The sequence below is a fragment of the Micromonospora sp. KC723 genome (assembly GCF_004348595.1).
Classification (GTDB): domain Bacteria; phylum Actinomycetota; class Actinomycetes; order Mycobacteriales; family Micromonosporaceae; genus Micromonospora.
Map to the genome: position 1 here is coordinate 1 of NZ_SMKD01000027.1, position 52131 is coordinate 52131.

The window sequence follows — 52131 nt, forward strand, 5'->3', positions numbered from 1 at the left end:
GCGGGGCGGCGTCCGGGGGGAGAGGGGTCAGGTCGGCGAAGACGGAGGCGCCGTCACAGCCGGCGTGCAGCGGGTACCAGCGGGGCGTGCCGGGTGGGCGCTGACCGCAGATGCCCTTGAAGGTCTGCACGTCCAGCAGCCGGACGTGCGTCGGGTCGGCGACCGCGTTGACATGCCCCCACCAGGGGCTCATCACGTGCAGCACGCCGCCCGGCCGCAGCACCCGGTGGCACTCGTCCACCAGCGGCAGGAAGTCGATCAGGTGCTCCAGGATGTGCACCGCGAACAGCGCGTCGACCGAGTCGGTCGCCAACGGCAGCGCCCGGCTGAGGTCCGCCACCGCGTCCACCCCCGGCGCCGGGAAGATGTCCAACCCCAGGTTGGACGGGTACTGCTTCTGGCCTCCGCAGCCCAGGTCCACCACCACCGGGTCGCGTCCGGCGACCCGGACCCGGTCCCAGACGCCGAAGACGCCGGCCAGTCGGCCGACCAGCTCCCGGACCAGGCTGAGCTGGGCGGCCCCGGCGACCTCGCCGGTCAGGTGGGCCACCCCCCGGTCGAACCGCACCTCGACGGCGAGCCCGCGCAGCCGCTCGTCGTGCCGGGCCTGGTCGGCCCAGGCCTCCGCGAGGAACCCGTCGATCGCCCGCAGCCGCTCGGCCGAGGGCGGCGTCTGCGCCAGCGCGACCATGGCCACCTCCCGGGCCGCCGTTACCCGGATTCCGGCCTGCTATGCCGGCCTGCCCGGCCGGTGGTCCGCGCGCCGGCTCCGGGCCCCGTGTCGTTCAACCGGACATCGTCCGCCGGACCGTCCGGCCCACGCCGCGGATCCGCTGCCGTGGCGGGGCCGCCGTCTTCGGCCGTTTGAGGTGGTACCGGTGCAGTTCGTTGTTGCCCGGCAGGGACGGGTCCTCGCTCATGGCGACCAGCTCCCAGCCCTGGTCGCCGGCCCGGTTGAGGTGGGCCAGCGCGGTGTCGCCGTACGGCGTCACGTCGACCATCGAGCCGTCCGGGCCGTACCAGACGAAGACGATCTCCCAGCCGATGTCGTCGGTGGCCGGCTGGCGGCGGCGGACCAGCAGCGCGTACTCCCACTTGAGCATGGAGCCATTGTCACCCGGCGCGACCGGGTCGGCACGGGTCAGTCCTCGGCGATCCGTCCGGCGTCGACCCGCAGCCGCCGGTCGACGCGTACCGCCTCCAGCATCCGCCGGTCGTGGGTGACCAGCAGCAGTGTGCCGGCATAGTGCGCCAGCGCCTGCTCCAGCTGCTCGATCGCCGGCAGGTCCAGGTGGTTGGTCGGCTCGTCCAGCACCAGCAGGTTGACCCCCCGGCCCTGCAACAGGGCCAGCGCCGCCCGGGTCCGCTCGCCCGGTGACAGGGTCGCCGCCGGCCGCAGCACGTGCGCCGCGCGCAGGCCGAACTTGGCCAGCAGCGTCCGCACCTCCGCCGGGGTCAGCTCGGGTACGGCCGCGCCGAACGCGTCCAGCAGGGGCTGCTCGCCGAGGAACAGCCCGCGTGCCTGGTCGACCTCGCCGACCACCACGCCGGGGCCGAGCGAGGCGTGCCCGGAGTCGAGCGGCAGCCGGCCCAGCAACGCGGCCAGCAGGGTCGTCTTGCCGGAGCCGTTCGCCCCGGTGATGGCCACCCGGTCGGCCCAGTCGATCTGGAGGTCCACCGGGCCGAGGGTGAAGTCGCCCCGACGTACCACCGCGCCGCGCAGGGCGGCCACGACGGTGCCGGCGCGCGGTGCGGCGGCGATCTCCATCCGCAGCTCCCACTCCTTGCGGGGCTCCTCCACCATGTCCAGCCGTTCGATGAGCCGGTCCGTCTGCCGGGCCTTCGCCGCCTGCTTCTCGCTGGTCTCGCCCCGGAAGTGCTTGACGAACTTGTCGTTGTCGGTGGCCTTGCGGCGGGCGTTGCGCACGCCCTTCTCCATCCAGGCCCGCTGGGTCCGCGCCCGCGCCTCCAGTGCCGCCTTCGTGTCGGCGTACTCCTCGTACTCGGCGCGGGCCTGGCGGCGGGCCACCTCCCGCTCCTCCAGGTAGGCGGTGTAACCGCCGCCGTAGTGCCGGATCTGCTGCTGGGCCAGGTCCAGCTCCAGCACCCGGGTGACCGTTCGGGTGAGGAACTCCCGGTCGTGGCTGACCAGCACCGCGCCGGCGCGCAGCCCGGTGACGAACTCCTCCAGCCGCTTCAGGCCGGCCAGGTCCAGGTCGTTGGTCGGCTCGTCGAGCAGGAAGACGTCGTAGCGGCTGAGCAGCAGTGAGGCCAGCCCGGCCCGGGCCGCCTGGCCACCGGAGAGGCCGGTCATCGGGTGGTCCAGGTCGACGGTGAGCCCCAGTTCGGCGGCGACCTGCTCGGCGCGTTCCGCCAGGTCGGCCCCGCCGAGGCCGAGCCAGCGCTCCAGCGCCTCGGCGTACGTGTCGTCCGCGCCGGCGGCGCCGGCGACGAGCGCCTCGGTGGCGGCGTCCAGCGCCGCCTGCGCCGCGCTGACACCGGTACGCCGGGCCAGGAAGTCGCGGACCGTCTCCCCGGGGCGGCGGTCCGGTTCCTGCGGCAGGTGGCCGACCGTGGCGGTGGGCGGGCTCAGCGTGACGAAGCCCTCCTCGACCGGCTGTAGTCCGGCCAACGTGCGCAGCAGCGTCGACTTGCCGGCCCCGTTGACGCCGACCAGCCCGACCACGTCGCCGGGGGCGACGACCAGATCGAGATCGGAGAAGAGAAGCCGGTCGCCGTGGCCGGCGGCGAGACCCTTGGCGATCAACGTGGCGCTCATAGGGAGCCGAGCCTACCGGGGAGGCGCCGCCCGACCGGCCGGATATCCGCCCCGCGTCACCGTCTGCCGAAGCGCGAGGCAGACTCACTGCCGTGGTGACCACTCTGGCGATCGACTGCGGCGGCGGCGGGATCAAGGCTTCGGTGTTGGACGGGGCCGGCACGATGCGGGCCCGACCGATCCGGGTGCCCACCCCGTACCCGCTGCCTCCGGCGCTGTTCGTCAAGACCCTGCTGGAGCTGGGTGGGCGGCTGCCGGCTGCGGACCGGGTGACGGTGGGGATGCCCGGCATGATCCGGCACGGGGTGGTGGTGGCCACCCCGCACTACGTCACCCGGTCCGGCCCGCGCAGCCGGGTCGACCCGGGCCTGCTCGCCGAGTGGTCCGGGTACGACGCCCGGGGCGCGCTCGCCGACGCCTTCGGGCTGCCGGCGCTGGTGCTCAACGACGCCGAGGTACACGGCGCCGGGGTGGTGGCCGGGACCGGTTGTGAACTGGTGCTGACCCTCGGTACCGGTCTGGGCAGCGCGCTGTTCGACGGCGGCGCGCTCGCCCCGCACCTGGAGTTGTCCCACGCGCCGGTGCGCTGGGGCACCACCTACGACACGTACGTGGGGGAGCCGGAGCGCCGCCGGCTGGGCGACGCCTTCTGGTCACGGCGGATCCGGCAGGTGGTGGAGGGCCTGCGGCCGGTGTTCCGCTGGGACCGGCTGTACCTGGGTGGGGGGAACTCGCGCCTGATCCGTTCCGAACAGGTGGCCCGGATGGGCGACGACGTCGTGGTCGTGCCCAACACGGCCGGCATCGTCGGGGGTGTCCGGGCCTGGGAGCTGATCGCCGACCGGTACGACCCGACCCTCTGACCCGCGATAGCCACCGGAGGAACACTCGCGGTACGGCCGGTGTTGTGCCAGCGTCGACCAAAGGGCGGTACGACACGAGGAGGTGGGTCGGGATGGATCTTCTGGCGGACTACCGGCGGGCGGCCATGTTCTTCGAAGCGGGTGACCCCACCGGAGCGGCCCGGCTGCTCGAGCCGATCGTCGAGGCCGAGCCGGGCAACTCCTCGGTGCGCCAGCTTCTGGCCCGCGCCTACTTCCAGTCGGCCCAGCTCAACCGGGCCGAGGCGCAGTTGCGGGAGCTGGTCGACCGGGACCCGAGCGACCACTACGCGCACCATGTTCTGGGGCGGACGCTGGAGCGGTTGAACCGCTACCGCGACGCGCTGCGGCACCTGCGTATCGCCGCGGCGATGCACTCCGGCAACGACGACTACGCGACCGCGCTGCGTCGGGTGGAGAGCCGGGTCAGCGGCGGTCGCTGAGTTCCGCGCGTGGCATGCGCAGGCGTCGGGGCAGCCCTACGGGGCTGTTCCGACGCGGCTGAGGCGGTGGGTCGTTGCGTGGCCCGGGCGGTGCGGTGGGCCGGAATACCATGGTCGGATGGGACCTGACCGGGCGGTGGGCGCGGCATGAAGCTGAAGTTGGACCTGCACGACATCTTCAACAAGGGCCACGACATCGACCGGGCGCTGCGCGGCATCATGGACGAGGCGGTGGCGAAGAAGGCCACCCTCGTGGAGATCATCCCCGGTAAGGGCTCCGGCCAGCTCAAGAAGCGGGTGCTGCGGTTCCTCGACCAGAAGGACGTCAAGCAGCTCTACCACCGGGTCGAGAAGGACTCGAAGAACTTCGGCCGTCTCTTCGTCCACTTCCGGTGGAAGTAGGGCAGGCATGGTCGAGCGAGGCGGTTCGTCCGGCCGGCGGCGGTTCGTGACATCCGCGCCCGCGACAGGCGACCCCGCCCCGGCCGCTCGGGAACGTGGGCCCGGTATGCCCGCCCGAACGCTTACCGTGTGACGGCCTTGCCCGGGTACGCCCGTGCCGCCACGGTCGTGTTGTGTGCGACCGTTGTCTGATACAGGATCAGCAGGGCACTCGGAAGGAGCCCGACATCACCAGCGACCTCCCGCGTCTCGCGGCGGTGACCCGGCCGCATCGGGGGCCCGGCCTGGCCGGGCCTTCGATGGCGCCGTACCCGCAGGGCGGCCTCGGGCGTCACCCCAACCTGCCGCCCGGCGAACGACTACGGGTGCTGCTGGTCGAGGACGACGAGGGTGACGCCTTCCTGGTGGGCGAACTGCTCGCCGAGACCAACTCGATGATCGACCTGTTGGTCGCGGCCAGCCTCAGTGAGGCGCGGCAGCGGATGGCCGGGGTCGACTGCGTCCTGCTCGACCTCGGGCTGCCGGACGCGCAGGGCCTGGACGGGCTGCGCAAGGTGTTGGACATGGCCAGCGGCGCGGCGGTCTGCGTGTTGACCGGCCGCTCCGACGAGCACCTGGGCATCGTGGCGGTCGCCGAGGGTGCCCAGGACTACCTGGTCAAGGGACAGGTCGACGGGGTGCTGCTGACCCGGGCGCTGCGGTACGCCGTGGAACGCAAGCGGGCCGACGAGAACGCCCGCCGGCTGCGCGAGGTCGAACTGCGTCAGGCCGAGTCGGCCCGCCTGGAGCGTGGCCTGCTGCCACAGCCGCTGATGTCCACCGACGAGGTGTCGGTGCACACCTTCTACCGGCCTGGCCGGCACGCCGCTCTGATCGGCGGGGACTTCTTCGACGTGGTGCAGACCCAACCGGACCGGGTCGACCTGATTGTCGGCGACGTCTGCGGACACGGCGTGGACGAGGCGGCGCTCGGCGTCGAGCTGCGGGTGGCCTGGCGGGCGCTGATCCTGGCCCGCGTGCCCGACGACGAGGTGTTGCCCGCGCTGGAGCAGGTGCTGATGAGCGAACGCCGGCTCCAGGAGATCTTCGCGACCGTCGCCACCGCGCGGCTGGACCTGCGCGCCAACCGCGCCACCGTCCGGCTGGCCGGGCACCCGCCGCCGCTGCTGCTCTCCGGAGGCAAGGTCGCGCCGGTTCCGGCGCCCGGCGGCCTGCTCCTCGGCGTACGACCCCGCCGACCCGTTGCGTTCGACCTGGAGTTCGACACCGATGACTGGTCCTTGTTGATGTACACCGACGGTTTGATCGAGGGGCGGGTGGGCAACGGCGACGACCGGCTCGACGTGCCGGGGCTCGCCGGTCTGTTGGAGGATCCGGCCAACCAGGCGGTGTCGCTCGCCGAGCTGCCGGCCTGGCTGGTCGGTCGGGCGGAGCAGATCAACGGTGGCCCGCTCGCCGACGACGTCGCCATGCTGCTGGTCACCCGTGGCGGTGGCCGGTGAACTCGTACCGCTGGGGATGGACCCTGCGCCGGCGTGTGCTGGCGTTGCTCGCGGTGGTCGGCACGATGCTGGTCGGTCTCGCCGTGGCCGAGGCCGTGGTGGCGGCCCAGAACCAGCGCCACGCCGACGCGGTGCTCCGGGAGACGGGGCCGGCCCGGGCGCAGTCGCAGGAACTGCTCGGCGTGCTGATCAGCCAGGAGACGGCGGTGCGGGGCTTCGCGCTGACCGGCCAGCAGGCGGACCTCACCCCGTACACCGAGGGGATCCGGCGGGAGCAGGAGCTCTATCGCAGCATGGGTGAGCTGCTGCGCCACTATCCGGACATGCTCCGGCAGCTCGACACCGTGCACGCGCGGGCCGACGAGTGGCGGGTTCGTACCGCCCAGCCGGTCATCGACACGACCAACCGGTCCGGCGCCGCTGCCGGGCAGGCGTTGATCACCGACCGTTCCCGCCAGGAGTTCGCCCGGGTCCGGGACTCGGTCACCGCCCTGCAGAGCCTGATCTACGCCGAGCGGGAGCGACGCGCCGAGCAGATCTACCACACGAGCGACCTGCTGGTCCTGCTGCTGATCATCGCGGCGGCGGTGGTCGTGGTGGCCGGCGCGTTGGCCGTGGTCTCGCTGGACCGGGTGGTGATGCGCCCGCTTACCCGGCTGGTGCTCCAGGTCCGTGAGGTGGCGAACGGCAACTACCAGCACCGCATCGAGGGGTCCGGTCCACCCGAGCTGCGCCAGCTCGCGGTGGACGTCGAGGCCATGCGGCAGAAGATCGCCCGGGAACTCGACGAGGTACGCGAGGCACGCCAGAACATCGAGTGGGTCAACAGCCAGCTACAGAAGCAGGCCGAGGAGCTGACCCGCTCCAACCGCGACCTGGAACAGTTCGCCTACGTCGCCTCGCACGACCTCCAGGAGCCGCTGCGCAAGGTGGCCAGCTTCTGCCAGCTGCTGCAACGGCGCTACGCCGGGCAGCTCGACGAGCGGGCCGACCAGTACATCGCCTTCGCCGTCGACGGCGCGCAGCGGATGCAGCGCCTGATCAACGACCTGCTCGCCTTCTCCCGGATCGGCCGGCTCACCAGCGGCTTCACCGAGGTCGACCTGGACAAGGTGATGGGTGACGTGGCCGGGCAGACCGAGGCCGCCCGCCAGTACGCCGACGCCGAGCTGACCTGGGACCGGTTGCCGACCATCCGCGGCGAGGAGCCGCTGCTGACCAACCTGCTGGCCAACCTGGTGAGCAACTCGGTGAAGTTCCGCCGGCCGGACGTCGCCCCGAAGGTGCACGTGTCGGCGCGGCTGGTCGGTGACGAGTGGGAGATCAGCTGCCAGGACAACGGCATCGGCATCGAACCGGAGTTCGCCGACAAGATCTTCGTGATCTTCCAGCGGCTGCACTCCAAGGACGCCTACCCCGGCACCGGCATCGGACTGGCGATCGTCAAGAAGATCGCCGAGTATCACGGCGGCAGGGTCTGGGTGGACACCGCCGTCGGCGAGGGTACGGCGATCCGGTTCACCCTCCCGGCCCGCCCGGAGGACGTCGAGGCGGCGACGGCCGAGGCCGCCGTTGACGAGGCGGGGACCGGCGACACTCCCGACGCGGTGGACCGACCGAACCCGGCCGGCCGACAGCCGGACGGCGCGGCGGACGACGACACGCCGGACGGGACGACGGAGCGGGGTACAACGGGTGACATGAGGGAGACGGTGGGATGACGGCGCCGACCGACGGCAACAGCCCGATCGAGGTCCTGCTCGTGGAGGACGATCCGGGTGACGTGTTGATGACCCAGGAGGCGTTCGAGGAGCACAAGCTCCGCAACCGGTTGACGGTTGTCTCCGACGGCGCCGAGGCGCTGGCCTACCTGCGGCGCGAGGGGCAGTACGCCGACGCCGTGCTGCCCGACCTGATCCTGCTCGACCTGAACCTACCCCGACGCGACGGGCGCGAGGTGCTGGAGGAGATCAAGAAGGATGACCAGCTCTGCCGGATCCCGGTGGTCGTGCTGACCACCTCCCAGGCCGACGAGGACATCCTGCGCAGTTACCAGCTGCACGCCAACGCCTACGTGACCAAGCCGGTGGACTTCGAGCGTTTCATCTCGGTGGTCCGGCAGATCGACGAGTTCTTCGTCAGCGTGGTCAAGCTTCCGCCACGTGGCTGACCGGCTGCGGGACGACGTCGGGGAACTGCTGCGGCAGACCGCGACCGACATCGTGCTGCCCCTGTTCCGGCGGCTCGACGACGCCGACATCGTGGAGAAGGCCCCCGGCGACCTGGTCACCGTCGCCGACCGGCGGGCCGAGGAGCGGATCAGCGAGGCCCTGCGCCGGCTGCTGCCCGGCTCGGTGGTGGTCGGCGAGGAGGCGGTCGCCGAGCATCCCGACCTGCTGCGCCACCTGCGCGGCGGCGGTGACGTGTGGCTGGTCGACCCGGTGGACGGCACCAACAACTTCGCCGTCGGGCGGTCGCCGTTCGCGTTGATGGTCGCGCTGCTGACCGACGGCGAGATGACCGGGGCCTGGGTGCTCGACCCGCTCGCCGGGGTCCTCGCCGACGCCCGCCTCGGTGCGGGCACCCGCCTCGACGGGAAGCCGGTGCGGGCCGCGGATGTCGCCGCGCCGCCCGACGGGAGGATGCGCGGCACCGCCATGACCCGCTACCTGCCTCCGGCCGTTCGTACCCGGGTCGAGGCCGGCGGGGCGCGGCTCGGCGAGCTGCTGCCCGGCCAGCACTGTGCCGGCCGGGAGTACCTGGACCTGCTCACCGGCGACCACCGGTTCGTGCTCTTCTGGCGGACGCTGCCCTGGGACCACGCGCCGGGCGTACTGCTGGTGCGGGAGGCAGGCGGGGTGGCCCGCCGCTTCGACGGCGCCGACTACCATCCCGGCGACGACCGCCCGGGGCTGCTCGTCGCCGCCGACGAAGCCACCTGGTCCACGGCGCGGGCCGCCCTCCTCGACCACTGATCCGACGGGTCGCGGCGCGATCCGCCCGCCGTGGTGGCGAGCGGGGTCCGGCACCACCCGACGCAGACGAAGTGGATCACGGTTGGTCACCGTGCGCGACAGCATCCCTGCGTGGCGTGGGCGATCGATGGCCTCGGGGGTCGCCGGCCTGGTCAACCCGGCTGTGTCCGGTATCGTGACCGGCGGTCATCCGCCGGTTGGCCCGAGCAGCCGGCGGGATCGCCGCGCCGGGGTCGACCGGCCCCGTGGGAAGAGGGAAGGACACCTTCGTGCCCAGGACCAGCATCACCCGCTCGCGGGTGCGCCGGCCGTTGACCGTGCTGCTCGCCGTGCTGGCACTGCTGCTCGGCGGCGGTGCCGTACCGGCCACCGCCGAACCCAACGAGGGTGGCACGAAGAAGCTGCGCGACGCACTGGAGGCCGCCGCCAAGGGCCACCTGGAGGCCAAGGCGAAGCTGGAGAACTCCAAGCGCCGCCAGATCGAGCTGACCAACGAGCTGAAGGCGGTCGAGGTACAGCTGGTCGGGCTGAACGCCCAGGTCGGCGAGGTGGCCGCGCAGTCGTACCGGCTGGGCCGGCTCACCACGGCCTCGGCGTTGCTCAACAGCGCCACCCCCGAGGTGTTCCTCCAGCGCGCCGCCGAACTCGACGTGATGGGCCAGCGGGACGCCCGGCGGCTGCGCGAGTACCACACCGCGAAGGAGACCGCGGCGCAGGCCAAGCTGGCTATCGACGCCGAGGTGCGGGAGCAGCAGAAGCAGGTCGCCGCGCTGGCCAAGCGGAAGCGGGACGCCGAGCAGGCGCTCGCCACGGTCAGCTCCGGCACCAGCGCGGGCTTCCGCGGCGGTGCCCGTTCGGCCGCCCCGGCCAAGCGCAACTCCGACGGCTCCTGGCCGTCGGAGTCCTGCTCGGTCAACGACCCGACCACCGACGGATGCATCACCCCGCGTACCCTGCACGCCCTCCGGCAGGCCCAGGCCGCCGGCTACAAGCGGTACGTCAAGTGCTTCCGCCCCGGCGGCGACGGTGAACACCCGAAGGGCCGGGCCTGCGACTTCTCCGCCGCCACCAGCACCTTCAAGGACGAGACCGCGACCGGCGGGGACAAGGCGTACGGCGACAGCCTGGCGAACTACCTGCAGAAGAACGCCGACCGGCTCGGCGTGCTCTACGTGATCTGGTACCGGCAGATCTGGCTGCCCAACACCGGTTGGCGGGCGTACAGCGGCTCCGGCAGTCCGGCCGCCGACCACACAAACCATGTTCATCTTTCGATGAACTGAGTCGGAGGCCCAGGAACGCTGCGTACCATCGCGACGGTGAGCAGCTCATCCTCCGACGTCATGGTCGATCCGGCGCCCACGCCGGCCGCCTCCCGCGCGCTGCCCAACGGGCTCGCCGCGTTCCTGGTCTTCCTCTCCAGCGGTGCCGTGCTGGTGCTGGAGACGGTCTCGCTACGTCTGGTCGGCCCGTACGTCGGGGTGACCCTCCAGGTGACCAGTTCGGTGATCGGCATCGCGCTGGCCGCCATCGCGTACGGGGCCTGGACCGGCGGCTGGCTCGCCGACCGGCGTGACCCGCGTCCGTTGCTCGCCCCGGCGCTGGTGCTGGCCGGCATCGCCTCGGCGGTCACCCTGCCGGTGGTCCGGTACGCCGGTGAGGTGTTGCGGGGCGGGGCGGCCAGCGCCATCCTGCTGCTCGTGGCGGCGGCCGTCTTCGTGCCGGCGGCCCTGCTGTCGGCGGTCACCCCCCTGGTGGTGAAGCTCCAACTCGCCGACCTGCGCCGCACCGGGCAGGTGGTGGGCCGGTTGTCCAGCATCGGCACCCTCGGCGGGATCAGCGCCACCCTGGGCACCGGCTTCGTGCTGGTGGCGGCACTGCCCAGCACCGTCATCCTGATCGCGTTGGCGGCGCTGCTCGGCGTCACCGGCCTCGCCCTCGGCGTCTACCTGCGCCGGCAGGAGGGTGCCGGGCGGGCCGGTCCGGGCCGGGTGAAGGCCGCCCTGGCGGTGCTCGGGCTGGTCGGCGCCGGGCTCGGCGCGGTCGCGCCGAACCCGTGCGACGTGGAGACCGCCTACCACTGCGCCCGGGTGGCGGTGGACCCCTCGCGCGCCTCCGGCCGGGTGCTGTATCTCAACTCGGCCCAGCACTCGTACGTGGACCTGGCCGACCCCACCCACCTGGAGTACGCGTACACGCAGTGGATCGGCGCGGCGGCGGACGTGGCGGCGCCGGAGGGCCGGCGGCTGGACGCGCTGCACCTGGGCGGGGGCGGGTTCACCATGCCCCGCTACCTGAGCGCCACCCGGCCCGGCAGCCACAACCTGGTGTTCGAGATCGACGGTGGGCTGGTCGATCTGGACCGGCGTGAGCTGGGCGTACGTCCGGGGCCGGAGCTGCGGGCGGTGGTCGGTGACGCCCGGATGCTGGTCGCCGCCGAGCCAACCGACAGTCGGGACTTCGTCGTCGGGGACGCCTTCGGACACCTGGTGGTGCCCTGGCACCTGGCCACCCGGGAGATGGCGGCCGAGGTACGGCGGGTGCTCCGGCCCGGCGGGTTGTACGTGCAGAACGTCATCGACTATCCGCCGGGGCGGTTCATCCGCAGCGAGGTGGCCACCGTGGCGGCCGAGTTCCGGCACGTCGCGCTGGTCGCGCCGGCCGACGCGCTCGCCGGCGCGGTGGGGTCGAACTTCCTCATCGTCGCCTCGGACGCGCCGCTGCCGTCGGACGCGCTCGGTCAGCGCCTCGGCGACCTGGACTCGGTTCCGGACCTGCTCTCCGGCGGCGCGCTGGCCGCGTTCGTCGATGACGCCCTGGTGCTCACGGATGACTACGCTCCGGTGGACCAGTTGCTCGCGACCGCCTGATCAGGTGATTACCTGACCGATTCCGATTACCCAGGTGTAGCGGGGCGGGGCGGGGGCAACACGACCGACCATGGGTGGAGCGAACCGGGACGGCGCGCAGTTGCTGGGTGAGCGGTACCGGCTGATCGAGCAGCTCGGCGCGGGCGGCATGTCCGTGGTGTGGCGCGGCTACGACGAGGTGCTCGGCCGCCAGGTGGCGGTGAAGGTGCTGGCGTCGCGGCTGGCCAGCGACCGGGGGTTCCGGCACCGGATCCGGGCGGAGGCGCAGGCCGCCGCGCGGCTCTGCCACCCCAACATCACCAACGTGTACGACTACGGCGAGTCCGAGCAGGTCGGGCTTACCGTGCCGTACGTCGTGATGGAGTTGGTCGACGGCGGCCCGCTGACCGGCCGGCTCGGGCGGAACGGCCGGTTGCCCTGGCGGGAGGCGGTCGCGATCGGAGCTGAGGTCAGTTCGGCGTTGGCCACCGCGCACGCCCGGGGGGTGGTGCACCGGGACGTCACGCCCGGCAACGTCATGCTCACCCCGACCGGCGTGAAGGTCGTGGACTTCGGTATCTCGGCGCTGGTTGGTGAGAGCGAGCAGGACCCGGACGGGGCGCTGCTCGGCACGCCGGCCTACCTGGCGCCGGAGCGGTTGGACAAGGGCCAGGTCTCCCCGGCCACCGACGTGTACGCCGTGGGGCTGCTGCTCTACCGGATGCTCACCGGTCGGCTGCCCTGGCAGGCCAGCACCACCACCCAGATGCTCCGCGCGCACATGTACCACGATCCGGAGCCGATGCCCGAGGTGACCGGCCTCCCGGACGAGGTGGCGGAGCTGGTGCGGCGCTGCCTGGCCAAGCGGCCCGAGGACCGGCCGGCGACCGCAGAGGTGGCTCGTACGCTGGCCGAGGCGGCCGGCATGGTCGCGGCAGTGCCGGTTTCCCCGGCGCCCGGGGTGGGCGGGAATCCGGCCCTGCTGGCCGCCGCCGGCACCACGATCCTGCCGTGGTCGGCCGACACCGACGCGCTGTCGTCTCCCGGTCGTACCCGCACCCGGCGGGCGGGGGCCCGGCGGCGCGGGGTCGAGGCCGGGGTGGCCGCGGCCGGGCTGGTCGCGGTGACCGCAGCGATGTGGGCAGTCACGTCGAAGAGCCCGGCCAGCGGAGGAGCGGAGGAACCCACCGCGGCCCGGATGGAGCTGGCCCAGCAGCGGGGCTGCGGCGTGTCGTACGCGTTGCGCGAGGACTCCGGCAAGGACTTCACGGCCGAGGTGACGTTGACCAACACCGGCACGGAGGAGTTGCGGGACTGGCGCGTGCGTTTCGTCTTCCCCGGCGGGCAGACGGTGACGAGGGCCAGCCCGGCAGTGGCCCGGCAGCAGGGGCGCACGGTCGTGGTGCAGCCCGCGCCGGGGCGTCCCGCGCTCGCGCCCGGCGCGTCGGAGAAGGTCGCGTTGAACGGGCGGTACACCGGGGCCAACCCGCTGCCGGTGCAGTTCCACGTGGGTGAGACGGCCTGCGCCGTCCAGGTGTCCGGGGTGGCCGGTTCGGCGCCGCCTCCCGTCCCGGCGACAGCGCCGGCCAAGGCCCCGGCGACATCGACCGCGAAGAAGGCGTCCGCCGGGGGCGGCGCCACCGCGACCTCCCAGAAGGGCTCCGGCGGTGGTGCCAAGGCCAAGTCGGGGAAGGGCTCGGGGGCGAAGAAGGCCGAGCGGCCCCGGGGTGGCGACGAGGACGACGACGAGGACGACGACTGATCGCCGGCGGGGTCGCTGACCCTCAGCCGGGGGCGGCGAACCGTTGCACCTGCTCGATGGTGCCCTCCACGATCAGCACGCTCTCCGGTTGCAGCACCATGTCCGGTCCGGCGTAGCGGAAGCGTTCCCCGGGGAGCTTCGCGCCGACCACCATCACCCCGTACCGTTCGGTCGGGGTCAGCTCGCGCAACCGCCGGCCGACGAGGCTCTGCGGCACCGGCACCTTGGCGATGGCGAGGTCGTCACCGAACTCGATGAAGTCGAGCATCCGGCTGACGATCAGGTGCGCCACCCGCTCGCCGGTCTCCGCCTCGGGGAAGATCACGTGGTGGGCGCCCACCGAGGCGAGGATCTTGGCATGTTTCGCCGAGGTGGCCCGGGCCCAGATCTGCGGCACGCCCAGCTCGGTCAAGGCCAGCACACTGAGCACGCTGGCCTCCACCGACGCCCCGATCGCCACCACCACCCGGCGGAACTCCGCCACGCCGAGCTGCCGCAGCGCGGCCTCCTCGGTGCCGTCCGCCTGGACCACCCGGTCGAGCTGCTCCGACCAGCGCTGTACCAGGTCCGGACTGCGGTCGATGGCGAGCACCTCGTGACCGAGCTGGGTGAGGGACCCGGCCAGGTGGCAGCCGAACCGCCCCAGGCCGACGACCACGACGCCGCTGTCGTCCATGTTCCTAGCCGACAATGGGTTGCTCCTCCGGGTAGCGGTACAGGCGGTGCCGGGTGTTCAACGCGATGGCCGAGCCGAGGGTGAGCGGCCCGACCCGACCGATGTACATGAGCAGGGTCAACAGCAACTGGCCGGATGTGCCGTACTCGGCGGGACTGCCCACGGAGAGGCCCGTGGTGGTGAAGGCGGAGGTCACCTCGAACAGCGCGCGGTAGTAGGCCACCCCTTCGGTCATCAGGATCAGTCCCACCGTGCCCGCGGCCACCAGGGCGACGCTGAGCAGCGCCACGGTGAGCGCCTGCCGCTGGCTGGCGGTGGCGATCCGGCTGCGACCCACGGTGACGTCCGGTTCGCCACGCAGCTCCGCCCAGATGACGAAGGCGAGCAGGAAGAAGGTGGAGACCTTGATGCCGCCGGCGGTGCTGGCGCTGCCGCCGCCGATGAACATCAGCGCGATGAGCAACGGGTAGGTTTCCTCGTCGAGCCGATTGATGTCGAGGCTGTTGAAGCCGCCGGTCCGGACGACCGCGTCCTGGGTGAGGGCGGACAGCAGCTTGCCGCGCCAGTCGTACGGGCCGAGGGTGTTCGGGTTGGCCCATTCGGCGGCGAGCAGGCCGACGAGGCCGATCAGCAGCAGGGTGAGGCTGCCCCAGACGGTCAGCTTGGTGGAGACCGCCCAGGACACGGGCCGGCGCCAGGCCCGGGCCACCTCGAACAACGCCGGGAACCCGAGACCGCCGACGATGGTGCCGGCCACGAGGGGCAGGCAGATCCACGGATCCCGGGCGAAGCCCACCAGGCTGTCGGACCAGAGGGAGAAGCCGCCGTTGTTGAAGCCCTGGACGGCGTGGAAGAGCCCGTACCAGAGGGCCCGTCCGGCCGGATAGTCGTAGGTCAACCAGAGCCGGAAGGCGAGGAGCGCGGTGATCACCGCCTCGCTGACCAGGGCGAGTCCCGCGATGCGCAGCAGTAGTCCCCGTACGTCTCCGATGCCGTACTCGGCGGTCTCGGCCTGTACGAGCAGCCGGTTGCGCAGTCCGAGCTGCCGGGCGACCACCAGGATGACAAGCGTGGCGCCGGTCAGGATGCCGAGGCCGCCGACCTGGGTGAGCACCGTGATCATGACGAGGCCGAAGCCGTTCCAGTACGTCGGGGTGTCCACCACGGGCATGCCGGTGACCGAGATGGCGGAGGTGGCGGTGAACAGCGCGGTGGTGAACGGGGTGAACCGGTGCGCGCCGGTGGCCCAGGGCAGCATCAGCAGGCCGGTGCCGAGGGCGATCGCCGCCAGGAAGCCGAGCGGCACCAGCCGCACGGGATGACGGAGGAAGCGACGCACCAGACAATCTTCCGTTCTCGGGCATCGCCGGGTCGATGAACCGGGTATCCCGCAGGGTTCACCCGCTGGTCAGACGTGGACCAACTCGCGGTCAGCCGCAGCCGGTCTGCTGGGCGTCACTCATCGACGACAGGAGACGGCGTTGCGACGTACCCTTTCCGCTCTCGGCCTGGCCGGCACGCTGCTGGCGGTGGCCGTGGCCGTGCCCGGCGCGGCGTCCGCCCGTGAGGACGACGCGGAGCGCGCGGACCGGGCCGAGCACCGGCCCATCGTGATCGCCCACCGCGGTGCCAGCGGCTACCGCCCGGAGCACACCCTGGAGGCGTACCGGCTGGCGATCCGGATGGGCGCCGACTACATCGAGCCGGATCTGGTCTCGACGAAGGACGGCGTGCTGGTCGCCCGGCACGAGAACGAGATCTCGGGTACGACCGACGTGGCGGTCCGGCCGGAGTTCGCCGCCCGCCGGGCGACGAAGACCATCGACGGGGTGGCCGTCACCGGATGGTTCACCGAGGACTTCACCCTGGCCGAGCTGAAGACGCTGCGGGCCAAGGAGCGGCTGCCCCAGGTGCGGGTGGCGAACACCGCCTTCGACGGGCGGTTCGAGGTGCCGACCTTCCAGGAGGTCATCGACCTGGCCCGGGCGGAGAGCCGCCAGCGGGGCCGGACCGTCGGCGTCTACCCGGAGACCAAGCACCCCAGCTACTTCGCCTCGATCGGGCTGCCTCTGGAGGAGCCGCTGGTGGCGGTGCTGCGCAAGAACAGGATGGCGCACCGGAACGCGCCCGTCTTCGTGCAGTCCTTCGAGACGGCGAACCTGCGCAGGCTGAACCGGATGGTGGACGTGCCGCTGGTGCAGCTCCTCGACGCGACCGGCCGCCCGTACGACTTCACCGTCGCCGGCGACCCGCGCAGCTACGCCGACCTGGCCGCGCCCGCCGGGCTGCGGTGGATCGCCCGGTACGCCGACGGCGTCGGCCTGAACAAGAACCTGATCGTTCCCCGGGACGCCACCGGCAAGCTCCGCGCGCCGACCACCGTGGTCCGCGACGCCCACCGCGAGAAGCTGGTCGTGCACGCCTGGACGTTCCGCGCCGAGAACCAGTTCCTGCCCGCCGACTTCCGCGTCGGCGCCGACCCCAACGCCCGCGGCGACGTCACCGCCGAGTACGAACTCTTCTACGGCCTGGGCCTGGACGGTGTCTTCGCCGACCACCCCGACACCGCCGTGGCGGCCCGCGCCGGCCTGCCGGCCCGCTGACGGTCACCCTTCTCCACGGGTACGCGGGGCGCCCGCTCGATCCGGCCGCCCCGCGTACGTCGACTTCCAGTCTCACTCCTTACCAAGCACGGCCTAGTAGGTGAAGGTCCAGAGGAAGTAGAAGCCGCCGGAGGGGCCGGAGGGGCGGTACTCGCAGTAGAACCAGTTCCACCGGCCGGTTTGCACCCCCTCGCTGCCGTAGCTCTGGCAGAACTGGTAGTCGTAGTAGACCCCGCGAAGCGTGCCGCCTTGCGGGTCAGCGGCCGCCGGGGTGCTCGCCCCGACCAGTCCGCCCAGTGCGAGAGTCGTCGCCGCCACCGCCGTCGCCAACCTTCGTCCGCGCATGAAGCCTCCTCCTGTCGTCGTCCACAGCGCACGGCGACTCCCCGTCGAGTCGGAGCACAGGACATCGAGTTGCTTCAATCAGGCTTCCATGGGCGTGCCTGCTCCGACTTCCGACAACGGGCGATGCTGGAGCGATGATCCGCCAGTGGGGCCTCCGTCGAACGGGCACCTGCCGCGGATCCACCGTCTCCGCCGAGGACGCGCAGAGCGCCGCGTCGCAACCACGGTAGTCATCAACTTGGGTTGACGACCGAGCGTTATCAACCTAAGTTGATGACATGCCGCCGCTTCCCGATCTTCCGACCCCCGACCAGCCCGCCGCCGCGCTCGCCGCCGTCGTCGCGCTGCGTCGACTGGCCGGCCAGCTCGAACTGGCAGCCGTGAAGGAAGCGATCCGACAGGGTTGGACGTGGGCGGAGGTAGGCCAAGCCCTCGGCGTCAGCGCGCAGGCGGCACACAAGAAGTTCGCACCCATGACCCGGGAACGCCGGTCATAGCCCCGTCCACAGGAGGAGGTTCCCGATGGGACTCTCAAACGCCGTCCGCGACATCAAGACCATGCGGCAGGTGCTGACCGATGCCGAGGCGGAGGCCCGACGCGCCGGAGAGGACCTGCCCGCACCGGAGCATCTGCTCGTCGCGGCGACCGGGCTGTCGGAGGGCAGCGCCCACCGCGCCTTCGGTCGGGTGGGCGCCGACCCCGGCACACTGCGCCAAGCCATCGAGCGGGCGCACGCGACCGCCCTGGCCTCCATCGGCATCACCACCTCGGAGACCGCCCCACCCGCAGGTGGGCAACTCAGGCCGGCCACCGGGGTCTTCCGCGCCACCCCGCAGGCCCAGCAGGTGTGGCAGCAGGCCGTGACGCTGTCCAAGTCGGCGCGCCCGCCAGGCATCCGGGGAGCCCATGTCGTCGCGGCGGTCTGCTCACTCACCCAGGGCACCGCCGTCCGTGCCCTCGCGGCGATGGGCGTCGATCCCGCAGCGCTCAGGCGGGCCGCACTCGTCGAGGGAGGTATCGAAGACGCCCCACAGTGAGGTCGGCACAGGGCCCGTCCACGGCCCGGCAACTGGTAGAAATGCCGGATGAGCCAGGATCGGGCGGCGGTACGGGATCGGGCCGAGGCGGTGCTGCGCCGGCTGGCCGGCGAGCACGCCCGGCTCCGCGAGGACCAGTGGCGGGCGATCGAGGCGCTGGTGGTGGACCGGCGGCGGGTGCTCTGCGTGCAGCGCACCGGGTGGGGCAAGTCGGCGGTCTACTTCGTGGCCACCGCGCTGCTGCGGGAACGCCCCGACGCCGCCGGCCCGACCGTGATCGTCTCCCCGCTGCTGGCGCTGATGCGCAACCAGGTGGAGTCCGCCGCCCGCGCCGGCATCCGGGCCCGCACGATCAACTCCGCCAACCTGGAGGAGTGGGACGAGATCACCTCCGAGATCCACGCCGGGGCGGTGGACGTCCTGCTGATCAGCCCGGAACGGCTCAACAACCCCGACTTCCGGGACAGCGTGCTGCCGAAGCTGGCCGCCACCACCGGCCTGCTGGTGGTGGACGAGGCGCACTGCGTCTCCGACTGGGGGCACGACTTCCGGCCGGACTACCGCCGGTTGCGGACCTTCCTGGCCGAGCTGCCCGCGCGGACCCCGGTGCTGGCCACCACGGCCACCGCCAACGCCCGGGTCACCGCCGACGTGGCCGAGCAGCTGGGCACCGAACTGGCCGATCCGGCGGCGCGGCGACCGGACGTGCTGGTGCTGCGCGGCTCGCTGGACCGGGAGTCGCTGCGGCTGGGCGTACTCGACCTGCCGAGCCCGGCCCACCGGCTGGCCTGGCTCGCCGACCACCTGGACCAGCTTCCCGGCTCGGGGATCATCTACACGCTGACCGTCGCGGCGGCGGGGGAGACCGCCGAGTTCCTCCGCGCGCGTGGCTGGTCGGTCGCCTCCTACACCGGCCAGGCCGAGGACGCCGACCGGCGTGCCGCCGAGCAGGACCTGCTCGACAACAAGATCAAGGCGTTGGTGGCCACCTCCGCGCTCGGCATGGGCTTCGACAAGCCGGACCTCGGCTTCGTGGTGCACCTCGGCGCACCGCCCTCCCCGATCGCGTACTACCAGCAGGTCGGCCGGGCCGGCCGGGCCGTCGCGCACGCCGAGGTGCTGCTGCTGCCCGGTGCCGAGGACGCCGCCATCTGGCGGTACTTCGCCTCGCTCGCCTTTCCGCCCGAGGAGCAGGTCCGGGCGGTGCTCGCCGCCCTGCCCACCGACCGGCCGCTCTCCACCCAGGCCCTGGAACCGATCGTCGACCTGCGCCGGACCCGCCTCGAACTGATGCTCAAGGTGCTCGACGTGGACGGGGCGGTGCGCCGGGTGCGCGGCGGCTGGCTCGCCACCGGCGAACCCTGGGTCTACGACGAGGCCCGGTTGCGCCGCGTCGCCCAGGCACGCACCGCCGAGCAGCAGGCCATGCGGGAGTACGCGACGACGCCCGGCTGCCGGTTGCGTTACCTGCGGGAATGCCTCGACGACACGGGGGCGGCCGACTGCGGTCGCTGCGACCGCTGCGCCGGGCCACTGTTCACCGCCGACGTCTCCGTCGCCGCGCTGGCCGCCGCGCAGACCTTCCTCGGCCGTCCCGGTGTCGCGATCGCGCCGAAGAAGCTCTGGCCGACCGGCCTCGACGCGGTGGGCGTACCCCTGAAGGGGCGGATTCCCCCGGCGGAGCAGGCGTTGCCCGGGCGGGCCGTGGGACGGTTGTCCGACCTCGGCTGGGGTGGGCGGCTACGCGGACTGGTCGGGCCGGAGGCCGCCGACGCGCCGGTCCCGGACGACGTGGCCGCGGCCGTGGTCGACGTGCTGAAGGAGTGGGCGCACGGCGACGACCGGTGGCCGCGTCGCCCGGCCGGCGTGGTCGCCGTCGGTTCCCGTACCCGCCCGGCGCTGGTCGGCTCGCTCGCCGAGCGGATCGCCGCGGTCGGCCGGCTGCCGCTGCTCGGCCACGCCGTCCCCACCGGTCCGAGCGGTGCCGGCGGGCCGCGCGGCAACAGCGCCCAGCGGGTACGCGCGCTGCACGACGCCTTCAGCCTGCCGGACGGGCTGGCCGACACGCTCGCCGGGCTGGACGGCCCGGTGCTGCTCGTCGACGACCTGGTCGACTCCGGGTGGACGATGACCATGGTGGCCCGGCTGCTGCGTCGGGCCGGCGCCCCGGACGTGCTCCCGCTGGCCCTGGCCGTGGCGGGCTGACCGCCCGCCGTGACCGGCGGGTCGTCCCGTTGCCGGTGGGAACGGGAAAGTTCCCGGCCGGAGCGGATTGCGAGGGACGCCACGGCGACCACCGTGCGGCCGGGGCGCGGCGGGACCGGCGGTACGGTGGGCGTATGGCCGAGCAGCGATCCGTTACGGCGGTCGACTCCGACGCGAGAGGTCCCGACGCCCGGCCCGACTCACCCGGCGGCGACGCGGCACCGGGCCGAGCGGATGGTGCCGGGCCGGACCGGAGCACCCTGCGGCTCGCGTTGACCGTGGGCGGGCTGGTGCTCGCCATCCTGCTCGGCTTCGGCCTCGGCCGGGCCAACCCGAAGCCCACGACGCCGTCCGGCGCGGGTGTCGCGGCGACGGTCAGCGGCGAACACTCCCACGCTCCCGGCGCCGACGCCCACGACCACGGCGCGGGCGGGGAGGCCGCGACAGCGGCCGGCGGGCTGGCCGTCACCGCGTCCGGTTACACGCTGACCCCGTCGGGCACCGAGTTCCCCGCCGGCCGGGCTGTGGAGTTCCGCTTCCAGATCCGCGACGACCAGCGGCGTGCGGTCACCCGCTTCGCCGTCGTCCACGACAAGCCGATGCACCTGATCGTGGTACGCCGGGACCTCACCGGCTACCAGCACCTGCACCCCACCATGGCCCCCGACGGCACCTGGTCGGTGCCACTGACGCTGGCCCGGCCCGGCGTCTGGCGGGCGTACGCCGACTTCACCGCGGTCGCCGATGACGGCCGCCAGACGCCGGCCACCCTGGGGGTGGACCTGGTCGTGCCCGGCGCCTACGAACCCCGGCCGCTGCCGGCCCCGGCCACCACCGCGACCGTCGACCGGTTCGCTGTCGCCTACCAGGGCGCGCCCGAGGTGGGCCGGGCCGTCCCGCTGCGCTTCCAGGTCCACGACGGCACCGCTCCGGCCGCGCTGGAGCGCTACCTCGGCGCGTACGGCCACCTCGTCGCGTTGCGCGAGGGCGACCTCGGTTACCTGCACGTCCACCCGGATGCGGTGCCGGCCGGGGACGCGATCACCTTCTGGTTGACCGTGCCGGGGCCCGGCCGGTACCGGATGTACCTCGACTTCCAGGTGGCCGGCGTGGTGCGTACCGCCGAGTTCACCGTCACGGTCGCCTGACGGCCGCCCTGCCTTATCCGGGCACCAGCCGGGAGGACCCGACGGCCGGCGAGCCACCCGTACTCGGGTCCTTCAGCGTCCGGGAAACTACCGGGAAGCCAGGAGGCGGGGGACGTCAACCGGCCCGGCGGACCGGGCGGCGGGCCAGGTAGCGGAGCAGGTCGCGGATGTGGTGCTTCTCCTCGGCGGGAACCGCCGGGTCGGCGAGCCGTTCCAGGATGACCCGGACGTCCGCCTCGACCGGGCCGTCGTCGGCGCGGCGGCGGGGGGCGGGACCGGCGTCCGGCAGGCCGAGCGCCCGGAACGCCGCCGCGACGGGCAGGTCGAGGGCGGCGCAGAAGCCCCGGACCTTTGCCAACTCGGGGTAGTCCTGCCAGTCCCCGGCCAGCCAACGGAAGACGGTGGAGCGACCGACCCCGGTGTGCGCCGCGAGATCGCTCACCGTCCAGCCTCGCTCGTCGCGGGCGTCGTCGATGGCACGGCGCACGAAACGCGCGAAGGCCATCTGCGGTGAAACCTCTACGGAGCCCATTCCTGCCGGGTGGTCCCTTTCTTGAACCGCGACGCGTGTCGGTGCGCCCCCTCAGGGTAGTACGACGTCGGGTCGGAGCGATTGACCGATCAACCCGCCGCCGGAAGCCGTACGCCTCAACCGGTCGGCCCGGCCCCGGCGAGCAGTGTCTCCAACCGGGGCGTGACCTGCCACTGGTCGACCAGTTCCCGGTACTCGTCCCGCTGCTCGTCGCTGGGCCGGCCGCCGGCGCGACGGGCCCGGATCAGCAGATTCCGTGGAGTGTGCCGGGAGTCGACGAACTCCACCACCTCGGCGCGGTAACCGCGCAGCCGGAGCAGCCCGGCGCGCAGCGCGTCGGTGAGCACGTCGGCGAAACGTTCCCGCAGGATGCCCTGCCGGGTCAGCAGGTCGTACGGGGCCGGGGTGGGCCGAGCGCGCAGCTGAGCGGCGATGTCGTGGTGGCAGCACGGCGCGGCCAGCACCCAGCGGGCCTGCCACCGCACCGCCCGGGCCAGCGCCTCGTCGGTGGCGGTGTCGCAGGCGTGCAGTGCCAGCACCAGATCGGGGGCGGGCTCGACCACCGCGTCGGCGATGGTGCCGGCGACGAACGAGACGCGGCTGGCCCAGCCGAGCCGCGCCGCCAGTTCGCTGTTGCGCCGCCGCTGGTCCTCCCGGACGTCCACACCGATCAGCTCGACGTCGAGGCCACGCTGGGCCAGATAGCGGTAGGCCGCGAAGGTCAGGTACGCGTTGCCGCAGCCCAGGTCCACCACCCGCAGCGAACCGCCCAGGTCGTCGGGCAGGGTGGCGGCGAGCGCGCGCAGGAACGCGTCCACCTGACGCCGCTTGGCGGCCGAGCCGCCGATCTCGGCGAAGATCGGGTCACCCGGGTCGAGCAGGTAGTCCTTGGCCCGGTCGTGCCCGGCCGGCTCGGTCGCCGGCCGGCTCGCCGCCGCCCGGTGCACCTGCGCCTCACCCGACTTGGTCACCCTCAGCTGGAGCGTCGCCTCGGCGGTCTCCACGTGCCAGTTGCCGAACGGCTCGGCCAGCAGCGCGTCGACCGCCGCACCGGCCTCCGAACCGGGAGTCACGTTGCGCGTGTACGGCCGGCTGCCGTCGGACGTGGAGACCTGCAACCGGGGCCCGGCCTTGAGGACGACCGGCCGCAGTTCGGCGCGGACCACCGAGGGGCGCTGCCCACGGCGGCGGCCGGCGGCGACCGCGCGGGTCAGCGTGGGGTCGAGCAGCAGCGCCCGTACCTCGGTCAGGGCGGCGTCCAACGGTTCCGGCATCGCTCCATCATCCTTCCTCCCGGCCGACCCACTCCATTCGCGGTCGGTCGTGGTATCGCGAGGCGAGGAAACCCCGACGTGGCGCGAACGGAGGTCGATCCGCGCGCCAGGGTTCGGGAAAGGGAACATCCCCCGTACCGCGTGGCGGTGCGGGGGATGTCGGGGGTCGTTCTGCTCAGTCGGCGGTCGCCTCGGCTGGCGTACCCGCGCCGGATCCGCCACCACGGCGACGCCGGCGGCGACGCGGCTTCGACACCTGCTCGCCGTCGTCGGAGGCACCGGCCTGCGGGGCGGCGCCCGCGTCGGCGGAGATCACCGCGGTCGGCTCGCCCGCGACCATCTCGCCGGCCCGGCGACGACGCCGACGGCGCGGGGTACGGGTGGCTTCCTCGCCGGCGGTCTCGGCGGTCTCGGCGGCCGGCGACCCGGCGGCATCCGGCGCGTCGGAGCCGGACCGGCCCCGGCGGCCCTCGCCGCGGTTCCGGCCCTCGCCGCGGTCCCGGCCCTCGCCGCGCCGGGAGCCCCGGCCGCCCTCACCGCGGCGCGACCGGCCACCCAGGTCCTCCTCGACCTCGGCGGCGAGCCCGGCACGGGTCCGCTCGGCCGTCGGCAGGGTGCCGGTCACGTCGGTGGGGATGTCGAGGTCCGTGTAGAGGTGCGGCGAGGTGTGGTAGGTCTCGGCCGGCTCCGGCATCTCCAGGCCGAGCGTCTTGTCGATGATCCGCCAGCGGGGCATGTCGTCCCAGTCGACGAAGGTCACCGCGACGCCGGTCGCCCCCGCCCGGCCGGTACGGCCGATCCGGTGGGTGTAGGTGTCCTGGTCCTCGGGGCAGTCGTAGTTGATGACGTGGGTGACGCCGCTGACGTCGATGCCACGGGCGGCCACGTCCGTGGCGACCAGCGTGTCGATCTTGCCGGCGCGGAACGCCCGCAGTGCCCGCTCCCGGGCGCCCTGCCCGAGGTCGCCGTGGACGGCGGCGACCGCGAAGCCACGGAAGTCCAGATCCTCGGCGACCCGGTCGGCGGCCCGCTTCGTCCGGGTGAAGATCATGGTGAGGCCGCGCCCCTCGGCCTGGAGGATCCGCGCCACGATCTCGATCTTGTTCATCGAGTGGGTGCGGTACGCCAGCTGCCGGGTCTGCGGCGACGGACCGGTCTCGGCGGTGTGGCCGGCGTGGATGGTCACCGGGTGGCGCAGGAAGCGCCGGGACAGGGTGACGATCGGGTCCGGCATGGTCGCCGAGAAGAGCATGGTCTGCCGGTCCTCCGGCAGCATCGCCAGGATCTTCTCGACGTCGTCCAGGAAGCCCAGGTCGAGCATCCGGTCGGCCTCGTCGAGGACCAGCGCGCGGACCCGGTCCAGTCGCAGGTGCTTCTGCTTCTGCAGGTCCATCAGCCGGCCCGGCGTGCCGACCAGGATCTCCACGCCCTTGCGCAGCGCCTCGATCTGCGGCTCGTACGCCACGCCGCCGTAGATCGGCAGCACCCGCACGCCACGGGTCCGGCCCGCGGCGGCGAGATCCTTGGCGACCTGGATGCCCAGCTCGCGGGTCGGAACCACGACCAGCGCCTGCGGCACGCCGTCTCCGCCCTCGGCCGGAGCCAAGACCCGCTCCAGCAGCGGCACGCCGAAGCCGAGGGTCTTGCCGGTGCCGGTCGGCGCCTGGCCGATCAGGTCACTGCCGCGCAGCGCGATCGGAAGCGCGTACTCCTGGATGGCGAAGGCGCGGGTGATGCCCGCCGCGGCCAGCGCCTCGACGGTCTCGGGCCGCGCGCCGAGCGCGGCGAAGGTGGGCGCCTCCGGGCGGACCGGGGCGGTCGGGGCCAGTTCCTGGCCCTCTGTGGTGTCGATAATCTGTTCGCTCATCTGGATCTGGGGGTGCCCTCTCGTGGTGCGCCCCGTCTTGTCCTCAGGGCGCGATCGGTATGGCGCGGGCCACGCGGTCGGGGGCGACATCGCCGGGCCGGACCGGGCCGCACGCGCGCCGTGAGGCGGACTTCGATCAGATCGGCGCCCACGGCAACTGCTCCATACTACCCGAGCGGCGGATTCACGCCCCCGAACCCGGTGAGCGGGTCCGCGCCCGGGGGTATCGAATGTGACCTGGGTCACCGAAAAACCGGTCATCAGTGACAGGCGGTACCCTGCGCTCGTGCCCGCCCCGACACGTCCCGACGCCGTGGTCGACCTGATCGGCCTGGTCGCCTACGGCGAGCTGCTCGCCTTCGACCGGATGGCCGCCGACGCGCGACTCGCGCCCGATCTGCGCCGCCGGGCCGCCCTCAGCGAGATGGCGGCGGCGGAGATGGCCAACTACCGGCGGCTCGCCGACTGGCTCACCGCGCTCGGCGTCGTCCCCGAGGAGGCGATGGCGCCGTACGCCGGGGCGTTGCAGGCGTACCACGACTCGACCGAGCCGAAGGACTGGCTGGAGGCGGTCACCAAGGCGTACGTCGGCGACGGGATCACCGACGACTTCCTCGGCGAGATGGCCGACCACCTGGACGAGCCGTACCGGCGGCTGATCCGGGACGTGCTGCACGACACCCGGTACGCCGAGTTCGCGGTGGCCGAGATCCGAGCCGCGATCGAGGTCGACCCGAGGGTGGCCAACCGGCTCTCGATGTGGGCCCGCCGGCTGGTCGGGGAGGCGCTCTCCCAGGCCGGGCGGGTCGCCGCGGCGGACCGGGGGGCGCTCGTCGCGCTGGTCGGGCGGGACGGGATGGACGTGTCGGCGCTGTTCGGCAAGCTCACCGCCCACCATACCGCGCGGATGACCGCGGCCGGCCTCAACAACTGACGGGCGGTGCGGCCCGGCCCGCGACGACGCGCGCCGTCGCGGGGGCCGGACCGGGTCAGCGGACGGTGAAACCGACCGCCCGCGGCGACGCCTCGGCGATCTCGACGTAGGCGACCTTGCCGACCGGCACGATGATCCGCCGGCCCTTCTCGTCGGTCAGGGAGAGGGTGCCCTCGCCCTTGGCGACGGCGTCGGTCACGATCCGCTCGATCTCGGCCGGCGACTGCGCGCTCTCCAGAACCAGCTCGCGCGGCGCGTACTGCACGCCGATCTTGACCTCCACTGTGCCTCCTCAGGTGGGCGAAAGAGCCGCCGATGGGAAGGCTATCCGATCTCGGGGCCGGATGTTCAGGCTGACTCACCTTGCAGCGGGAAGCTCGCGATCCCCCGCCAGGACAGCGCCGCCACCAGCGCCTCCGCCTCCGCCTTGGGTACCTGCCGACCACCGGCCAGCCAGAACTGGGCGGCCGTCTCGGCCGCGCCCACCAGGCCGGAGGCGAGTAGCTCGGCGTGCGCGCGGCTGACCCCGGTGTCCGAGATGATGGTGTCGGTTATCGCCGCGATGCAGCCCTGCTCGACCCGCTCGACCCGCTGCCGGACCGCCGGGTCGTTGCGCAGGTCCGACTCGAAGACGAGCCGGAACGCCTCGCTCTCGTGGTCGACGAAGTCGAAGTAGGCCCGCACCGACGCGCTGACCCGCTCCTTGTTGTCGTTGGTCCCGGCCATCGCGTCGCGCACCTTCGCCACGATGGCGTCACAGTGCGTGTCCAGCAGTGCCAGGTAGAGCTCCATCTTGCCCGGGAAGTGCTGGTAGAGCACCGGCTTGGAGACTCCCGCCCGTTCGGCGATGTCGTCCATCGCGGCGGCGTGGTAGCCCTGCGCGACGAACACCTCCTGCGCCGCCGCGAGCAGCTGCTTACGGCGGGCCGAGCGGGGCAGGCGGGTGGGCCTGCCGGCGGTCTGCGCACCGTTCCCCACAGCGGTCATGGGAACCTCCGAGTTTCTTCGTACGAGCCGGCACTTTTACCCCGTACCGGTCTGGGGCACCGCCCGGTCCCGGAATTGGCCCGCCGCCGTAACTTATCGCCACTGTCACCACACGGTAGCCTCAGCGGGGGCGACCAAGGAGTGCGCGGTGAGTGAAACAGGGCAACCCGGTGCCGCCACCCCGGGAGAGCACGGTGACGGGACGGGTCGGCAGGACGATTCCGCCCGCTCCGGCGGCGGGTGGGCACCTCCGGGGACCGGGTGGTCCGGCGGGGCGGACGCCCCGGCGTACCGCGAGACGGTCTCGCCCTGGCACCGGTCCGAGCCGACCGGGTGGGGTGCCTCCTCCCCGCGCTACGGTGACCTGCCCGCGCCCCTGCCCGACCCCCGGCCGGACGGCGAACCTGCCCCACGTAACGGGCGGTCCCGCGCCAACGGTATGAGCCATCCGGGCGAGGAGGCGCCGGCCGGCCGCGCCGCTCCGGTCAGCGCCCCGCCCACCGCGTCCGCCTGGTCCGCGCCCGACCCGCGCCACGACGTCGACGCCGACCGGCTCGCCGTACCCCTCCAGCGGCCGGCGCCGGAGACCGGCCGGCCGGCCGACCCGGACGCCGGCGCCGCCCGGCACTCCTCCGACGTCCCGCCCCGGTCGGGTGGCTGGTCGGAGGGGAGCCTCCCCTCCTCGGCGCCGCCCGACGCGCAGCTGCCGCCGGTGGGTACCGCCGCGTCCGGTTTCGAGGTGCCGCCCGGTTTCCGCGCCCCCCGGGACCGCGCGGAGACCGGCCCGCCCACCACCGAGCCGCCGTCCTGGGCCGACCGCGCCGAGGCAGGGCCGACCGCCACCGAGCCGCCGTCCTGGGCCGACCGCCTTCCCCCGGAGTCCGTCGGGGAGGAGCCGGCTGCCGTTCCGCCCACGCCGGGCCGCCCGGCCGACGAGCCGGACTGGTCCGGTCCGAGCTGGAACCGCCCCAGCTGGGGCGGGAGCTGGGCGCCGCCGTGGGCCCGCGAGGAGGAGCCGCCGCCCGGCCGCCGCCCCCGGGGGGAGCGGCCCGCCGAGTGGTCGGCCGAGCCGGCCCGGCCGTACGAGCCGGTGCGCGCCGAGCCGGCCCGGCCGTACCAGCCGGTGCGCGCCGAGACGCCTCGGCCCTACGAGCCGGTGCGCGCCGAGACGCCCCGGCCCTACGAGGTCACCCGCTCCGTGCCGGAGTCGAGGCCGGAGCCGGTCGGCCGCTCCGCCGACCGGCCGACCTGGGCCGACTCCTCCGCGCAGTCCCCCGCCGGGGTGGCGTCCCGCAGCGAGCCACCCGCCGACGCGCCTGCCGGCGGGCCGCCCGTCGACGGGGGGGATCGGCCCACCGAGGCCCCCACCGAGCGGGCCGGCCGACCGGTCCACCTCCGATCCGTACCCGCAGCACCCGCCGCCGGGGCGGACCTGCCCGGCCACCCGCCGACCCCGGCGGGTTCCGGCGCCGCGACGGCCACCGCCACGAGCGGGCCGCGCCGCCTCGACCCCACGTCTCCCGCGCCCGTCCCGACGAGCGCACCCCCGTACGCGGCCCGCCGCTCCGCCCCCGAGCCCCTGCCCGTGGCCGATCCGGTCCCGGCGGACGGGACGCCGGGCCAGGGCGCGGCGGTACTGCCGCAGCGCGTTCCCGCCGAGCCGGACGTGCCCGTCGTCCCGGAGCCGCCCACCGTGGATCCACCCGCCGAGACCCCGGAACTCGCCCGTATCGCCACCCACCTGCGCCGCGACGACGAGCCCGCCCCGCCGCGCGAACGGCCGGAGGGCTTCGACGTCAACGCCATCCTGGACGCCGTACGCGAGGTGGCCGGCGTGCGGGACGCCGCGCTGCGCCGTACCCCGGCCGGTGCGCACAGCCTCCGGCTCGACCTCGCCGACGGGGCCGACGCGGCCGAGGTGAGCCGGCTGGTGGCCCGCCTGCTCCAGGAGCGGATGGGGCTCGCCGCAGCCCCGCAGAACCTGCCCGGCGCGCCCGCCCCGGCACCGGTGCGCCGCCGGTCGGCGCCGGGTCACACCGCGGAACCGCGCCCGCCGGAGAGCCGTCCACGTGCCTCGTCCGGCGCGGAGTCCGGCGCCGCCGCCCCGGGCGCCGACGCCCGGCCCCCGGAGCCGGGGTCGGTGCCGGCTGGCCGGTCCCGGCTGTCCGAGCCGCCGGAGCGGGCCGACCGGACGCCCGGGGGGATCGGCTCGGGCCCGGGTGGGCAGCCCGTCGGGCCTGGCCCGGAGGAGGAGCCCGACCCGGTCGTCGGGGTGCCCCGCCGCAGGCGGACAGCCGTGCACCGGGGCCGGGCCAGCGTGGAGGAGCCCGCCGGGGCGTCCCCCGGCAGCCCGGTGACGCTCGGCACGTCGTACTCGGGCGGGCAGATGACCACGACGGAGACCGCGCCCTCCCGTCCGTTGGAGACCGGCGGCGTGCCGGGCCCCCGGGTGGTGATCGACCACGTCCAGGTCAGCACCTTCGGCTTGGACGCCACCGTCGAGGTGCGCCTGCTCGCCGGCGAGGAGACCGCCGCCGGGCACGCGACCGGGCCGGCGGTGGACGGGTACGTCCTGCGGCTCTGCGCGGTGGCTGCCGCGGCGGCGGTGGACCGCCTGCTGCGCGGCGATGACGGCGCGGGCGAGCGGGGGCGGTGTTTCGTCGAGCACGCCGCGGTGGTGCCCTTCGGTAACTGCGAGGTCGCCACGGTGGTGGTGTTGCTGGTCTGCGAGGGTTGGGTCGAGCAGCTCGCCGGTTCGGCGCTGGTCGCCGGTGACCCCCGGCAGGCGGTGGTCCGGGCCACGCTGGCCGCGGTGAACCGTCGGCTGGAGGCGCTGCTCGCCTGAGCCGGCGGCGGTGTCGGCGGGGGCCGTACGGGGAAGACTGGCAGGCATGAAGCGCGCCGCTCTCTGGCCCGACCATCTGCTGCCCCCGCACCACGTCCCGCCGCCCTGGCCTGGCCGGGAGGTACGCCTCGACGGCGCCGTCACCTACGTGCGGGAGACCCCGGCCACCGGTTCGGACGCCGAGCCGGCGTTGTACGTGCACGGGCTGGGCGGCTCCTCGCAGAACTGGACGGATCTGGCCGGGCTGCTCGCCGGCCGGCTCGAGGGTCAGGCCATCGACCTGCCGGGCTTCGGGCGCAGCGAGCCGGGACGCAGCTACACCATCGCGGCCTTCGCCGAGCGGGTGATGCGCTGGATCGAGCATTCCGGGCGGGGGCCGGTGCACCTCTTTGGCAACTCGCTGGGCGGGGCGATCTCGGTGCAGGTGGCGGGGCTGCGTCCCGATCTGGTGCGGACCCTCACCCTGGTCTCCCCGGCGCTCCCGTTCCTCGGGTTCCACCGGTCGGTGCAGGGCCGGATGCTGCCGTTGCTGGCGATTCCACGTGGTGAGCGGCTGGCCGCGTGGCGGCTGGCCCAGACCGCTCCCGAGGAGATGGCCCGGCAGGCGATGGAGGCGTGCGTGGCCGACCTGGGCCGGATCAGCGAGCAGCGCCGGCAGGAGGCGTTGGAGGAGATCCGGGTGCGGTACGAGGCCGCCCACTACGCCGCCGCCTACGTGCGTACGTTCCGTGGGCTGGTCTCCAGCTTCCTACGGTCGTACCTGCCGGGTCCGAACTCGATGTGGCGGATCGCCGCGTCGATCCGGGCGCCCACCCTGGTGATCGGCGGGATGCAGGATCGGCTGGTGGATGTCCGGGTGGCGCCGCAGACGGCCCGCGTGATCCCGGACAGCCGGCTGATGATGCTGGCCGGGGTCGGGCACGTGGCCCAGATGGAGGTGCCGCGTACGGTGGCGCGCGCCGTCCTGCACCTGCTCTCGGAGTGGAGTGACGGCGTGTCGCGGCCGGGCGTGGCAGGCTGAGCGGGATGGCCGAGATCCTCCCGCGCCGCCACCGGCGTCCGCGTCCGGTGCACCGTGACCGTTCGCTCGCGGTCCGCCGTCGGTGGACCGTGCTGCTTGCCGCCGCTCTCGCGGTCGCCGCCGGGGCCGGGGGGGCCGTCTCGGTCGGCCGTCCGGGCCCCGGTCCCGCGCCGCTCGTCGCGGGGGCGGCGGCGTCCGCGCCGGGGGCGGTGGACGTGTCGCCGTTGCCGGGGTCGCCGCCGGCCGCCACCCCGACGTCCGACGCGTCCGACACCGCCCCGGTGCTCCAGGTCGCGGGTCCGGTGCCGGCCGCCGGGAAGGGCAGTTTCGGGTACGACGACCGTCCGGGGCCGACGCTCGGCCGGGCCGGGCGGGTGCAGCGGTACCGGGTGGCGGTGGAGCACGGTTCCGGTGAGGACGTGCGGGACTTCTCCGATCAGGTGCAGGTCGCGCTGGCCGGCCCGGGCAGTTGGGTGGACTCGGGTGAGCTGCGGTTGCGCCGGGTGCCGCCCGGCCCCGGCCAGGCGTTCGACTTCACCGTCTACCTGACGACCGCGGAGACGGCCGGGCGGATGTGTCTGGCGGGGGGCGTGAACATCAGGGTGGGGGGCCGGCCGTACACGTCCTGCCGGGCGCCGGGGAAGGTGATCGTCAACCTGGACCGGTGGCGCAGGTCGGTGCCGCACTACGTCCGGGCCGGCGTGCCGTTGTCCCGCTACCGCCTCTACGTGATCAACCATGAGGTGGGGCACCAACTCGGCCACGGCCACGAACGCTGCCCCGGCAGGGGCCGGCCGGCCCCGGTGATGCAGCAGCAGACGCTCTTCCTCGATGGGTGTACGGCGAACCCGTGGCCGTACCTGGGCGGGAGGCGGTACCGGGGGCGTGCCCTCTGAGCCCGTACGCGCCCGTGAAACATCTTCGCGATAGCTGCGGCAAAAGCAGTTGTATGCCCGATTGGTCTGCGATGCTGGCGAGGTGGACGCTTTCCCGTCACCCGAGCCCATCCGGTCGGCGTCCGCCGCCGACCGGGTTACGCGCCCCGCCGTCGACCCGGTCCACCTCGCCGCCGGTCGGGCCCGGCGACGCCGGCCTCGCGGCCGTACGGCGCTGGGCGTCCTCGTGGCGGTCGGCGCGACGGCCGCCGCGGTGACCGTGCTGCGCCCCGACGCGCCGCCGGCCGTCCCACCCGCCGCCGCGCCGACCGGGTACGGGCGGGGGGCGGGCGAGCCGGAGGCCGCCGCCGGGTACCCCACCGGCGGCCCCGGTCGGTTCACCGCCGCCAACGGGCGCTCGCCGGTGCGTGGTCACGACGGCCCGCTGCGCCGCTACCGGGTCGCCGTGGAGGAGGGGAGTGGCCAGGACGTGGACGCCTTCGCCGCTGCCGTCGACGAGGTGCTCGGCGACCCGCGTAGCTGGATCGGCTCGGGGGAGCTGCGAGTGCAGCGGGTGCCCGAGGCCGTCGGGGCCGACTTCACGGTCTTCCTGGCCACCCCGGCCACCTCCGAGCGGATGTGCGCCGTCGGCGGGCTGCGTACCGAGCGGTACACCTCGTGCCGGCTGCCCGGCCAGGTGATCATCAACCTGGCCCGGTGGATGGAGGCCGTGCCGGACTACGGCGCCCCGTTGGAGACCTACCGGGCGTACGTGGTCAACCACGAGGTCGGGCACGAGTTCGGTGAGCGGCACCAGGCCTGCCCGGGGCCCGGGGAGCCGGCGCCGGTCATGCAGCAGCAGACGTACGGCCTGGACGGCTGTGTCGCGAACGCCTGGCCCTACGTCGGTGGGTCTCGATACGAGGGTGCGCCGACCGACGGGGTCTGAGTTATTCCCGCTCCCGAATGTCGGGCGGCGTGTCCCTGCTCATGGCCGATCGGCGGGGGAGCGAGCGACAATGGCCCGGTTCGCCACCAGCCGATCCCGGGGAGTCCACCGTGTCGCTGCCCCCGCTCGTCGAACCCGCCGCCGAGCTGACCGTTGACGAGATCCGCCGCTACTCGCGCCATTTGATCATCCCGGACGTCGGGGTGGAGGGGCAGAAGCGGCTGAAGAACGCCCGGGTCCTCTGCGTCGGCGCCGGCGGTCTCGGCTCGCCGGCCCTGATGTACCTGGCCGCCGCCGGAGTCGGGACGCTGGGCATCATCGACTTCGACACCGTCGACGAGTCCAACCTCCAGCGCCAGATCATCCACGGTGTCTCCGACGTCGGCCGCGCCAAGGCCGAGTCCGCCGCCGCGTCGATCCGCGAGATCAACCCGCTGGTCACGGTCGAGATCCACAACACGGCGCTGGACCGGGACAACGTACGGGACATCTTCTCCCGGTACGACCTGATCGTCGACGGCACCGACAACTTCGCCACCCGCTACATGGTCAACGACGCGGCGGTGCTGCTCGGCAAGCCGTACGTGTGGGGCTCGATCTACCGCTTCGACGGCCAGGCGTCGGTCTTCTGGGCCGAGCACGGCCCCTGCTACCGCTGCCTCTACCCGGAGCCCCCGCCGCCGGGTATGGTGCCCTCCTGCGCCGAGGGCGGCGTGCTCGGCGTGCTCTGCGCGTCGATCGGCTCGATCCAGGTGAACGAGGCGATCAAGCTGCTCGCCGGGATCGGTGAGCCGCTGGTCGGCCGGCTGATGGTCTACGACGCCCTGGAGATGACCTACCGCAAGATCAAGGTTCGGAAGGACCCGGACTGCGTGCTCTGCGGCGAGAACCCCACGGTCACCGACCTGCTGGAGGACTACGAGGACTTCTGCGGCGCGGTGTCCGAGGAGGCCCAGGAGGCGGTCGTCGACGCCACCATCACCGCCGCCGAGCTCAAGGAGTGGCAGGACGCCGGCAAGGACATCTTCCTGGTCGACGTCCGCGAGCCCGCCGAGTACGAGATCGTCCGGATCCCCGGAGCCACCCTGATCCCCAAGGGCGAGATCATCTCCGGCGAGGCGCTGGCGAAGTTCCCGCAGGACAGGCAGATCGTGCTGCACTGCAAGTCCGGTGTCCGCTCCGCCGAGGCGCTCGCCGCGCTCAAGGCGGCCGGGTTCCGGGACGCCGTGCACGTCCAGGGCGGCGTGCTCTCCTGGATCAAGCAGATCGACCCGTCGCTGCCCGCGTACTGACCGACCGGTCCGGGCGGTGGCGCACCCGCGTCCGGGTCCGTGCGGTCACCGACCGCCCGGCCCCCCGGGGAACCCCACCCCACCTGCTTTGCTCTGCTGCCACCATCGCGAAACTCACCTGCCGTGACTGTCGCGTCACGGCGGCGGAGCAGGGCGTGGTACGGGTACCCGTCGAGCCGGCCGGCGGACGCGCAAGCCGGCCGTCCGCCGGAGGTGGATTCGCGTTGTCGCAGGTAGCGTCTCTGCCGTGGTGGATCTGGAGGCGGCGATCGGCTTCGTCGTGGCGAACGGGGACGCGGTGGACCGCGCCCGGCTCTCCCGGCTGCGTACCGGCGCGCCGGTCCCCGCCGGGCTGCTCGACGCGGCCGAGGCGGGGCAGTCGCCCGACGGCGGGTGGCCGGCCGTCCTCGACGGCGAGACCTCGTCGGTCGACGCGACCTGCTTCCGCCTCGCCGAGCTCGACGACCTGGGCGCTCTCAACCGCCCGGCCGCCCGGCACGCGCTCGACTGGCTCGCCGCCCGGCAACTGCCCGACGGCGGTTGGGACGAGGACCGGAGGCTGGCCGGGGTCGCCCCGGAGTGGGCCCGGCCGGGTGACCCCGAGGCTCACCTCTACCTCACCGCGTACGCCGGGTTCTGGCTGACCGTGGCCGGGCTCGACGCCCGGGCCGCCGGGCCGCTCGACCACCGGGTCGGCGGCGCGTACGCCGGGGTGGTGCACGCGGCGGCGCAGGCGCTGGCCGCGCGGCTGGCCCCGGACGGCAGTTGGCCGTCCTTCCTGCCCGCCGGCTGGCTCAGCGCGGCGGTCCTGCACCGGCAGGCGATGTACGACGAGTCGGCGCGAGTCCAGGCGGTGCTGGCCGAGCGGGTGCCGACGATGTCTCCGGCCGACGTGGCCTGGCTGGCCGCGACCCTGCGCCGGGTCGAGGTGGGCGAGGAACAGTGGCTGCTGGTCTCCGCCCGCCGGCGGCTCGCCGAGACCCAGCGCAGCGACGGCGGCTGGGAAAGCGACGACGGGCACCAGTTCGACGTGCACACCACGCTGAGGGCGATCCGGGCCTGCCGCCCGGTGGTCACTTCAGCTGGCTGATCACCAGCGGCCACCAGCCGTCCGGGGTGAACGCCGCCCGGTCGATGCTCTCCAGCACCGTACGTAGCTGTTCCGCCCGCCCGGCCCGGCCCGGCTTGCCCTCGTCGGCCTCGACGAAGAGCGCGAACTGGTAGAGGAACTCGACGAAGGTGCGGAAGGTGCTGTTCACCGGCTGGACGTCCTGCCGCGCCAGGTCGAGTTGGAGGATCTCCCCGGTCCGCGGGTCGAGCACGTAGAGCAGGTCGGTGTTGTCGGCGACCGCTCCGACGACGATCAGCCGGATGTCCAGCGAACCGTCCTCGGTGGTCAGCTGGATGGTGTCGTACAGCTCGATGTCGCCTTCGAGGAACGCGGTGAAGACGACCGCCACGTCGAGCGGGATCTCGTCGCCGACGGGCAGCATGTCCGGACTGAAACCGCCCTCCAGCCATGCCTCCCGGGGGTACGGGATGAGCTCGTCGGAGCTCCACAGGGCACGGAACCGGGGGTCGGCTGACATCGACGTTCCTCCGCAATCTCGGGATGACGGTTTCGGATACCTCGGACCGCAGGCGAAGGGTCAGGAGGACAGGCCGGCTTCGATCAGCAGCCGCCGCCAGTTGTCGGCGTACTCACCGGCGTGCCGTCCCCTGCGCGACCGTTCCTCGGCGGCGGCGGGGCCGAGAACGGTGGCCACCAGATCCGGGTAGCGGGGACCGAGCACGTGCTCGTCGAAGAACGTGGCGACGTCGGGGGCGATGACGGTGAACTCCACGTCCTCGTCGGGATGCTCGTACTGGTAGACGTAGGCGCTGGACTCCATGTAGTACACGTCGAGGTCTTCGAGGTCGAGGTAGACAGGGTCGCCGCCGCGGATCTCGCCACGCAGGCCACGCGGCACGCTGGCCAGCTCGTAGCCGACGGTCAGCGGGCTGCCCATGGGGTCGTCCGGGTCGACGCTGAACGCCGCCCACGCCTGCGGGCTGGTGATCTCCTTGGGCGCGTGGAACCGGAAGTTGTCGCCCTCGATCCGGCCGAACAGGCTGTAGACCTCGGCGACCCCGGGCAGGTCGGGAATGGGCTCCAGCGGCGCCGGGCCCTCGATGACGACCCCGGAGTCGTGCTCGGCCGCCAGCTCCCCGAGCGTGGCCAGCTTCTCCCGGATGCGGGCGAGGACGGCCGGGTCGGGGGCGGTCACGGGACCAGCTTCACGATGACGCGGGTGCCCTCGGGGACGTCCCGCAGCGCGGTGGCGATGTCGCTGCCTATCTGGCGATTCGTCCAGGCGTCCATCAGCCTGAGGTTAGCGTATGCGTCCTCTCCGTCCAGTTGCAGCTCGTGGATGTGGTCCGGGTCGAGCCCCTCGCCCCGCGCCCGGATCGGCCCCCGGCCGCCGTAGAGTCGGTCGACGAGTGCCTTGTTGGCCAGGTACTGGTTGGTCTCCCGGGTGCCGTGCTGCTGGGTCAGCCGTTCGTTCTTCGTCAGCCGTCGGATCACCCGGTCACGGAAGACGTTGGTGCGGGTACGGGTGCCCTTCTTCCGGTCGTGGACGTTGTTGGCCGTGCGGTCCGACTTCGCCTTGCTCAACCGCCCTTCCTGGCCGAGCCGGACCAGGTCCTTCGCCTTGCGGTCGAAGTCCCGCTTGTCGAAGTCGGGCCGGTTCCTCAGTACCAGCACCGCCGGGCCCCGCGGGGTGGTGCCGTTCGTCTTGGCGGTACGGAAGACGTCGGCGTTCTCCAGGTACGCCGAGAGGATCTTGGCGCCCTTGGCCTGGGTCTGCCGGGGCGGGGTGGTCCGCTTCCTAGCCATTCAGCACCGTGTCCACGGCCATGCCGATGAGCTGGTCGATGATCAGGCCGGTGATCGTCTTGAAGATCGGGATCTGGAGCAGCGACGCACCGAAGGTGGCCACCGCGGTGGCGATCGCCTGCGCGATCTGGATCGCCAGCACGACGAGCTGGATGATCACGTTGATCTTCAGGGCCAGCACCACGCCCGCGGCGGCCATCAGCCCGATCGCGATGACGTTCGCCGGATTGGCGGCGTCGGCGATGTTCCGGGCCGCCGACTCCCTGTCGTTCCACTCCCCGGCGAACGCCGTGAAGCTCGCGCCCCGGTTGGTGTCCAACACCGCCCGCGCCGCCGACTCCAGTTGCGCGACCGAGCCCTCGATCCGGCCCGCCATGCCGGTCCACTCGCCGGCGAGCCGGAACAGTGCCGTCTCGTCGGACTCCGGCCAGTCGTACCCGAGCATCGAGAGCAGCGAGGCGAGTTCCCCCGGCAGCGTCAGACCCACGCCGGCTCCTTCCCTAGCCCAGCTTGCCGAGGATCGAACGGAACGCGGCGGCGACGCCCTCCTCGACCTCCCGGTAGCCGTCGGCCATCCCCTTCAGGCCGGTCACGTAGCTGTCCAGCTCCGCCAGGTTGGTGCCGACGCACTCGGCGAGCGCCTCCACGCAGGCCTGATGACCGACGCTCAGCAGCATGCCGATCTCGTCGCCGCCGAAGGCGTCGGCGTAGCCGCCGGCCGCCGCCTGGAAGGCCTCGAACGCCGCGCGGACGTTCTCCCTGGCCTGGGCGAGCTGGTCCGCGCCCCGGCGCAGCGCGTCGACGTCCACCTCGAGCGGTTCCACCGGTCAGCTCCGCCGCTGGAGCTTGCGCATGGTGTCGCTGATCGTGGCGCTGATCTCCCGCATCTGCCGCAGCCCCTGGTCCTGCAGACGTTCCAGCGTCACGGTCATCGCGGCGAGGTCCGGCATCGGCTCGGTGCCGGTGACGGCCTCGGACTGCCCGTCGAGCGCCGCGTTCACCGCCCGGCGCAGCTCCTCGGCCAGGTACTCCGAACCCTCGCGCAACACCCGGGGATCGAGCTCGACCGCGCTGCACCGCCCGTCGGGGCCGAGGCTGACCCTGATCCGCCCGTCGGCGGCCTCGGCCACCGACTCGACCCGCTCCGGCGCAGCGACGGTGCGCTGTGCCTCCCGCAGAGCCACCCGGGCCTGCGCGAGTTGCTGTTCCAGGGCGTCCTCACCCAGCATGCCGCCTCCCCAGAGCTGGCCGCGTGCGAACCGGACCCCAGCCTAGCGAGCCGAGGCGACCCCGCCAGCCCCCGTCCACGGCGGAGGCTCAGCGCAGGTGACCGTCCCCGGTGACGACGTACTTGGTGGAGGTCAGCTCCGGCAGGCCCATCGGGCCCCGGGCGTGCAGCTTCTGCGTGGAGATGCCGATCTCCGCGCCGAAACCGAACTCGCCGCCGTCGGTGAACCGGGTGGAGGCGTTCACCATCACGGCCGCCGCGTCCACCCGGGCCACGAACTCCCGGGCCGCCGGCTGGGAGTCGGTGACGATCGCCTCGGTGTGGCCGGTCCCGTACCGCCGGATGTGCGCCACCGCCGCGTCCAACGAGTCGACCACGGCGACCGAGATGTCGGCCGAGAGGTACTCGGTGGCGAAGTCCTCCTCGGTGGCCGGGACGACGGCGGCGGAGTAGCCGGCCACCCGGTCGTCGCCGTGCACGGTGACCCCGGCCTCGGCGAACGCGGCCAGCACCGAAGGCAGGAAGGCGTCCGCCACGTCGGCGTGCACCAACAGGGACTCGGCCGTGTTGCAGGTGGACAACCGCTGTGTCTTGGCGTTAAGGGTGACCGCCACGGCCTTGGCCACGTCGGCGGCGGCGTCGACGTAGACATGGCAGTTGCCGACACCCGTCTCGATCACCGGCACCGTCGACTCCTCGACCACGGTGCGGATCAGCGACGCGCCGCCGCGCGGGATCAGCAGGTCGACCAGGCCGCGCGCCCGCATCAACTCCTTGACCGAGTCGCGGCTGGTGGAGTCGAGCAACTGCACCGCGTCCGCCGGCAGGCCGGCCCCGGCGACCGCGTCGCGCAGCACCGCGACCAGCGCGGCGTTCGAGTGCGCCGCCGAGGAGGAGCCGCGTAGCAGCGCCGCGTTGCCGGACTTCAGGCAGATGCCGGCGGCGTCCACGGTCACGTTGGGGCGGGCCTCGTAGATGATGCCGACCACCCCGAACGGCACCCGGATCTGACGCAGCTCCAGCCCGTTGGGCAGGGTCGAGCCGCGTACCACCTCGCCGACCGGGTCGGGCAGCGCGGCCATCTGGCGCAGCGCGTCCGCGATGCCCGCCACCCGGCCCGCGTCGAGGGCGAGCCGGTCCAGCACGGCCGCGCTCAGCCCGGCCTCCCGCCCGGCCGTCAGGTCCGTCGCGTTCGCGGCCAGGATCTCCGGGGTACGCGCCACCAGCGCGCCGGCCATCGCGTGCAGCGCGGCGTCCTTGGTGGTACGCGTGGCGACGGCCAGCTTCCCCGCCGCCTCCCGGGCCCGGCGGGCCTGCTCGCTGACGCTCATGCCCGCCCTCCGCCGCGCTCCGTGCCGCCATGAGGCACCGCCGCGCTGGCTCGATGACTCGTTCGCTGACGCCCGCTCATCCGTCCACTCCTCACAGCAGCACGAGGTCGTCGCGGTGGACGACCTCCCGTTCGTACGCCGGGCCGAGCGCCGCGGCGAGCTCTCCGGTGGAGCGGCCGAGCAGCCCCGGCAGCTCCACCGCGTCGTAGTTGACCAGGCCCCGGGCCACCGGCGCGCCGTCGGCGTCCACCAGGTCCACCGGGTCGCCGGCGGTGAACGCGCCGTCCACGGCGGTGATCCCGGCCGGCAGCAGCGACTTGCGCCGACCCACCACGGCCTGCACCGCACCCGGGTCGAGGTGCAGCCGACCCCGGGGCGCGGTGGCGTGGGCCAGCCAGAACAGCCGGGCGGCGGGGCGGCGGCTGCTCGGGTGGAAGAACGTGCCGAGCGGCTCGCCGGCGAGCGCCCCGGCGGCCAGCGGCGCGGCGGTCAGCACGACCGGGATGCCGAAGCCGGTGGCGATCCGGGCCGCCTCCACCTTGGTGACCATGCCGCCGGTGCCGACGCCGGCCCGGCCGGCGCCGCCGACGTCGACGCCCGCCAGGTCGCCCTCGCCGTGCACCTCGCTGATCCGGGTGCTGCCCGGCTGGGTCGGGTCACCCGTCCAGAGCGCGTCGACGTCCGACAGGAGCACCAGCAGGTCGGCGTCGACCAGGGCGGCGACCAGCGCGGCCAGCCGGTCGTTGTCACCGAACCGGATCTCCTCGGTGGCGACCGTGTCGTTCTCGTTGACGATCGGGACGGCGCGCAGGTCGAGCAGCTTGCGCAGGGTCCGGTACGCGTTGCGGTAGTGCGCCCGGCGGGTCACGTCGTCGACGGTGAGCAGCACCTGCCCGACGGTGAGCCGGTGCCGGGCGAAGCCGGCCGCGTACCGGCCGATCAGCAGGCCCTGCCCGACGCTGGCGGCGGCCTGCTGGGTGGCCAGGTCGCGGGGGCGGCGGGCCAGCCCGAGCGGGGCCAGGCCGGCGGCGATCGCGCCGGAGGAGACCAGCACCACCTCGCACCCGGCGGCGGCGCGCGCGGCGAGGGTGTCCACCAGGGCCTCGACCCGGGCGTCGTCCGGCCCGCCGGCGGCGGTGGTCAGCGAGGACGAACCGATCTTGACGACGATCCGCCGGGCCTGGGTGACTGCTTCGCGCACCCGACCATTCTGCGCGGTCGGTCCTCCCGCGCCTCGGCGCGTTCCCATATCGTGGCAGCCCGTGACACCTGACGAGTACGTCGAGGCGGTGCTCGCCCTGGTCGAGCGGATCCCGCCGGGCCGGGTGATGTCGTACGGGGCGGTCGCCGACGCGCTCGCCGAGCGCTCGGGGCGGGCCTCGGCCCGGTTGGTCGGCGCGATCATGGCCCGGCACGGCGGCGGGGTGCCCTGGCACCGGGTGGTGACCTCGGCCGGCCGGCTGCCGCCCGGGCACGAGGTGGAGGCGCGGGCCCGGCTGCGCGCCGAGGGCTGCCCCCTGCGCCCCGCCGGGGTGGACATGGCCGAGGCGAGCTGGTCGCCGGAAGAGGGGATGTGACCCACGTCATAACGTGAGTACCATTCGGCCGCATGGACGCGCCCCCGGCGGAAGCCAACCCGTCGCCCGCCGTCGCGGAGCCGCTGCCGCGCCGGGTGCACGCCGGGTACGCGCTCGGCTCGCTCGCCACCGGCGCCTTCGGCACCGTGCCGGGGCTGTTGCTGCTGCCGTACCTCACCGACACCCTGGGCGTGGCCGCCGGGGTGGCCGCCCTGCTGGTGCTCCTGCCGAAGGCGTGGGACGTGCTGGTCAACCCGGTCGCCGGGCGGATCTCCGACCGCACCCGATCGGGCTGGGGGCCACGCCGGCCGTGGCTGCTCGGCGCCGGCCTGACGCTGGCCGCCCTGTTCGCCGCGATCTTCGCCGCGCCGTTCGGCGGCGGGCCGGCCGCCGGGGCCTACGTCGCGGTCGCCTTCCTCGCCACCGCCACCGTGTACGCCTTCTTCCAGGTGCCGTACGTGGCGATGCCGGCCGAGCTGACCGGCGACCCGGCGGAGCGTACCCGGATGATGAGCTGGCGAATCGCGGTGCTGGCGCTGGCCATCCTGGTCTCCGGCGCGGTTGCCCCGATGGTGGTGACCGCCGGCGGCGACGGTGTCGCCGGGCACCGCTGGATGGGGCTGTTCGTGGCCGCGCTGATCGCGCTCGGCGCGCTCGGCGCGTTCCTCGGCACCCGCGCCGCGCCCGCCGGCGTGGTGACCGAGACCGAGCCGTCGCTGCGCGGCCAGCTCGCCGTCGCCGGCCGGCACCGGCCCTTCCGGACGCTGCTGCTCTGCTTCGTGATCCAGTCCGCCGGGGTGGCGACCATCCTCGCCGGGGTCAGCTACTTCGCCGACCAGATCCTGCGCGACCCGGCCAACGGCCCCACCCTGCTGTTCGCCTGCTTCGTCGGGCCGGCGCTGCTGGTCATGCCGATCTGGACCCGGGCCGGCGCCCGGGTCGGCAAGCGGAGCGCGCTGGTCGCCGCGTCGGTGCTGCTCGCCCTGGGGGCGGCGGCCCTGGCGGCCGCGCCGGTGCTCCCGGCCGCCGCCGTCTACGCGGTGGTCGCGCTCCTCGGCGTCGGGTACGCCGGCCAGCAGGTCTTCGCCCTCGCCCTGCTTCCCGACTGCGTGGCCGACGAGACCGCGCGCACCAGTCGGCGGCAGGCGGGCGTCTTCACCGGCCTGTGGACGGCGGGGGAGACCCTGGGGCTGGCCCTCGGCCCGGGCATCTACGGCCTGGTGCTCGCGCTCACCGGCTACGTCTCCTCCGACACCGGCACCGCGGCGGCCCAGTCCGGCACCGCCCGCCTCGGCGTGCTGCTCGGCTTCAGCGTGCTACCCGCCCTGCTGGTCGGCGGCGCGGTGCTGCTGCTGCGCGGCTGGACCCTGCACCCCGACCCGGAGGACGCCGCGTGATCGACGAGGAGGGGCGGAGCGCCGACGAGGTGCTGGCCGAGATCCAGGCGCTGCGCGCACGGGACCGGCCCACCCACGGCGGGCGGCTCTTCGCCTACGTCTACGACCCGGCGGTGCCCGGGCTGGACGGGCTGACCGCCGCCGCCCACGCGCAGAGCGCCCACGTCAACGGGCTCGACCCGACCGCCTTCCCGTCCCTGCTGGCGATGGAGAACGCGCTGGTCGCCGCCGCCGCACGGCTGCTCGGCGGCGGCCCGGGCAGCGCCGCCCCGGACGTCGTGGGAAGCGTCACCAGCGGCGGCACCGAGTCGCTGATCCTCGCCGTCAAGGCGGCCAGGGACGCCCGGCCCGAACTCGCCGCGCCCCGGATCGTGGTGCCGGCCAGCGGGCACGCCGCCTTCGCCAAGGCCGCCCACCTGCTGCGGGTCGCCCTCGACACGGTCCCCGTCGACCCGGTCACGCTCCGCCCGGCGGTCGCCGAGATGGCCGCCGCGATCCGCCCCGAGACCGTGCTGGTGGCCTGCTCCGCCCCCTCGTACGCGCACGGCGTCGTCGACCCGGTCGCGGGGATCGCGGCGGTCGCGGCGGCGGCCGGGGCGCGCTGCCACGTGGACGCCTGCTTCGGCGGCTGGACGCTGCCCTACCTGCGCCGACTCGGCGCGCCGGTGCCGCCGTTCGACCTCTCCGTCGACGGGGTCACCTCGATCTCGGTGGACCTGCACAAGTACGCGTACGCCCCGAAGGGGGTGTCGGTGCTGCTGCACCGTGACCCGGCGCTGCGCGCCGCCCAGTACTTCGCGTACGCCGACTGGCCCGGGTACACGATGGTCAACCCGGTGCTCGCCTCCACCCGTTCGGGCGGCCCGATCGCCGCCGCGTACGCCACCCTGCGGCACCTCGGCGACGCCGGCTACCTGCGGCTGGCCGCCACCACCCGGGACGCGGTGGCCGCCCTCGCCGCGGCGGTACGCGGCGTCGACGGTCTGCGGCTGATGGCCGAGCCGGAGTCGACCGTGGTCTGCTTCACCACCACCGATCCCGAGCTGGACCTGTTCGTACTGGTCGACGAACTGACCGCCCGGGGCTGGCACACCCAACCGCAACTGCGGTACGCCGACCTGCCGCCCAGCGTGCACCTGACGGTGACCGCCTCCGTCGCGCCCCGGGTGGCCGAGTTCGGCCCGGCACTGGCCGGCGCGGTGGCGGCGGCCCGGTCCGCCGGTCCGGTCCGGCTCCCGGCCGAACTGCGGGCGCTGGTCACCTCGCTGACCCCGAAGGCGCTCACCCCCGAGGCGGTCTCCGGGCTCGCCGCCGGCCTCGGTCTGGGCGTGGCGACATCCGCCTCCGGGGCGGCCGACGCCGTCGCCCCGGGTGGGCCGGCGCCGCGGCGGATGGCCGTGGTGAACACCCTGCTCGACGCCGCCCCGCCGGCGCTGCGGGAGCGGCTGCTGGTCGAGTTCGTGAGCCTGCTGCAACGTCCGGCCTGGTGAATGGCCCCCACCCCGGCTCGGGCCGGCGCCGGGCGGCGACCGGACCGGGGCGGGGTGCGGGGGCCGGACCCCCGCACCCCGCCCGTCACCGGTAACCGATCCGAATCGTGTTGTCGCCGGGGCGGACGTCGGGCAGAAAGTCGAACCCCTCGTCCGTTGGCCGCACGTCCACCTCGGCCGTCCCCTCGCCGACCTCGCTCCCGGCGGCGGCCCGGAAGTTCAGGGTGAGCCGGTGTTCCCTACCGGCGGCCAGCCGGCTCAGGTCACAGGTCACCGGCCTGGCGGTGGTCCCCGGGTCGTTGCCGCAGGCCGCCCAGCCCGCACCGTCGGGGCGCAGCGCCGGCGGCAGGTCGATCCGCAGCGCCACGTGGGCCACCGGCACGTCGCCGGTGTTGCGGACCCGGACGGTGACGCTGCCGGTGCGGGAGCCGTCGGGCGCGTCGGCGAGCACCAGGTCGGTGGCGGTGACCGCGACGTCCGCCCGGTGTCGATTCGGCCCGAAGGCGGTCGGCCCGGACACCTGCCCGAACGAGTCCCCGTCCCACCGGTAACCCCGCCACTGCCGCTGCGACCACTCGCCCGGCCAGCCTCCACCGGGATGGATCTCGCCGACCTCTACCCGGATCACACCGTCGTCGCGTACGTCGACCGCGATCAGCCACCGCGGTGTGTCGATGCTGCTCGCCACCACCCGCCCGACCGTGACCACCCGCCCCCGGGCGTCGCGGTCGAAGGCGACCACCTGCTGCGGGCCACCGGTGCCCAACGCGCACCGCACCAGCGCCACCGTCTCCGTGGCCCCGTCGGAGTCGACGTCGCCGTGGTCGACCGCCAGCAGGTGGTTGGTGCCCTCCCGGCCGTCGACGGTGAGCCGCACGCCGGCCGTCGGGCTGGCCGAGATTCCAGGCGACCCGGCGGACCCAGGCCAGCGGGTCCTCGTAGCCGGCGACCCGGTCCCACCGCGCGTACGCCCGGCAGAACGCTTCGTGTGCCGGCCCGCCGGGTCGCGCCCGGCGGCTGTGGTTGACTGTCCGGTGGGAGACAGGGGAGGAGGCGGTCGTGCAGCTGCCGGGAGTGCTCGGCGAGCCGATCCGGTTCGTGCTCAACTGGGGCCGCCGCTACTCGCTCTGGGTCTTCAACTTCGGCCTGGCCTGCTGCGCCATCGAGTTCATCGCCACCAGCATGGGCCGGCACGACTTCATCCGGCTGGGCGTGATCCCGTTCGCGCACGGCCCCCGGCAGGCCGACCTGATGGTGGTCTCCGGCACGGTGACCGACAAGATGGCTCCGGCGATCAAGCGGCTCTACGACCAGATGCCCGAGCCGAAGTACGTCATCTCCTTCGGGGCCTGCTCCAACTGCGGCGGCCCGTACTGGGACTCGTACTCGGTGACCAAGGGAGTCGACCAGCTCATCCCGGTCGACGTGTACGTGCCGGGCTGCCCGCCCCGCCCGGAGGCGTTGTTGCACGGCATCCTCCGCCTCCAGGAGAAGATCGCCGCCGAGCGGTCCGGCGTCGGCGGGGTGCCCCGGCCCGATCCGCTCGCCCCGCCAGCCGACACGGCCCCCCGCGACGGTGGCCCGCCACGCCCGGTGGATTCGCTGACCGCTCCGCCGGTCCGTCCGCCGGCCTCCTGATCCGGGCCGGCCCGATCGTCGGCGTACCCGAGCGATCCCAGGTGATCTTCTATGGTGGCGCCTGTCGCTATGTTGCTGTCATGAGATCTCTGCGGGCAACGGGGGCTGCCCTCCTGGCGGCGCTCGCCACAGTCACCTTCCTCGCCGGGCCGGCGGTCGCCGACACGGCCGGTTACACCGGTGTCGTCAGCGGTCCCGACGGCGCGCCCGTCGCGGGCGCGTGCCTCGCCGTGCACACCTCGCCCACCGATGTCGTCGCCGAGCACTGCGCGGACGCGGCCGGGCGCTACACCATCCCCAGCCCGCCCAGCGGGCCCACCTACAGGATCCGGATGCACGCCCCGGGCTTCCGTACCGAGTGGTGGTACGGGGCCCCCGACCACCTCAACGCCGACGCCGTCTGGTTCCCGACGAGCGAGCTCGTCGAGCGGAACGTCACCCTGAGCCGGGGCTCCGCCGGCATCACCGGCACGATCACCGACGAGTACGGCGCGGCCGCCGCAGCCACCGTCACCGTCTACGGCGAGGACTTTCACTACGAGGCCACCGCCTACACCTGGGATCTGGGCGCGGGACGGTTCGCGTTCCGGCACCTGCCGCCCGGCCGGTACCGGATCTCGGTTTCCGACAACGTGCGCGGATACCAGTGGGTGCCGCAGAAGGAGACCAGGGAGGAGGCGAGAGTCCTCACCCTCACCGACGGTGAGACCGCCGTGGTGAACGAGAGCTTCCTGCCGATGGGGGTCGTGGAGGCACGGGTGACCGACGCGGTGACCGGCCTGCCGGTGCGTCGGCCCTGCCTGAGCGTCCTGCGCACCGGCGGCAACGACGCGAACGCCTGCGGCGAGAACGGGCTGGTGCGGATACCGGCGGTGCGTCCGGGCGACTGGAAGATGTCGGTCGGCGGGGGCGCGTCGTACTTTGGCATCGACGAGACCGAGGAGTACCACCGGGTGACCCGGGGTCAGGTCACCCGCGTCTGGTTCGTCCTTGAGCCCGGCGCGGCGTTCGCCACCGCCATCCGGGACGCGACGACGGGGGAACCGGTCGCCGGCATCTGCGTGCGCCTGGTGCGACCGAAGTGGGGCGGGCAGTCCGCCCGCATGCACCAGTACTGCTCGGACGGGGACGGCCACCTGGAGGTGGGTCCGTTCGCGGAGACGGAACCGGGTGGCTGGCAGCTCTACGCCTACCAGGCGACCAACCCGTACAACCCGCCCGCGAAGCGTTACGGCGCCCAGTGGATCACCGCGGACGGGGGCAGCGGCGACCAGCGCCAGGCCCTCAGGGTGACTCTGAGGGCGAAGGAGACGGTCACCCTGCCGACGGTCCGGATGGACCCGCCCGGCACCATCACCGGGACGATCCGCAACGCCTCCGGCGCGGTGGTCCCCGGGGTCTGCGCCTATCCCTTCGCCTTCCACCCCGGCCAGGGCGCGAGCTGGGGCAGGAACTGCGCCAACTCCGAGGGCCGCTACACCATCGAGGCCCTCGGCCCGTACCGCTGGCCGGTGGAGTTCGCCCCGAACGCGAACAGCGGATACGCCTGGCAGTGGTCCGGCGACGTGGCCGACCGGTTCGCCGCCACGATGACGAAGGTCAGCCCGGGTGACACGGCCACCGTCGACGCCCGGTTGGTGACCGGTGGGGTACTCGCCGGCAAGGTGACCGACGGGGCGGGCGTGGTCGACGCCGGCTACGTCTGGACGTACAACGCGCGCACCGGTGACATCGCCAGCGCTTCGTACGCCAACATCACCAGGGACGGCACGTTCAGCCTCCGTGGGCACCGCAGCCAGGACGTGTACGTCGAGTACGCGAACCTGGAGCGGGGCTGCTGGTACGGCGTCACCGGCCGGAACGCCGCCGTGGTCGCCGTGCAGGCCGGGGCGACCACCACCGTCTCCGCCGACATGACCCGCACCTGCGCCCGCACGCCGCTGGGCACCTCGCAGTACCGGAGCGGCTCCGCCACGGGCGGCGCGTCGCGCTGATCTCGGCCGTCGGTGCGGTCGGGTGGCGGTACGGCGGGTATCCACCCGCCGTACCGCCTGCCCGGTCGGCTCGCCGCCGGGGACTAGCCTGCGGTCCATGACCCAGTCCGCCCAGCGGCGTTCCGCCTTCATCATCGACGTGTTGACCGGGGAGTTCGGCGCGTCGATGGCGCTCGACCCGGCGGCCTTCCGTCGCAAGTTCCGCAAGATGGCCGCCTCCCCGTTCGCCTTCTACCGGGGCAGCGCGTCGCTGTTCTACGCCGACCAGCGGGGCGACTTCGCCGACGACCGCTTCCTGGACGATCGGACCAGCCGGGTGTGGATCCACGGGGACCTGCACGCGGAGAACTTCGGCACCTACATGAACGCCTCCGGCCAGCTGGTGTTCAACGTCAACGACTTCGACGAGGCGTACGTCGGGCCGTTCTCCTGGGACCTGAAACGATTCGCGGCCAGCGTCGCCCTGATCGGCTACGCCAAGGCGTTGTCCGACCGGGTGATCAGCGGGCTGGTCGGCGACTTCGCCCGGTCGTACCTGGCCGAGCTGCGGGCGATCGCCACCGGCGGGGACGACGCCATCGGCTCGATCACCCTGGACACCGCGGACGGGGTGCTGCTGCGGGTGCTCCAGCAGGCCCGGCTCAACACCCGGGTGGAACTGCTCGCCACCCAGACCACCATCGACGACTACGAGCGGCGGTTCTCCCTCGGCGACGGGGTGTTCGAGGTCGACGCCGTCACCCGCGAGCGGGTCTGCGCGGCCTACGAGGACTACCTGTCCACCCGGCCGGCGTCCGCCCACCGGCTGCGTCCGGTGGCGGCGCACGTCAAGGACGTGGTGCTGCGCAAGGGCGTGGGAATCGGCTCGGCCGGGCTGCCCTCGTACAACCTGCTGCTGGAGGGGCACACCCAGGCGTTGGAGAACGACGTCGTCCTGTACATGAAGCAGGCGCAGGTGCCGGCGGTGGCCCGGCACGTCGACGACGAGCGGGTCCGGGGCTACTTCCGGCACCAGGGGCACCGCACGGCGGAGTCGCAGCGGGCGCTCCAGGCGTACGCGGACCCGTGGCTGGGCTTCACCGAGCTGGACGGGGCCGGGCAACTGGTCGCCGAGGTCTCCCCGTACGCCGCCGACCTCGACTGGGCGGACGTCAACGAGCCGGAGGAGCTGACCGGCGTCCTGTCCCACCTGGGTCGGGCGGTCGCCCGGATGCACTCCGTCGCCGACGACGAGTCCAGTCACGACCTGGTCGACTACTCGACCGAGGAGTCGATCGTGGCGGCGGTGGGGGACGACGTCGACGACTTCGTGGCGTACCTGGTCGACTTCGCGCACGCGTACGGCGTCCGGGCGCGGGAGGACCACCAGCTCTTCGTGGACGTGTTCCGCAACGGCCGGCTGCCGGGGGTCTGACCGCCGGCCGGGGTCAGGCGGCGAAGTCCAGCACCACCTTGATGTCCTCGCCGGTGGGGGTGTACGCCTGCGCGTACTCCCGCACCGGCACCCGCCGGGTGATCAGCGAGTTGAGCCAGGACTGGTCGGCCCGGGCGAGGGCGTCGGCGGCCTGGTTCCAGTGCCGGCGGTTGGCGTTGACCGACCCGAAGACGACGTTGTTCTCCAACACCAGAGCCCGGTTGAGCGCACCGGCGTCGAAGTCGATGGTCCGACCGCCGCTGGACACCCCGGTCAGGCAGACGATCCCGGCCGGCCCGACCTTGCACATCGCGTCCAGCACCACGACCGGCGCTCCGGTGCACTCGACCACCACGTCCGGGTCGAGGTCCAGCTCGTCGACGGTTCCGGTGTGGTAGGTCGCGCCGAGTGCCCGGACCAGGTCTGGCTTCGGGCCGGTGGTGGCGCGGTCGAGCACGTGCACCGACAGCTCCCGCTGGGTGGCCAGCAGCGCCGCCAGCAGGCCGATCGGCCCGGCCCCGGTGACCAGCGCCGTCTGCGGCTTCCATTCGGCGCGGTTGCCGATCCGCTCGATGTGGTCCCACGCCTTCGCCACCACGCTGGCCGGCTCCAGCAGCATCCCGACGGGGGCGAGGACGGGGTCCAGTCCGACGGCGAACTTCGGCTGGACCCGCCACCGGTCCCGGGCGAAGCCGGGCAGCCCCTTGATGCCGTGTTCGGTGTACTGCCCGTTGCGGCACATGTCCCACTCGTCGACCGCGCAGTTGGGGCAGGGCACCGGGTCCGGATGCCGGACGACGCCGGCCACCAGGTCGCCGGGGCGCAACGTGCCGCTCGGGTCCTCCAGCACCCGGCCCAGCGACTCGTGCCCGAGAACGAGCTGCTGCTGGCCGGGCGGGGCCTCGCCGTAGTGACCCTCGATGATTTCCTGGTCGGTGCCGCAGACGCCCACCGCGAGCGCCTCGACCAGGATCGCGCCCTCCTCGGCGGCGGGTTCCGGCCAGTCGTCGGTCAACCGCAGTGAGTCAGGAACCCCGGGAGTCACAGTCACAGCGCGCACGGTCCTCATCTTTCCCCGCCGGGCGGCCGTCCGGCGGGCAAAGCGGCAGAAGCCCGCGCGGCGGCGGGCAGCCGGCCGGCGGTCGCCGCGGCAGGCGGCCCGACACGGCGACCGTCCCTCGGCCATAGGATCAGCGGCATGACTCCGGAAGAGGTCGGCCGGCGGGTGGTCGCGCTGCTCGCGCCGGTCGAGGCCACCGCGTCGGTCTCGGGCGGCCAGGGGTACGCCCGGGCCACCGTCGACGTGCCGTCGTCGAGCTGGGCCGACGCGCTGCGGGCGGCCCGGGACGACGCCCGGTTGGCCTGCGACTTCTTCGACTGGCTCTCGGCGGTGGACGAACTGGCCACCGGGTTCGACGTGGTGGCACACCTGTGGTCCACCCGGCACCGGCACGGCGTGCTGCTGCGTACCCGGGTGCCACGTGAGTCGCCGTCCGTGGTCTCGGTGGTGGGCCTCTACCCTGGCGCGGCCTGGCACGAGCGGGAGACCCACGAGATGTTCGGCATCGACTTCACCGGTCATCCCGGGCTCGCCCCGCTGCTGCTGCCGCCGGAGTTCGAGGGGCACCCGCTGCGCAAGGAGTTCGTGCTCGCCTCCCGGGTGGCCAAGCCGTGGCCGGGGGCGAAGGAGCCGGGCGAGTCCGAGGCCGGCGGTGGCCGTCGCGCGGTCCGCCCGCCGGGCGTGCCGGCACCGGGGGAGTGGGGGAGCACGCCCACCCCGGCGGGCGCGGCCGGCGCGGGTGAGGGCCCGCGTGGCGGCACGCCGGCCCGACCGGCCCGCGAGCGCCCCGCCCGACCGGCCCCGGGCGCGCGTGCGGGGCGTACCTCCGGGGACGGCGACGAAGGGGGCACGGCCTGATGCCGACCTGGTTGGAGCTGGTGATCCGGGTCGGCGGCGTGCTGGTCGCCTTCCTCACCCTGCCGTTGGTCGTCGGGCAGGCCGAGCACAAGGTGATGGCGCACATGCAGGGTCGGCTCGGCCCGATGTACGCCGGCGGCTTCCACGGCTGGGCGCAGCTGATCGCCGATGGCGTCAAGTTCGTCCAGAAGGAGGACGTCACGCCGCGCGAGGCGGACCGGCCGGTGTTCCGGCTCGCCCCGGTGGTGGCGCTCGTGCCCTACCTGCTGGTGCTGCTGGTGATCCCGCTCGGCCCGGGCGACCTGGTCGGGCAGCCGCTGGACATCGGCCTCTTCTTCGTTCTCGCCGTGGTCGGGGTGGGCGTGGTGGCGGTGCTCATGTCGGCCTGGGCCTCGGCCAACAAGTACAGCCTCCTCGGCGGGTTGCGCGGGGCGGCCCAACTGCTCGGCTACGAGCTGCCGCTGGTGCTGGCCGCCGCCTCGGTGGCGATGGCGGCCGGGACGCTCAGCCTCGGTGGCATCGTCGAGGCGTGGCGGCCGTGGTGGTTGCTCTGGCAGGCCCCCGCGATGATCGTGTTCTTCCTCGCCGGGCTGGCCGAGATCCGCCGGCCGCCGTTCGACATGCCGGTCGCCGACTCGGAGCTGGTCTTCGGCTACCTGACCGAGTACACCGGCCTGCGGTTCGCGTTCTTCCTGCTGGCCGAGTACGTCGGCATCGTGGTGATCGCCGCGCTGACCACCGTGCTGTTCCTCGGCGGCTGGCAGGGTCCGTTCGCCGACGCGCAGCTCGGCTGGCTCTGGACGTTGGTGAAGGTCTTCGCCGTCTCCTTCGTGATCATCTGGCTGCGGGTGGCGTACCCGCGGCTGCGCGAGGACCAGCTCCAGCGCCTCTGCTGGCTCGTCCTGGTCCCCGTCGCCCTGGCCCAGCTCGTCCTGACGGCTGCCGTCCGCCTCGCCCTCTGATCCGGTCGACCTGCTCAGTCGACTCCGATCGCGCCGTTCGGGGCATCGGCGGACAGGGACGCCCCGGCATGGCGCGATCGGAGCGGATCATGGGTCAGCGCAGCGGGGTGTGGGCGGGGT

Annotated in this window: 50 protein-coding genes and 1 pseudogene; 30 read left to right on the forward strand and 21 right to left on the reverse strand. The window is 73.6% G+C overall.

The annotated features are described in order from the left end of the window. The 3 genes and pseudogenes from E1165_RS08995 to E1165_RS09005 all read right to left on the reverse strand — a co-directional run. Positions 1–691, reverse strand: a 691-nt coding sequence (locus tag E1165_RS08995) for a methyltransferase domain-containing protein (protein WP_132389619.1), incomplete at its 3' end; no start/stop codon positions are given. 166 nt (positions 692–857) lie between these two features. Beyond that, positions 858–1103, reverse strand: a pseudogene (locus tag E1165_RS09000) (hypothetical protein); the annotation flags it as partial. A 38-nt stretch (positions 1104–1141) separates the two neighbouring features. After that, positions 1142–2779 carry an ABC-F family ATP-binding cassette domain-containing protein gene (locus E1165_RS09005; RefSeq protein WP_132389623.1) on the reverse strand — a complete coding sequence of 546 codons (1638 nt, stop codon included), beginning with the start codon at positions 2777–2779 and terminating at the stop codon, positions 1142–1144. Between the two features lie 92 nt (positions 2780–2871). Between E1165_RS09005 and E1165_RS09010 the strand changes: the two genes are divergently transcribed. The 10 genes from E1165_RS09010 (at position 2872) to E1165_RS09055 (ending at position 13593) form a co-directional block, all read left to right on the forward strand. Further along, positions 2872–3642: an ROK family protein gene (locus E1165_RS09010; RefSeq protein ID WP_132389625.1), complete on the forward strand. Its 771-nt coding sequence runs from the start codon at positions 2872–2874 to the stop codon at positions 3640–3642. 92 nt (positions 3643–3734) lie between these two features. Next, complete coding sequence (locus E1165_RS09015) at positions 3735–4103, forward strand: M48 family metallopeptidase (RefSeq protein ID WP_132389627.1); 369 nt, start codon at positions 3735–3737, stop codon at positions 4101–4103. Positions 4104–4250: 147 nt separating this feature from the next. Next, positions 4251–4505, forward strand: a complete 255-nt coding sequence (locus E1165_RS09020; RefSeq protein WP_013736060.1) for a Smr/MutS family protein — start codon at positions 4251–4253, stop codon at positions 4503–4505. A gap of 257 nt (positions 4506–4762) precedes the next feature. Then, positions 4763–6007 carry a PP2C family protein-serine/threonine phosphatase gene (locus tag E1165_RS09025; protein WP_243704672.1) on the forward strand — a complete coding sequence of 415 codons (1245 nt, stop codon included), beginning with the start codon at positions 4763–4765 and terminating at the stop codon, positions 6005–6007. Further along, entirely contained in the window at positions 6004–7728 is a 1725-nt protein-coding gene (locus tag E1165_RS09030; protein WP_132389629.1) for an ATP-binding protein, read from the forward strand. Before E1165_RS09025 ends, E1165_RS09030 begins: the two co-directional genes overlap by 4 nt. After that, a complete protein-coding gene (locus E1165_RS09035; protein WP_132389631.1) occupies positions 7725–8177 on the forward strand; it encodes a response regulator in 453 nt (150 codons plus the stop codon). The genes E1165_RS09030 and E1165_RS09035 overlap by 4 nt, the downstream gene beginning before the upstream one ends. Continuing rightward, the gene (locus tag E1165_RS09040) at positions 8170–8982 is read left to right on the forward strand and encodes an inositol monophosphatase family protein (RefSeq protein ID WP_132389633.1); all 813 of its coding nucleotides are present in this window, start codon (positions 8170–8172) and stop codon (positions 8980–8982) included. The genes E1165_RS09035 and E1165_RS09040 overlap by 8 nt, the downstream gene beginning before the upstream one ends. A 269-nt stretch (positions 8983–9251) precedes the next feature. After that, on the forward strand, positions 9252–10265 hold the full coding sequence (locus E1165_RS09045; protein ID WP_132389635.1) for a hypothetical protein: 1014 nt from the start codon (positions 9252–9254) through the stop codon (positions 10263–10265). Positions 10266–10301: 36 nt separating this feature from the next. Then, a complete protein-coding gene (locus E1165_RS09050; RefSeq protein ID WP_132389637.1) occupies positions 10302–11852 on the forward strand; it encodes a fused MFS/spermidine synthase in 1551 nt (516 codons plus the stop codon). A 70-nt stretch (positions 11853–11922) separates the two neighbouring features. Continuing rightward, positions 11923–13593, forward strand: coding sequence for a serine/threonine-protein kinase (locus E1165_RS09055; RefSeq protein WP_132389639.1), 1671 nt, complete (start codon positions 11923–11925; stop codon positions 13591–13593). Positions 13594–13615: 22 nt separating this feature from the next. Here E1165_RS09055 and E1165_RS09060 read toward each other — a convergent pair whose 3' ends face one another. Both E1165_RS09060 and E1165_RS09065 read right to left on the reverse strand, forming a co-directional pair. Continuing rightward, complete coding sequence (locus E1165_RS09060) at positions 13616–14284, reverse strand: TrkA family potassium uptake protein (RefSeq protein WP_132389641.1); 669 nt, start codon at positions 14282–14284, stop codon at positions 13616–13618. Next, a complete protein-coding gene (locus tag E1165_RS09065; protein WP_132389642.1) occupies positions 14274–15608 on the reverse strand; it encodes a TrkH family potassium uptake protein in 1335 nt (444 codons plus the stop codon). Before E1165_RS09065 ends, E1165_RS09060 begins: the two co-directional genes overlap by 11 nt. A gap of 142 nt (positions 15609–15750) precedes the next feature. Here E1165_RS09065 and E1165_RS09070 point away from each other — a divergent pair, with 142 nt between their 5' ends. Then, the gene (locus E1165_RS09070) at positions 15751–16872 is read left to right on the forward strand and encodes a glycerophosphodiester phosphodiesterase (protein ID WP_132389643.1); all 1122 of its coding nucleotides are present in this window, start codon (positions 15751–15753) and stop codon (positions 16870–16872) included. Positions 16873–16965: 93 nt separating this feature from the next. Here E1165_RS09070 and E1165_RS09075 read toward each other — a convergent pair whose 3' ends face one another. Beyond that, positions 16966–17217 carry a hypothetical protein gene (locus E1165_RS09075; protein WP_132389645.1) on the reverse strand — a complete coding sequence of 84 codons (252 nt, stop codon included), beginning with the start codon at positions 17215–17217 and terminating at the stop codon, positions 16966–16968. 278 nt (positions 17218–17495) lie between these two features. Between E1165_RS09075 and E1165_RS09080 the strand changes: the two genes are divergently transcribed. From E1165_RS09080 to E1165_RS09095, 4 genes are all read left to right on the forward strand, one after another. After that, positions 17496–17714 carry a helix-turn-helix domain-containing protein gene (locus E1165_RS09080; RefSeq protein ID WP_132389646.1) on the forward strand — a complete coding sequence of 73 codons (219 nt, stop codon included), beginning with the start codon at positions 17496–17498 and terminating at the stop codon, positions 17712–17714. A 25-nt stretch (positions 17715–17739) separates the two neighbouring features. Further along, positions 17740–18255, forward strand: a complete 516-nt coding sequence (locus tag E1165_RS09085) for a Clp protease N-terminal domain-containing protein (protein ID WP_132389648.1) — start codon at positions 17740–17742, stop codon at positions 18253–18255. Positions 18256–18303: 48 nt separating this feature from the next. Continuing rightward, positions 18304–20460, forward strand: a complete 2157-nt coding sequence (locus E1165_RS09090; RefSeq protein WP_132389650.1) for a RecQ family ATP-dependent DNA helicase — start codon at positions 18304–18306, stop codon at positions 20458–20460. Positions 20461–20594: 134 nt separating this feature from the next. Further along, entirely contained in the window at positions 20595–21608 is a 1014-nt protein-coding gene (locus tag E1165_RS09095; RefSeq protein ID WP_243704673.1) for a hypothetical protein, read from the forward strand. Positions 21609–21723: 115 nt separating this feature from the next. Here the strand turns inward: E1165_RS09095 and E1165_RS09100 are convergent, their stop codons facing one another. The 3 genes from E1165_RS09100 to E1165_RS09110 form a co-directional block, all read right to left on the reverse strand. Next, positions 21724–22140, reverse strand: a complete 417-nt coding sequence (locus E1165_RS09100; protein ID WP_132389652.1) for a helix-turn-helix domain-containing protein — start codon at positions 22138–22140, stop codon at positions 21724–21726. 116 nt (positions 22141–22256) lie between these two features. Continuing rightward, a complete protein-coding gene (locus E1165_RS09105) occupies positions 22257–23414 on the reverse strand; it encodes an SAM-dependent methyltransferase (RefSeq protein ID WP_132389654.1) in 1158 nt (385 codons plus the stop codon). A gap of 175 nt (positions 23415–23589) precedes the next feature. Continuing rightward, positions 23590–25281, reverse strand: coding sequence for a DEAD/DEAH box helicase (locus E1165_RS09110; RefSeq protein ID WP_132389656.1), 1692 nt, complete (start codon positions 25279–25281; stop codon positions 23590–23592). 286 nt (positions 25282–25567) lie between these two features. Between E1165_RS09110 and E1165_RS09115 the strand changes: the two genes are divergently transcribed. Beyond that, positions 25568–26215, forward strand: a complete 648-nt coding sequence (locus tag E1165_RS09115; RefSeq protein ID WP_132389658.1) for a ferritin-like fold-containing protein — start codon at positions 25568–25570, stop codon at positions 26213–26215. 55 nt (positions 26216–26270) lie between these two features. Here E1165_RS09115 and E1165_RS09120 read toward each other — a convergent pair whose 3' ends face one another. Together E1165_RS09120 and E1165_RS09125 are read right to left on the reverse strand one after the other, a co-directional pair. Then, positions 26271–26498, reverse strand: a complete 228-nt coding sequence (locus E1165_RS09120) for a DUF3107 domain-containing protein (RefSeq protein ID WP_091198458.1) — start codon at positions 26496–26498, stop codon at positions 26271–26273. A 65-nt stretch (positions 26499–26563) separates the two neighbouring features. Continuing rightward, positions 26564–27202 carry a TetR/AcrR family transcriptional regulator gene (locus E1165_RS09125; protein ID WP_132389660.1) on the reverse strand — a complete coding sequence of 213 codons (639 nt, stop codon included), beginning with the start codon at positions 27200–27202 and terminating at the stop codon, positions 26564–26566. A 148-nt stretch (positions 27203–27350) separates the two neighbouring features. Here E1165_RS09125 and E1165_RS09130 point away from each other — a divergent pair, with 148 nt between their 5' ends. The 6 genes from E1165_RS09130 (at position 27351) to E1165_RS09155 (ending at position 35274) form a co-directional block, all read left to right on the forward strand. Next, on the forward strand, positions 27351–30047 hold the full coding sequence (locus E1165_RS09130) for a hypothetical protein (protein WP_132389662.1): 2697 nt from the start codon (positions 27351–27353) through the stop codon (positions 30045–30047). 46 nt (positions 30048–30093) lie between these two features. After that, entirely contained in the window at positions 30094–31068 is a 975-nt protein-coding gene (locus E1165_RS09135; protein ID WP_132389664.1) for an alpha/beta fold hydrolase, read from the forward strand. Between the two features lie 5 nt (positions 31069–31073). Next, positions 31074–31964, forward strand: coding sequence for a DUF3152 domain-containing protein (locus E1165_RS09140; RefSeq protein ID WP_132389666.1), 891 nt, complete (start codon positions 31074–31076; stop codon positions 31962–31964). A gap of 82 nt (positions 31965–32046) precedes the next feature. Continuing rightward, the gene (locus E1165_RS09145) at positions 32047–32892 is read left to right on the forward strand and encodes a DUF3152 domain-containing protein (RefSeq protein WP_371687317.1); all 846 of its coding nucleotides are present in this window, start codon (positions 32047–32049) and stop codon (positions 32890–32892) included. Positions 32893–33002: 110 nt separating this feature from the next. Continuing rightward, entirely contained in the window at positions 33003–34184 is a 1182-nt protein-coding gene (moeZ, locus tag E1165_RS09150) for an adenylyltransferase/sulfurtransferase MoeZ (RefSeq protein ID WP_132389668.1), read from the forward strand. Between the two features lie 217 nt (positions 34185–34401). Further along, entirely contained in the window at positions 34402–35274 is an 873-nt protein-coding gene (locus E1165_RS09155) for a prenyltransferase/squalene oxidase repeat-containing protein (RefSeq protein ID WP_132389670.1), read from the forward strand. Here E1165_RS09155 and E1165_RS09160 read toward each other — a convergent pair. The 8 genes from E1165_RS09160 to proB form a co-directional block, all read right to left on the reverse strand. Then, entirely contained in the window at positions 35258–35773 is a 516-nt protein-coding gene (locus E1165_RS09160; RefSeq protein ID WP_132389672.1) for an SUKH-4 family immunity protein, read from the reverse strand. The two genes, E1165_RS09155 and E1165_RS09160, sit on opposite strands and share 17 nt — an antisense overlap. Positions 35774–35833: 60 nt before the next feature. Then, positions 35834–36451, reverse strand: a complete 618-nt coding sequence (locus E1165_RS09165) for a hypothetical protein (RefSeq protein WP_132389674.1) — start codon at positions 36449–36451, stop codon at positions 35834–35836. After that, entirely contained in the window at positions 36448–37062 is a 615-nt protein-coding gene (locus tag E1165_RS09170) for a hypothetical protein (RefSeq protein ID WP_132389676.1), read from the reverse strand. Before E1165_RS09170 ends, E1165_RS09165 begins: the two co-directional genes overlap by 4 nt. Continuing rightward, a complete protein-coding gene (locus tag E1165_RS09175; RefSeq protein WP_132389678.1) occupies positions 37055–37549 on the reverse strand; it encodes a hypothetical protein in 495 nt (164 codons plus the stop codon). Before E1165_RS09175 ends, E1165_RS09170 begins: the two co-directional genes overlap by 8 nt. 13 nt (positions 37550–37562) lie before the next feature. Further along, positions 37563–37886: a PE domain-containing protein gene (locus E1165_RS09180; RefSeq protein ID WP_132389680.1), complete on the reverse strand. Its 324-nt coding sequence runs from the start codon at positions 37884–37886 to the stop codon at positions 37563–37565. 3 nt (positions 37887–37889) lie between these two features. Next, positions 37890–38291: a YbaB/EbfC family nucleoid-associated protein gene (locus E1165_RS09185; RefSeq protein WP_132389682.1), complete on the reverse strand. Its 402-nt coding sequence runs from the start codon at positions 38289–38291 to the stop codon at positions 37890–37892. A gap of 88 nt (positions 38292–38379) precedes the next feature. Continuing rightward, entirely contained in the window at positions 38380–39621 is a 1242-nt protein-coding gene (locus E1165_RS09190; protein ID WP_132389684.1) for a glutamate-5-semialdehyde dehydrogenase, read from the reverse strand. A 91-nt stretch (positions 39622–39712) separates the two neighbouring features. Continuing rightward, positions 39713–40870: a glutamate 5-kinase gene (gene proB, locus E1165_RS09195; protein ID WP_132389686.1), complete on the reverse strand. Its 1158-nt coding sequence runs from the start codon at positions 40868–40870 to the stop codon at positions 39713–39715. A gap of 13 nt (positions 40871–40883) precedes the next feature. Here proB and E1165_RS09200 point away from each other — a divergent pair, with 13 nt between their 5' ends. From E1165_RS09200 to E1165_RS09210, 3 genes are read left to right on the forward strand one after another with little or no spacing between them, the layout of a single operon-like run. After that, the gene (locus E1165_RS09200; protein ID WP_132389688.1) at positions 40884–41198 is read left to right on the forward strand and encodes an MGMT family protein; all 315 of its coding nucleotides are present in this window, start codon (positions 40884–40886) and stop codon (positions 41196–41198) included. 32 nt (positions 41199–41230) lie between these two features. Further along, complete coding sequence (locus tag E1165_RS09205; RefSeq protein WP_132389690.1) at positions 41231–42595, forward strand: MFS transporter; 1365 nt, start codon at positions 41231–41233, stop codon at positions 42593–42595. Beyond that, positions 42592–44085: an aminotransferase class V-fold PLP-dependent enzyme gene (locus E1165_RS09210; protein WP_132389692.1), complete on the forward strand. Its 1494-nt coding sequence runs from the start codon at positions 42592–42594 to the stop codon at positions 44083–44085. Before E1165_RS09205 ends, E1165_RS09210 begins: the two co-directional genes overlap by 4 nt. An 85-nt stretch (positions 44086–44170) precedes the next feature. On the opposite strand, the gene E1165_RS09215 is transcribed toward E1165_RS09210, so the two are convergent. Next, a complete protein-coding gene (locus E1165_RS09215; RefSeq protein ID WP_132389694.1) occupies positions 44171–44962 on the reverse strand; it encodes a hypothetical protein in 792 nt (263 codons plus the stop codon). A 182-nt stretch (positions 44963–45144) separates the two neighbouring features. Between E1165_RS09215 and E1165_RS09225 the strand changes: the two genes are divergently transcribed. The 3 genes from E1165_RS09225 to E1165_RS09235 all read left to right on the forward strand — a co-directional run bounded on the left by E1165_RS09225 (position 45145) and on the right by E1165_RS09235 (position 49131). Beyond that, a complete protein-coding gene (locus tag E1165_RS09225) occupies positions 45145–45723 on the forward strand; it encodes an NADH-quinone oxidoreductase subunit B (RefSeq protein ID WP_132389696.1) in 579 nt (192 codons plus the stop codon). Between the two features lie 80 nt (positions 45724–45803). After that, positions 45804–47717, forward strand: a complete 1914-nt coding sequence (locus E1165_RS09230) for a carboxypeptidase-like regulatory domain-containing protein (RefSeq protein ID WP_132389698.1) — start codon at positions 45804–45806, stop codon at positions 47715–47717. Positions 47718–47814: 97 nt separating this feature from the next. Continuing rightward, positions 47815–49131, forward strand: coding sequence for a DUF2252 domain-containing protein (locus tag E1165_RS09235; protein WP_132389700.1), 1317 nt, complete (start codon positions 47815–47817; stop codon positions 49129–49131). Positions 49132–49144: 13 nt separating this feature from the next. Here E1165_RS09235 and E1165_RS09240 read toward each other — a convergent pair whose 3' ends face one another. Continuing rightward, positions 49145–50191 carry a glucose 1-dehydrogenase gene (locus E1165_RS09240; RefSeq protein ID WP_207916796.1) on the reverse strand — a complete coding sequence of 349 codons (1047 nt, stop codon included), beginning with the start codon at positions 50189–50191 and terminating at the stop codon, positions 49145–49147. Positions 50192–50329: 138 nt separating this feature from the next. Between E1165_RS09240 and E1165_RS09245 the strand changes: the two genes are divergently transcribed. Both E1165_RS09245 and E1165_RS09250 read left to right on the forward strand, forming a co-directional pair. Next, positions 50330–51049 (forward strand): NADH-quinone oxidoreductase subunit C, encoded by a 720-nt coding sequence (locus tag E1165_RS09245; protein ID WP_132389704.1) that lies wholly within the window; start codon positions 50330–50332, stop codon positions 51047–51049. Continuing rightward, positions 51049–52011 (forward strand): complex I subunit 1 family protein, encoded by a 963-nt coding sequence (locus E1165_RS09250; protein ID WP_132389706.1) that lies wholly within the window; start codon positions 51049–51051, stop codon positions 52009–52011. The genes E1165_RS09245 and E1165_RS09250 overlap by 1 nt, the downstream gene beginning before the upstream one ends. Positions 52012–52131 lie beyond the last annotated feature (120 nt).

Bases quoted from the DNA above. Each gene is read 5' to 3' on its own strand.
- E1165_RS09005 (WP_132389623.1), bottom strand. From the start codon at position 2,779: ATGAGCGCCACGTTGATCGCCAAGGGTCTCGCCGCCGGCCACGGCGAC.
- E1165_RS09015 (WP_132389627.1), top strand. From the start codon at position 3,735: ATGGATCTTCTGGCGGACTACCGGCGGGCGGCCATGTTCTTCGAAGCG.
- E1165_RS09020 (WP_013736060.1), top strand. From the start codon at position 4,251: ATGAAGCTGAAGTTGGACCTGCACGACATCTTCAACAAGGGCCACGAC.
- E1165_RS09035 (WP_132389631.1), top strand. From the start codon at position 7,725: ATGACGGCGCCGACCGACGGCAACAGCCCGATCGAGGTCCTGCTCGTG.
- E1165_RS09055 (WP_132389639.1), top strand. From the start codon at position 11,923: ATGGGTGGAGCGAACCGGGACGGCGCGCAGTTGCTGGGTGAGCGGTAC.
- E1165_RS09075 (WP_132389645.1), bottom strand. From the start codon at position 17,217: ATGCGCGGACGAAGGTTGGCGACGGCGGTGGCGGCGACGACTCTCGCA.
- E1165_RS09080 (WP_132389646.1), top strand. From the start codon at position 17,496: ATGCCGCCGCTTCCCGATCTTCCGACCCCCGACCAGCCCGCCGCCGCG.
- E1165_RS09085 (WP_132389648.1), top strand. From the start codon at position 17,740: ATGGGACTCTCAAACGCCGTCCGCGACATCAAGACCATGCGGCAGGTG.
- E1165_RS09090 (WP_132389650.1), top strand. From the start codon at position 18,304: ATGAGCCAGGATCGGGCGGCGGTACGGGATCGGGCCGAGGCGGTGCTG.
- E1165_RS09095 (WP_243704673.1), top strand. From the start codon at position 20,595: ATGGCCGAGCAGCGATCCGTTACGGCGGTCGACTCCGACGCGAGAGGT.
- E1165_RS09100 (WP_132389652.1), bottom strand. From the start codon at position 22,140: ATGGGCTCCGTAGAGGTTTCACCGCAGATGGCCTTCGCGCGTTTCGTG.
- E1165_RS09105 (WP_132389654.1), bottom strand. From the start codon at position 23,414: ATGCCGGAACCGTTGGACGCCGCCCTGACCGAGGTACGGGCGCTGCTG.
- E1165_RS09110 (WP_132389656.1), bottom strand. From the start codon at position 25,281: ATGAGCGAACAGATTATCGACACCACAGAGGGCCAGGAACTGGCCCCG.
- E1165_RS09125 (WP_132389660.1), bottom strand. From the start codon at position 27,202: ATGACCGCTGTGGGGAACGGTGCGCAGACCGCCGGCAGGCCCACCCGC.
- E1165_RS09135 (WP_132389664.1), top strand. From the start codon at position 30,094: ATGAAGCGCGCCGCTCTCTGGCCCGACCATCTGCTGCCCCCGCACCAC.
- E1165_RS09140 (WP_132389666.1), top strand. From the start codon at position 31,074: ATGGCCGAGATCCTCCCGCGCCGCCACCGGCGTCCGCGTCCGGTGCAC.
- E1165_RS09160 (WP_132389672.1), bottom strand. From the start codon at position 35,773: ATGTCAGCCGACCCCCGGTTCCGTGCCCTGTGGAGCTCCGACGAGCTC.
- E1165_RS09170 (WP_132389676.1), bottom strand. From the start codon at position 37,062: ATGGCTAGGAAGCGGACCACCCCGCCCCGGCAGACCCAGGCCAAGGGC.
- E1165_RS09185 (WP_132389682.1), bottom strand. From the start codon at position 38,291: ATGCTGGGTGAGGACGCCCTGGAACAGCAACTCGCGCAGGCCCGGGTG.
- E1165_RS09190 (WP_132389684.1), bottom strand. From the start codon at position 39,621: ATGAGCGTCAGCGAGCAGGCCCGCCGGGCCCGGGAGGCGGCGGGGAAG.
- proB (WP_132389686.1), bottom strand. From the start codon at position 40,870: ATGGGAACGCGCCGAGGCGCGGGAGGACCGACCGCGCAGAATGGTCGG.
- E1165_RS09205 (WP_132389690.1), top strand. From the start codon at position 41,231: ATGGACGCGCCCCCGGCGGAAGCCAACCCGTCGCCCGCCGTCGCGGAG.
- E1165_RS09230 (WP_132389698.1), top strand. From the start codon at position 45,804: ATGAGATCTCTGCGGGCAACGGGGGCTGCCCTCCTGGCGGCGCTCGCC.
- E1165_RS09235 (WP_132389700.1), top strand. From the start codon at position 47,815: ATGACCCAGTCCGCCCAGCGGCGTTCCGCCTTCATCATCGACGTGTTG.
- E1165_RS09245 (WP_132389704.1), top strand. From the start codon at position 50,330: ATGACTCCGGAAGAGGTCGGCCGGCGGGTGGTCGCGCTGCTCGCGCCG.
- E1165_RS09250 (WP_132389706.1), top strand. From the start codon at position 51,049: ATGCCGACCTGGTTGGAGCTGGTGATCCGGGTCGGCGGCGTGCTGGTC.